The organism is Micromonospora sp. WMMA1363 (assembly GCF_030345795.1).
Classification (GTDB): domain Bacteria; phylum Actinomycetota; class Actinomycetes; order Mycobacteriales; family Micromonosporaceae; genus Micromonospora.
On the sequence record NZ_JAUALB010000001.1, the window covers coordinates 1,700,084 to 1,757,754 of the forward strand.

The 57,671-nt window shown below is 70.2% G+C and carries 46 protein-coding genes, 6 pseudogenes and 1 riboswitch (2 of these 53 running past the window's edge); of the genes and pseudogenes, 26 read left to right on the top strand and 26 right to left on the bottom strand.

Annotated elements, in window-relative coordinates; translation table 11 throughout:
• Positions 1-193 carry the 5' end (the start) of a hypothetical protein gene (locus tag QTQ03_RS07800; protein ID WP_289277402.1) on the bottom strand. 452 nt of this gene lie to the left of the window's left edge, so 193 of the gene's 645 nt are visible here — the first part of the coding sequence; its start codon is at positions 191-193; its stop codon lies off the left edge, out of view.
• Positions 194-412: 219 nt separating this feature from the next.
• Here QTQ03_RS07800 and QTQ03_RS07805 point away from each other — a divergent pair, with 219 nt between their 5' ends.
• Both QTQ03_RS07805 and QTQ03_RS07810 read left to right on the top strand, forming a co-directional pair.
• Positions 413-2,023: an adenylate/guanylate cyclase domain-containing protein gene (locus QTQ03_RS07805; RefSeq protein ID WP_289280731.1), complete on the top strand. Its 1,611-nt coding sequence runs from the start codon at positions 413-415 to the stop codon at positions 2,021-2,023.
• Positions 2,020-2,691 carry a Crp/Fnr family transcriptional regulator gene (locus QTQ03_RS07810; protein ID WP_289277403.1) on the top strand — a complete coding sequence of 224 codons (672 nt, stop codon included), beginning with the start codon at positions 2,020-2,022 and terminating at the stop codon, positions 2,689-2,691. The genes QTQ03_RS07805 and QTQ03_RS07810 overlap by 4 nt, the downstream gene beginning before the upstream one ends.
• 223 nt (positions 2,692-2,914) lie before the next feature.
• On the opposite strand, the gene QTQ03_RS07815 is transcribed toward QTQ03_RS07810, so the two are convergent.
• The 4 genes from QTQ03_RS07815 to QTQ03_RS07830 all read right to left on the bottom strand — a co-directional run bounded on the left by QTQ03_RS07815 (position 2,915) and on the right by QTQ03_RS07830 (position 5,369).
• Positions 2,915-3,340: a serine hydrolase gene (locus tag QTQ03_RS07815; protein ID WP_289277404.1), complete on the bottom strand. Its 426-nt coding sequence runs from the start codon at positions 3,338-3,340 to the stop codon at positions 2,915-2,917.
• Positions 3,295-3,618, bottom strand: a complete 324-nt coding sequence (locus QTQ03_RS07820; protein WP_289277405.1) for a hypothetical protein — start codon at positions 3,616-3,618, stop codon at positions 3,295-3,297. The genes QTQ03_RS07815 and QTQ03_RS07820 overlap by 46 nt, the downstream gene beginning before the upstream one ends.
• A gap of 450 nt (positions 3,619-4,068) precedes the next feature.
• Positions 4,069-4,590 carry a helix-turn-helix domain-containing protein gene (locus QTQ03_RS07825; RefSeq protein ID WP_502889709.1) on the bottom strand — a complete coding sequence of 174 codons (522 nt, stop codon included), beginning with the start codon at positions 4,588-4,590 and terminating at the stop codon, positions 4,069-4,071.
• An 86-nt stretch (positions 4,591-4,676) separates the two neighbouring features.
• Positions 4,677-5,369: an alanyl-tRNA editing protein gene (locus QTQ03_RS07830; protein WP_289277407.1), complete on the bottom strand. Its 693-nt coding sequence runs from the start codon at positions 5,367-5,369 to the stop codon at positions 4,677-4,679.
• A gap of 75 nt (positions 5,370-5,444) precedes the next feature.
• On the opposite strand from QTQ03_RS07830, the gene QTQ03_RS07835 reads away from it, so the two are divergent.
• Positions 5,445-5,579 (top strand): hypothetical protein, encoded by a 135-nt coding sequence (locus tag QTQ03_RS07835; protein ID WP_289277408.1) that lies wholly within the window; start codon positions 5,445-5,447, stop codon positions 5,577-5,579.
• 194 nt (positions 5,580-5,773) lie between these two features.
• Here the strand turns inward: QTQ03_RS07835 and QTQ03_RS07840 are convergent, their stop codons facing one another.
• Complete coding sequence (locus QTQ03_RS07840; protein WP_289277409.1) at positions 5,774-6,886, bottom strand: glycoside hydrolase family 183 protein; 1,113 nt, start codon at positions 6,884-6,886, stop codon at positions 5,774-5,776.
• 168 nt (positions 6,887-7,054) lie between these two features.
• On the opposite strand from QTQ03_RS07840, the gene QTQ03_RS07845 reads away from it, so the two are divergent.
• A complete protein-coding gene (locus tag QTQ03_RS07845; protein ID WP_289277410.1) occupies positions 7,055-8,578 on the top strand; it encodes a peptidoglycan DD-metalloendopeptidase family protein in 1,524 nt (507 codons plus the stop codon).
• Between the two features lie 209 nt (positions 8,579-8,787).
• On the opposite strand, the gene QTQ03_RS07850 is transcribed toward QTQ03_RS07845, so the two are convergent.
• The 7 genes from QTQ03_RS07850 to QTQ03_RS07880 form a co-directional block, all read right to left on the bottom strand.
• A complete protein-coding gene (locus QTQ03_RS07850) occupies positions 8,788-9,759 on the bottom strand; it encodes an ABC transporter substrate-binding protein (RefSeq protein WP_289277411.1) in 972 nt (323 codons plus the stop codon).
• A 20-nt stretch (positions 9,760-9,779) separates the two neighbouring features.
• Positions 9,780-10,385, bottom strand: a complete 606-nt coding sequence (locus tag QTQ03_RS07855; RefSeq protein ID WP_289277412.1) for a GTP-binding protein — start codon at positions 10,383-10,385, stop codon at positions 9,780-9,782.
• The gene (locus tag QTQ03_RS07860; protein ID WP_289277413.1) at positions 10,369-10,800 is read right to left on the bottom strand and encodes a DUF742 domain-containing protein; all 432 of its coding nucleotides are present in this window, start codon (positions 10,798-10,800) and stop codon (positions 10,369-10,371) included. Before QTQ03_RS07860 ends, QTQ03_RS07855 begins: the two co-directional genes overlap by 17 nt.
• A complete protein-coding gene (locus tag QTQ03_RS07865) occupies positions 10,797-11,222 on the bottom strand; it encodes a roadblock/LC7 domain-containing protein (protein WP_289277414.1) in 426 nt (141 codons plus the stop codon). The genes QTQ03_RS07860 and QTQ03_RS07865 overlap by 4 nt, the downstream gene beginning before the upstream one ends.
• A complete protein-coding gene (locus tag QTQ03_RS07870; RefSeq protein WP_289277415.1) occupies positions 11,212-13,728 on the bottom strand; it encodes a sensor histidine kinase in 2,517 nt (838 codons plus the stop codon). Before QTQ03_RS07870 ends, QTQ03_RS07865 begins: the two co-directional genes overlap by 11 nt.
• A 234-nt stretch (positions 13,729-13,962) precedes the next feature.
• Complete coding sequence (locus tag QTQ03_RS07875; protein ID WP_289280611.1) at positions 13,963-15,168, bottom strand: IS256 family transposase; 1,206 nt, start codon at positions 15,166-15,168, stop codon at positions 13,963-13,965.
• Positions 15,169-15,673: 505 nt separating this feature from the next.
• Complete coding sequence (locus tag QTQ03_RS07880; protein WP_289277416.1) at positions 15,674-17,089, bottom strand: IS1380 family transposase; 1,416 nt, start codon at positions 17,087-17,089, stop codon at positions 15,674-15,676.
• Between the two features lie 278 nt (positions 17,090-17,367).
• Here QTQ03_RS07880 and QTQ03_RS07885 point away from each other — a divergent pair.
• The 3 genes and pseudogenes from QTQ03_RS07885 to QTQ03_RS07895 form a co-directional block, all read left to right on the top strand.
• Positions 17,368-18,213: pseudogene (locus tag QTQ03_RS07885) on the top strand (IS256 family transposase); the annotation flags it as partial.
• A gap of 80 nt (positions 18,214-18,293) precedes the next feature.
• Positions 18,294-19,711 (top strand): IS3 family transposase gene (locus QTQ03_RS07890; protein ID WP_502889711.1). Its coding sequence is split into 2 segments (ribosomal slippage): positions 18,294-18,624 and positions 18,624-19,711, totalling 1,419 coding nucleotides; the frame shifts between segments, so codons are not numbered across the junction.
• Positions 19,712-19,767: 56 nt separating this feature from the next.
• Positions 19,768-20,106, top strand: a pseudogene (locus QTQ03_RS07895) (transposase); the annotation flags it as partial.
• A 61-nt stretch (positions 20,107-20,167) separates the two neighbouring features.
• Here QTQ03_RS07895 and QTQ03_RS07900 read toward each other — a convergent pair.
• Both QTQ03_RS07900 and QTQ03_RS07905 read right to left on the bottom strand, forming a co-directional pair.
• Positions 20,168-21,402 (bottom strand): IS3 family transposase gene (locus QTQ03_RS07900; protein ID WP_502889712.1). Its coding sequence is split into 2 segments (ribosomal slippage): positions 20,168-21,123 and positions 21,123-21,402, totalling 1,236 coding nucleotides; the frame shifts between segments, so codons are not numbered across the junction.
• 137 nt (positions 21,403-21,539) lie between these two features.
• Positions 21,540-21,686: pseudogene (locus QTQ03_RS07905) on the bottom strand (DNA starvation/stationary phase protection protein); the annotation flags it as partial.
• 596 nt (positions 21,687-22,282) lie between these two features.
• Between QTQ03_RS07905 and QTQ03_RS07910 the strand changes: the two are divergent.
• From QTQ03_RS07910 to QTQ03_RS07935, 6 genes are all read left to right on the top strand, one after another.
• On the top strand, positions 22,283-22,849 hold the full coding sequence (locus QTQ03_RS07910) for a sigma-70 family RNA polymerase sigma factor (RefSeq protein ID WP_289277417.1): 567 nt from the start codon (positions 22,283-22,285) through the stop codon (positions 22,847-22,849).
• A gap of 67 nt (positions 22,850-22,916) precedes the next feature.
• Positions 22,917-23,669, top strand: a complete 753-nt coding sequence (locus QTQ03_RS07915; protein WP_289277418.1) for a zf-HC2 domain-containing protein — start codon at positions 22,917-22,919, stop codon at positions 23,667-23,669.
• A gap of 98 nt (positions 23,670-23,767) precedes the next feature.
• Positions 23,768-24,391 (top strand): copper chaperone PCu(A)C, encoded by a 624-nt coding sequence (locus tag QTQ03_RS07920; RefSeq protein WP_289277419.1) that lies wholly within the window; start codon positions 23,768-23,770, stop codon positions 24,389-24,391.
• On the top strand, positions 24,388-25,617 hold the full coding sequence (locus QTQ03_RS07925; protein ID WP_289277420.1) for a Dyp-type peroxidase: 1,230 nt from the start codon (positions 24,388-24,390) through the stop codon (positions 25,615-25,617). Before QTQ03_RS07920 ends, QTQ03_RS07925 begins: the two co-directional genes overlap by 4 nt.
• 19 nt (positions 25,618-25,636) lie before the next feature.
• Positions 25,637-26,242 carry a copper resistance CopC family protein gene (locus QTQ03_RS07930; protein ID WP_289277421.1) on the top strand — a complete coding sequence of 202 codons (606 nt, stop codon included), beginning with the start codon at positions 25,637-25,639 and terminating at the stop codon, positions 26,240-26,242.
• A gap of 214 nt (positions 26,243-26,456) precedes the next feature.
• The gene (locus tag QTQ03_RS07935; protein ID WP_289277422.1) at positions 26,457-28,505 is read left to right on the top strand and encodes a bifunctional copper resistance protein CopD/cytochrome c oxidase assembly protein; all 2,049 of its coding nucleotides are present in this window, start codon (positions 26,457-26,459) and stop codon (positions 28,503-28,505) included.
• A 173-nt stretch (positions 28,506-28,678) separates the two neighbouring features.
• Here QTQ03_RS07935 and QTQ03_RS07940 read toward each other — a convergent pair whose 3' ends face one another.
• From QTQ03_RS07940 to QTQ03_RS07980, 9 genes and pseudogenes are all read right to left on the bottom strand, one after another.
• Positions 28,679-29,626: a winged helix-turn-helix transcriptional regulator gene (locus tag QTQ03_RS07940; protein ID WP_289277423.1), complete on the bottom strand. Its 948-nt coding sequence runs from the start codon at positions 29,624-29,626 to the stop codon at positions 28,679-28,681.
• Positions 29,627-29,744: 118 nt separating this feature from the next.
• Positions 29,745-31,262 carry a carotenoid oxygenase family protein gene (locus QTQ03_RS07945; RefSeq protein ID WP_289277424.1) on the bottom strand — a complete coding sequence of 506 codons (1,518 nt, stop codon included), beginning with the start codon at positions 31,260-31,262 and terminating at the stop codon, positions 29,745-29,747.
• A 3-nt stretch (positions 31,263-31,265) separates the two neighbouring features.
• Positions 31,266-32,495 (bottom strand): acetyl-CoA C-acyltransferase, encoded by a 1,230-nt coding sequence (locus QTQ03_RS07950; RefSeq protein ID WP_289277425.1) that lies wholly within the window; start codon positions 32,493-32,495, stop codon positions 31,266-31,268.
• Positions 32,492-33,730 (bottom strand): acetyl-CoA acetyltransferase, encoded by a 1,239-nt coding sequence (locus QTQ03_RS07955; RefSeq protein WP_289277426.1) that lies wholly within the window; start codon positions 33,728-33,730, stop codon positions 32,492-32,494. The genes QTQ03_RS07950 and QTQ03_RS07955 overlap by 4 nt, the downstream gene beginning before the upstream one ends.
• A gap of 454 nt (positions 33,731-34,184) precedes the next feature.
• Positions 34,185-35,517, bottom strand: a pseudogene (locus tag QTQ03_RS07960) (right-handed parallel beta-helix repeat-containing protein).
• Between the two features lie 210 nt (positions 35,518-35,727).
• Complete coding sequence (locus tag QTQ03_RS07965) at positions 35,728-37,296, bottom strand: right-handed parallel beta-helix repeat-containing protein (protein WP_502889713.1); 1,569 nt, start codon at positions 37,294-37,296, stop codon at positions 35,728-35,730.
• Positions 37,297-37,760: 464 nt separating this feature from the next.
• Positions 37,761-38,405: an NAD(P)-dependent oxidoreductase gene (locus tag QTQ03_RS07970; protein WP_289277429.1), complete on the bottom strand. Its 645-nt coding sequence runs from the start codon at positions 38,403-38,405 to the stop codon at positions 37,761-37,763.
• 181 nt (positions 38,406-38,586) lie between these two features.
• Positions 38,587-40,002: an IS1380 family transposase gene (locus tag QTQ03_RS07975; RefSeq protein WP_289277416.1), complete on the bottom strand. Its 1,416-nt coding sequence runs from the start codon at positions 40,000-40,002 to the stop codon at positions 38,587-38,589.
• A 119-nt stretch (positions 40,003-40,121) separates the two neighbouring features.
• Complete coding sequence (locus tag QTQ03_RS07980; RefSeq protein ID WP_289277430.1) at positions 40,122-40,883, bottom strand: MBL fold metallo-hydrolase; 762 nt, start codon at positions 40,881-40,883, stop codon at positions 40,122-40,124.
• An 81-nt stretch (positions 40,884-40,964) separates the two neighbouring features.
• Here QTQ03_RS07980 and QTQ03_RS07985 point away from each other — a divergent pair, with 81 nt between their 5' ends.
• Positions 40,965-41,621, top strand: a complete 657-nt coding sequence (locus tag QTQ03_RS07985) for a winged helix-turn-helix transcriptional regulator (protein ID WP_289277431.1) — start codon at positions 40,965-40,967, stop codon at positions 41,619-41,621.
• A gap of 390 nt (positions 41,622-42,011) precedes the next feature.
• Here the strand turns inward: QTQ03_RS07985 and QTQ03_RS07990 are convergent, their stop codons facing one another.
• Entirely contained in the window at positions 42,012-43,154 is a 1,143-nt protein-coding gene (locus tag QTQ03_RS07990; protein WP_289280607.1) for an IS701 family transposase, read from the bottom strand.
• A gap of 163 nt (positions 43,155-43,317) precedes the next feature.
• On the opposite strand from QTQ03_RS07990, the pseudogene QTQ03_RS07995 reads away from it, so the two are divergent.
• The 9 genes and pseudogenes from QTQ03_RS07995 to QTQ03_RS08035 all read left to right on the top strand — a co-directional run.
• Positions 43,318-43,629 (top strand): annotated as a pseudogene (locus tag QTQ03_RS07995) ((2Fe-2S)-binding protein); the annotation flags it as partial.
• A gap of 62 nt (positions 43,630-43,691) precedes the next feature.
• Positions 43,692-45,109, top strand: a protein-coding gene (locus tag QTQ03_RS08000) for an IS3 family transposase (RefSeq protein ID WP_502889673.1) whose coding sequence is annotated in 2 segments (ribosomal slippage) — positions 43,692-44,022 and positions 44,022-45,109 — 1,419 coding nt in all. Because the reading frame shifts where the segments join, the coding sequence is not laid out codon by codon here.
• Positions 45,110-45,141: 32 nt separating this feature from the next.
• Positions 45,142-45,345: pseudogene (locus QTQ03_RS08005) on the top strand ((2Fe-2S)-binding protein); the annotation flags it as partial.
• On the top strand, positions 45,345-46,343 hold the full coding sequence (locus tag QTQ03_RS08010; protein ID WP_289277432.1) for an FAD binding domain-containing protein: 999 nt from the start codon (positions 45,345-45,347) through the stop codon (positions 46,341-46,343). The pseudogene QTQ03_RS08005 and the gene QTQ03_RS08010, both read left to right, overlap by 1 nt.
• A 5-nt stretch (positions 46,344-46,348) precedes the next feature.
• Positions 46,349-48,649: a xanthine dehydrogenase family protein molybdopterin-binding subunit gene (locus QTQ03_RS08015; protein WP_502889847.1), complete on the top strand. Its 2,301-nt coding sequence runs from the start codon at positions 46,349-46,351 to the stop codon at positions 48,647-48,649.
• 161 nt (positions 48,650-48,810) lie between these two features.
• Positions 48,811-49,923 carry an XdhC family protein gene (locus tag QTQ03_RS08020; protein WP_289277434.1) on the top strand — a complete coding sequence of 371 codons (1,113 nt, stop codon included), beginning with the start codon at positions 48,811-48,813 and terminating at the stop codon, positions 49,921-49,923.
• A 2-nt stretch (positions 49,924-49,925) separates the two neighbouring features.
• Complete coding sequence (locus QTQ03_RS08025) at positions 49,926-50,552, top strand: nucleotidyltransferase family protein (protein ID WP_289277435.1); 627 nt, start codon at positions 49,926-49,928, stop codon at positions 50,550-50,552.
• A gap of 108 nt (positions 50,553-50,660) precedes the next feature.
• Positions 50,661-50,875, top strand: a riboswitch (cobalamin riboswitch).
• A 133-nt stretch (positions 50,876-51,008) separates the two neighbouring features.
• On the top strand, positions 51,009-53,393 hold the full coding sequence (locus tag QTQ03_RS08030; RefSeq protein ID WP_289277436.1) for a ribonucleoside-diphosphate reductase subunit alpha: 2,385 nt from the start codon (positions 51,009-51,011) through the stop codon (positions 53,391-53,393).
• Positions 53,390-54,442: a ribonucleotide-diphosphate reductase subunit beta gene (locus QTQ03_RS08035; RefSeq protein ID WP_502889714.1), complete on the top strand. Its 1,053-nt coding sequence runs from the start codon at positions 53,390-53,392 to the stop codon at positions 54,440-54,442. Before QTQ03_RS08030 ends, QTQ03_RS08035 begins: the two co-directional genes overlap by 4 nt.
• A gap of 122 nt (positions 54,443-54,564) precedes the next feature.
• On the opposite strand, the gene QTQ03_RS08040 is transcribed toward QTQ03_RS08035, so the two are convergent.
• Positions 54,565-55,131, bottom strand: a complete 567-nt coding sequence (locus QTQ03_RS08040; RefSeq protein WP_289277437.1) for a GNAT family N-acetyltransferase — start codon at positions 55,129-55,131, stop codon at positions 54,565-54,567.
• Between the two features lie 154 nt (positions 55,132-55,285).
• Here QTQ03_RS08040 and QTQ03_RS08045 point away from each other — a divergent pair, with 154 nt between their 5' ends.
• From QTQ03_RS08045 to QTQ03_RS08055, 3 genes are all read left to right on the top strand, one after another.
• A complete protein-coding gene (locus QTQ03_RS08045; RefSeq protein WP_289277438.1) occupies positions 55,286-55,996 on the top strand; it encodes a siderophore-interacting protein in 711 nt (236 codons plus the stop codon).
• Positions 55,996-57,237, top strand: coding sequence for an MFS transporter (locus QTQ03_RS08050; protein ID WP_289277439.1), 1,242 nt, complete (start codon positions 55,996-55,998; stop codon positions 57,235-57,237). Before QTQ03_RS08045 ends, QTQ03_RS08050 begins: the two co-directional genes overlap by 1 nt.
• A 79-nt stretch (positions 57,238-57,316) precedes the next feature.
• Positions 57,317-57,671: the beginning of a pyridoxal phosphate-dependent decarboxylase family protein gene (locus tag QTQ03_RS08055; RefSeq protein WP_289277440.1), read on the top strand. Its footprint extends 1,202 nt past the window's final position; the window shows 355 of its 1,557 coding nt (coding positions 1-355); it begins with the start codon at positions 57,317-57,319; its stop codon lies off the right edge, out of view.

Below are 57,671 nucleotides of genomic sequence, written 5' to 3' on the forward strand. Positions count from 1 at the left end.
CGTTGACCGGTGCCTCCGTCGGAGACGGGGAAGGTGACGGCGGTTCGGACGCCGGCGTGGCGGCAGTCGTGGCGGGGGCGGCGGCCGGGACCGGCGGTTCGTCGTTCCCGCCGGTGGCGTTCACGCTCGCCGCCAGCAGGATCACGCCAAGTGTCGACCCGCCGAGCAGAGTAAGCAGTGGAGTGCGTTTCACAGCGGTAAGTCAACGCGCGTCCGACGCGGTGGTCTGCGTACAAGTACCCATAGCCGAACCGAGGCTTCCGACAACGCCACGTATCGTGGGCGCGTGCGGCGACAGCTAACCGGGCCTCCCACCTCGCCGGCCGAGCAGCTGCGGCCTCCGCAGCCGGCCCGCCGCCGATCGGTACGCCAGATCGCCGTACCGGTACGCAGCCTGATCTGGGTCATCCACATGGCCATGCCGCTGCTGGGGTTGTGGCTGCTGCTGGCCCGCCCACAGATCGACGTACATTGGCACGATCCGATCGGCCACTTCTATCTGATCGCCACGGTGGCACTGGTCAACCTCGTGCTTGGCGCCCTGGTCAGCGCAGCGGCCCATCGCCGCAACGATGCTCGGCTGTTCCTGGTCTCGTTGGCGTTCCTGGCCAGCGCCGGGTTCCTCATGTTGCACGCATTGGCCACTCCGCGGGTGCTCGTCGACGATCCGAATCTCGGATTCGAGCTGGCACAGCCGGTGGGGCTCGCCTTCGCCGCCGTGTTCGCGCTGGCCTCCTCGCTGCCACTGGACGGCCCGCGCGGCGCAGCGATCCTGCGCGCGCGACACGTCCTCTGGAGTGAACTGGCGATCTTCCTCACCATCTGGGGTGTGGCGTCGCTGCTGGGCCTGCCCCCGCTGTCCGATCGGCCGAGCACAGCCGCCGAGGATGCCTGGCTGACCTGGCTGGCACCGTTGTCGGTGGCGCTGCTGACAGTCGCCGCGGTTCGCTACTTCCTGCTGTACCGCCGCCAGCCCACGGCCGTGCTGATCAGCGTCATCACGGCGTTCGTGCTGCTGGCCGAGGCGATGGTGACGGTGGTACTGGCCGACAAGTGGGCGTTGTCCTGGTGGGAGTGGCATGTGCTGCTGGCGCTGGCCTTCGGCTTCGTCGCCTACAGCGCGTTCGTACAGTACCGCCGCGAGGGGTCATCGGCCGGGCTGTTCGACGGGATCGCCCTACACCAGACCATCAGGGCGATTCGGGCCGAGTACGGTGCCGCCTTGGAGGAACTCGTGTCAGCCCTGGCCGAGCGGGAGCGCGACGGCACGGGCGACGTCGGCCCGGTCGCGGCCGGTCTGGCGGACCGGTTCGGGCTCACCGAACGGCAGACCGCGGTACTGGAGCGTGCCGCGCAGGCGCTGTCCGCCGAGCGGGAGGTCAGCCGGCGATTGAGTACCTTGTTCCGGCACTACCTGTCGCCGGATGTCGCAGCGGCGCTGATCGCCGACCCGGACCAGGCGGCGCTGGGGGGCTCGGTCGTCGAGGTGACGGCGCTCTTCGCTGACCTGCGCGGCTTCACCACGTTCTCCGAAGCGGCGGAGCCGGCGGAGATCGTCGCCATGCTGAACCGTTACCACGGCGTGGCGGTGCCGTGCATCCTCGACAACGGCGGCACAGTGGTGCAGTTCGTCGGCGACGCGTTGCTCGCCCTCTTCAACGCGCCAGCTCGGCAGCCCGACCACGCGCTTCGGGCGGTACGCGCGGCCACCCAGATGCAGCACGCCGTGAACGAGATCGCCACCGGCCACCCGGGCTGGCCCCGGTTCCGCGTCGGCGTGAACACGGGCCCGGCACTGGTCGGCAACATCGGCAGCGAACAACTGCGCGGGTTCAACGCCATGGGCGATGCGGTCAACGTGGCCGCCCGGCTGCAAACCATGGCCGAGCCAGGGCAGATCGTCATCGGTGAGTCGACCTGGCGGTCGACCAACACCCTGGTCCCGGTCGATCCGCTCGGGGACCTCGCGGTCAAGGGTCGAGTCGGTCTGGTCAGGGCGTATGCGGTGCGGGTGGATCAGTGAACGAATTCTGGACCATGCTCACCCACACCGAGCGGGAAGCCTTTCGACGGCGGGCCGTCACCCGCCGCTGGCAGCGCGGCGAGGTACTGTTCCGCGAAGCCGACCAGTCGGGATGGGTCGCCGTCCTCGTCAGTGGCCGGGTCAAGGCATCCTGCCACAGCGCGTCCGGCACCGAGATCCTGCTCGCGGTACGCGGACCTGGAGCGCTACTCGGCGAGCTTTCGGCGGTGGATCGGCAGCCGCGGTCGGCGACGGTGCAGGCGTTGGATCCGGCGACCGCTCTGGTGATGCCACCGGCCGGGTTCGAGGAGTACCTGCAGCAGCAGGGCCGGGTCGCCTTCCAACTCATGCGGCTGCTCGCGGAGCGGCTGCGTGACGCCGACCGCAAACGGATCGAGTTCGGCGCCCAAGACAGCACGGGTCGGGTAGCTGCCCGCCTGGTGGAACTGGCCGAACGGTTCGGCACACCGGTTGACAAGGGCATCCACGTCGCGGTCCGGCTGTCCCAGGACGAGTTGGCCGGCTGGATCGGCGCGTCACGGGAGGCGGTCACCAAATCCCTGCGCGTGTTACGCGACGCCGGTTGGGTTCGCACCAGCAGGCTGTCGGTCGTGGTGCTCGACCTCGACGCGCTGCGGCGACGAGCGGACGGCCGGGAGGCGGACTAGGACCTGGCGACTGGTCTTGTCCGTAACCCTCGGGTCGCCAGGGAGCGGTCGTGGCGAGGTTCTCCTCCGGTGCCCGGACAACTTCGCGGCGGCGGCACGGCCGGGGCGTTGGAGCCCCGGCCCGCCGGCTGCGATCAGCGGTTCTCGCAGAGGGCTGCGGAGGCTGTGGCGACCATTTTGGTGATCGCGGTGACAGGGTCGAGCGTGGCCTGGGAGTTGGTCGTCAGCGACACGTGGCGGCCGTCGGGAGTCGCCGCGGAGAACGACAGGTGACCGGTGACGCCTCCGGCGTGTCCGAATGCCACCCCGCCGCAGGGCAGGGCAGCTGGTCCAGGCCCAGGCCGTACGGGGCATGGGCGCTTGACGTCATCATCTGGTCCAAACCCGCCGGAGAGACGACCTCGCCATCGACGAGTGCCTGGAAGAACGTGGCCAGGTCCTGCTCGGTGGAGGCCATCGCTCCCGCGCTGGAGAACAGGGATGGTTCCAGGTGCGACGAAACGTCCTGCCAGAAGTAGAACGGGCCGACTCGAAGGCCACGGTAGCCCCGCACATAGGGATCGGCGAGGGAGCGGTCACCTGGCTCGGGGAAGCGGGTCTGGGTCAGACCAAGCGGTTCGATGATCCGGTTCGTGATCGTCTGGCCCACCGGCGTGCCGGGCTGCCGACGCGGTAGTGGTCGGTAGGCTGGATGGCCTGGCCAGTGCCGGTGGCGCTGGTCCCCGCGTGGAGGCTCCAGGAGCTGGTGCGGTCCCCGGCGTAGAGCCCGGCGCCCGGACCGCCGACGGCCTGGAAGTCGTCGAGTGCCGCCTGGGTGGCCGCGTGCCCGCTGCCCGTCGCGGCCACCGCGGGTGTCGGCGGTGCCAGCGCCGCCGCCACCGCGACGAGTGCGGCCCCAAGTCTCCGCTGGCCCGCGGCTCTCACCACCGGAACTCCTCGTGAGGCGAACGGTCGAGTCATCCGGCGATTGTCGTGTGAGGCACGGCGTTGCGCCCGCCTCGTGCGCCGGTCATATGTGGCCGCCGACGATGACCAGCACGATCACCGGCTTTGCCGTTCCCGGCGTACTCCCCCGCCACTGTCGGCATCGGCTCTCTACCGGGCGGCCGACCGGTCGCCAATCGTCGTTCGAGTCTCGTCGACCCCCACTGGAATCCCCAAGGTCGGGATCTTCTACCCCACCCCATCCGCCGCGGACGGCCCCGGGAGCGGCCAGGCACGCCGCACGCCGCGGCGACCACGTTGGCGAAGCGGGCCCAGGCGCCGGCGGTGAACCGTCGACGTCGTATGGCAGGTTCTCGTCGGCTGCGGCGGTGACGGCCTGGACGATCTCCGGGCCGGCGCTGGCAGTGTTGTCGCTGGTGACTATGCGTTGGGTTACGGCGGGGGCGGTGACGCTCGTGTCCAGGGTCTTTCAGTTGATGTTGGGGCGGCGATGACGACGGTGACGTCTACCGCATCGACGCCGGTGCGGTAGACGTGCGGGGCATCTCCCGCGAAGGCGAGCAGGTCGCCGGGGTGCAGGTCGGTGGGGGCGTCGGCGGGCCCGGCGGTGAGTCGGCCGGAGGAGACGAGCAGGTGCTCGATGGTGCCGGTCGCGTGCGGAACACCATCCAGGCGCGTGCCGGGGGGCATGCGCAGCCGCCAGATCTCCAGGCTGTTGCCGCTGCTGATGCGGCGCAGCAGCTCTCGTCCCACTTCGCCGTTGGCCAGGTCGGTGCCCGGCACATGCACCGGTCCCGGGTCGGTGTCGCGGGCGAGAAGGTCGGTCAGCGGGATGCGCAGGGCGATCGCGAGCGCGTCGAGAGTCTCGATGGTCGGGTTGCCCCGTCCGGCCTCCAGCTGCGACAGGGTCGCCTTGCTCAAGCCAGCCCGACGGGCCAACTCGGCACTACTCATACCGCGCTGTTCGCGGCGCTGGCGGATTTGCGCACCAACCGCGATCGCGGTGCTGCTGGCGGGCCGACGCTCGCCTGGCGACGGAGTCACAACCGCTCCCGGTGAGCGGCGCTGTAGGAGACGCGGATTCGGCCCTTCTTGACCTTCAGCGTCGGCAGCACGACGTCGGCGAGGTCGCCGAGGCTGCGCACGTGGGTCCCCCCGCATGCAGCGGAATGCAGACCGGCCAGGTGCACGATGCGGCGCCCGTCGGCGTCGTTCTCCCAGGTCACGGGCAAGTCCTGCGCGATGGCCTCGGCAACCTCCGTCCGCAGCGCCTCGGTGGCCTCCTCCCGGCCCGCAAGGGCGTCCAGGCGCGCGTCGGGCTGCGGCGCGGTGAACTCGATCCGGGCCTGGCCGGGAAAGTGGTTGTTCGCGGCCAGCACCCAGCCCTGTGCCCGCCCGACCGCCTCGATCAGGTGTCCGGCCGTATGCAGCGCAGCATGGGTGATGCGCACGGGAAGGTCGATGCGGACCTCGAGCGGCTGCCCGACCGAGAAGACCGGCAGCGCGGCCGCACCGCTGGCCACGGCCGCGACCAGCCCGGAGCCATGATCCCGCACAGGGACGATCTCGTGGCCGTCCACCCAACCGCGGTCGGCGGGCTGACCTCCGCCCTGTGGATGGAACAGACAATGTTCGACCGCCACCCACGGTGCGCCGTCGCGCTCACCTACGGCGACCACCTGGGTTTGGGCTTGCCCCTCGTACGTGTCCGCGTAGTAGGCGGCGACCTGCATGACACCTCACTGATATAGCAAATTGAACAGTTAGTTCACTATAACGAACGAGCTGCAGGGTTGCCTGTGTGAGCCATGCCACCAACGTATGTGGCCGACTTCGCGGCGAAGGGCCGCCAAGGGCACCGATCGAGCCGCAGCGCAGGCACCGACATCGACGAGCGCGGGCTACGCGCCCCGCTGTCCCGGCTCGCCCGCCTCGGCCACTGAGCCGGCAGGGTCACCATCGTGCGGTAAGGGGCGACGATGGCGGGCGCGGGGGCCCGGTGACATGACAGTCATGCGTCGGGGCCATGCCGCCAGGCGCGCGAACCACTGATCGTTCGAGCCGGTCGGCGTGACTTTCCGCGTGCCCCAGCCCCGCAGGGAGGGCCGACAATCGGCCCGGCCGGCGCGGCGGGCGCTCAGGCGGTGCCGACGAACTGGCTGACGTGGTAGGCCGTGCTCCCGCCGTCGGTCCTGGTCCATTTCGAGACCATCAGGTGCAGGCCGAGGACCTGCCGGCTGGACCACGGGTGGATGAACCCGCCGTAGAGCCCCGGCTCCTGCCAGGGGGCGACCTGCACCTTCTCCGCCGACCAGGCCTGGTCCGGCCCGCCGGCGGTGCGGGTGACGATGCAACCGGTGGCGCCATTGAGGTAGGACATCACCCAGCTGCCGTCGGCGAGCCGCCGGACCGACGGCTCGCCGAAACGGCCGGTCAGGATCGGCGTGCACGGCCGGCCCCAGCCCCAGTCGCTGCCGTTCCAGCCCCAGCCCTCGTACGACTCGGGGTGGAACAGCCGGTCCCAGTAGACCCGGCGCAGCATCATCGGGCCGTCCTGGCGCCCCGCCCGCACCGAGAAGACGTACACCCAGGGGCCGTCACGCTGCATCGTCCACATCTGGAACGGGTCGGTGTTGGTGCCGTCGTTCCACCACTTCAGCGATGTGCGGACGAAGTCGTTGCCGTTGTCGCTGAAGGCCAGTCCGGCGTAGCGCGACCGCCAGCGCGGCCCGGCTTGCCCGGGGGGTGTCCAGTACTCGATGCTCATGTACGAGATGAGCTGCCGGCCGGTCTCCGGGAAGCTGATGCCGTCGTTGGGAATGACGGTCACCTCCCAGAGGCCGTCGATGCCGATCCCGTTGTGGCCGTTGTGCATCAGCTCCGGAGCCCGCCCGTCGCCGACGACCCGGGCCGCACTGTCGAAGACCACGCCGCCAGCAGCGCCCGGGTGGATGTTGGAGCGCAGCATCACCGGTGAGCGCCAGTCGTTCAGCAGCGGCGGACCCTCCGGCAGCGGGGTGTTGAAGGTGTCCCCGAAGAGGTATCCGATGGAGCCGTTCTCCAGCGTGTAGGGGATGCCGAGGTCAGTGCCGGCGACCTGCCACCGGTGGTTGGTGTCCAGGTCGGCGCCGGTGAGGCGCTTCTTCCAGAACGCGGCCCGGGCCGGTTCGGAGGCGAGTAGCGCGCCGGTCGCCGTGGCCGCGCCGACCACGGCAACCCGGCCGAGCAGGCCTCGGCGGTTGATACCCATGACGGTAGTCAAATTGATGATCCTGGCGGTAGTCAAGAGGGATCCACTCGCTCCACCGGAATGTCTCTCGACTCCATTGACAGAGATCGTGGCGTGTGGCCAGACTCCGGCAGACAGAGTTTGACACCAGCCAGCTTGTCACCAGCAAACGGGGCGGAGCGTTTCGTCATGACCAAAGCTGTACCTCGGGCAGGCCTCGCCGCGATCCTCGCGGTGTGCCTGGCGGCCGCCGGCGTCCTCGTGGGCGCATCGCCCGCACACGCGGCGCCCGTCTTCAAGGCCCCGTTCCCGTGCGGTCAACGGTGGACGTACAGCCACTACAACGGCGAGGTCCGCCAGGCGCTGGACTTCGTCCGCGCCGACGGCGGCGTCACCAACGGCACCCCCGTGCTCGCCTCGGCCGCCGGCGTCGCATACCGGCACGCGGAGCCCGGCGGCGCCGGCAACTACATCGCCGTCGAGCACGGCGGCGGGTGGAAAACCTACTACTTCCACCTCTCCGCATACTCGGTGGCCAACGGCGCGACCGTCACCCAGGGCCAGCAGATCGGGCTGACCGGCAACACCGGCAACTCCTTCGGTGCACACATCCACTACGAGCAGCTCCACAACGGGGTGGGGCAGGCCATCGTCATCAACGGCGTGTCTCTCGCGCCGTATCCGGGCTCGTACCACCAGCGTTACCTCACCAGCGACAACTGCGGCCGCTCCGCCGAGCCCGTCGCGGGCCGGGCCTTCGGGTTCGGCGGTGGACAGCACTACGTGGCCGTCGATTCGGCGGGGAGGCTGGCGAACCTGTCGTGGTCGCCGGGGTCGGGGTTGGTGCGAGCAGACTGGGGTGGCGGTCCGCTTTCCGGTAAGGCGGTGGGGTACGCGCACGCGAACCAGCAGCACGTGTTCGCTCGGGGAAGCGACAACACCCTGCGGCACTGGTGGTTCACGCCGGGAATGGGCGCGCCGGGGATGGACAACTGGAACACGGTCGGGCGGGTGGTGTCAGATCCGACAGGGTTCGCGTACGGCAGTCAGCAGCATGTGTTCTACCGGAACCCGGACGGGCATCTGGAGCATCGGTTCTACGACCTGAACACGGGTCAAGTAGCCGGTGGGGTGTGGCCCGGTGGGACGTTCGTCGGTAACCCGTACGCGTTCGTGCACGGCGACCAGCAGCACATCTTCGGCCGTACCGCCTCCGGTGGGCTGATCCACTGGTACTGGTGGCCGGGGATCAGTCCCGGTACGGACGACTGGGGTGTGACCTCGGGTGTGGCGTCGGACCCGACGGGTTTCTCCTACGACGGCAACCAGCACCACGTGTTCTTCCGCAACAGGGACGGCAACCTGCAGCACCGGTTCTTCGACGACCTGTCCGGCACCCTCGACGGTGGTGTCTGGCCGGGCGGAGCGTTCGTCGGTAACCCGCACGCCTTCGTGCACCGCGACCAGCAGCACATCTTCGGCCGCACGGCGTCCGGTGACCTCGTGCACTGGTACTGGTGGCCCGGGGCCAACCCCGGAGTGGACAACTGGGGCGCCCGTGGGGTGGTCACCGACGACCCCGTCGGCCTATCCGCTCCGGGCCAGCATCACGTGTTCTACCGGCTAGGCAACGGCACCCTGGAACACCGCTTCCTCGACGACACCACCGGCCAGATCGTCACCGACAACTGGGGCGGAACGCTCGCACCGTAACGACACCACGAAGGGGCAGCACAAAACCCAACCGGGTCCGACGCCAGGGCCGTTGCGGGTTGGTGGATAGCCCCTGCGCTGGGTGATACGAGGCGATCGACCTCTGTGGAGGTGGCCACGACGGGTAAGATCACCAGTAGTGTTCGTTGGAGCCTGCCCCACAGCCGAAGGGGTCACACGGCTCCCAGGCGTCGACCCGTGCGTCCAGCTCAGGTGGCAGGCAGCCAGGACTGCCAGACATCAGGGTTCGCGTCCAGCCACTTCTTGGCCGCCTCGTCCCGGGACAGCTTGTCCTGCCGGATGTAGCGGGCCACCGTGTTCTGGTCGGCGTTGGTCCACTCGAAGTTCTTGATCAGGACCGCCGCCGGGCTGCCAGATTCGGCGAACTCCCGGTTGGCGATCTTGTCGAGGTCGTACGGCTGGTAGTCGCAGGCCACCTTCTTCGGGTCCGCGTCGCACCCGGGTGTGTAGTCAGGGAGCTTGATATGCACAAGGTCGACCTCGGAGAGAAACCATTGGGGAGCGTAGAAGTATCCGATGACGGGCCGACGCTCCTCCTCCGCTGTGCGGAACGCCTCGATCAGCTTGTCCTCGCCGCCGGTGAAGGTGACCGTGTAGTTCAGCTTCAGGTTGCGGATCAAGGCCTTGTCGTTGGTGACGTAGGTCGGGTCACCGCCGAGCAACTCTCCCTTCCCGCCAGAGCGGGGGGTGCGAAACAGGTAGGCGTACTCGTTCAGCTTCCGCCAGTCGGTGACGTCCGGGTACCGCTCGGCCAGCCACGGCGGGACGTACCAGCCGATGATGCCCTTGTTGCCGGTGACACCGTGCTCCACGGCGACCCGTTCGTCGTCGATATACCGCTTCTTCAGGTCGTCGTGGCCCCAGTTCTCCAGGATGGCGTCGACCTCACCACTGGCGAGAAGCTTCCAGGACTCCTCCTCGGCGAGGTCCTTCTCCACCACGGTGCAGTTGAGCCGGTTCTTGGCCAGATAGCTGATGACGGCGACGTTCGCCTCGTACCCGACCCACGGGTTGACCGCGAGGGTCAGCGTGCCGCACTCGGTCGCCGCCGGCGGGCCGGGGGCCGCGACCCGGGGCTGAACGTCGGCCGCGCAACCGGCCAGCGCCAGTACGACCGAGCCGGCAAGGGACGCTGCCCTGGTCCAGGCTGGTGTCCGCATTGCTCCTGTCTCCCTTCTCGTCACGCCCTGCCCGCCGTTTCACCGAGCGGCGGCCGAGCAAGGCGTTGGGCCAGAACCACCTCGGTGAGCGCGATCAACACCTGCTTGACCGACTCCCGGTTCCGAGCGTCGCAATCCACGATCAACACCTCGTTCTCCACCCCCAGGGCCTCCCGCACCTCGGCGAGGTCGAACCGGCGGGCGGCGTCGAAGTTGTTGATCGCCAGCAGGAACGGGATGTCGTGATCCTCGAAGTAGTCGATCGCCGGGAAGCAGTCCTCGATGCGGCGGGTGTCGACCAGAATGACCGAACCCAGAGCACCATCCACGAGGTCGTCCCAGAGAAAGGCGAAGCGGTCCTGGCCGGGGGTACCGAACAGGTACATCAGCAGGGAGTCGTCGAGGCTGATCCGCCCGAAGTCCAAGGCCACCGTGGTGGTGGTCTTCGCCGCGACCCCGGTGGTGTCGTCGACCCCCACCGAGACCTCGGTCAGGTCGGCCTCGGTGACCAAAGGCTCGATCTCCGAGATGGCCCCGACGAAGGTGGTCTTGCCGACCCCGAATCCTCCACTGATCACGACCTTCACGGACGTGGGCGCGGGCCGCTGGCTAGAGAGCGCGGACACGGTCTCTGATCCTCTCGAGCATGGCGACGGAAAACTCGCCTTGTTCTTCGCGGCGCAAGTAGCCCTCGGTGAGGAGGTCGGCGACGAGCACCCGGACAACCCCCAGCGGCACCCGCATCGCCACGGCCAGATCCGCCACACTGGTGGGCTGCTGGCACAGCGTGACGATTCGGTGCGCCTCGAAACGCAGTGGCGCGGAAAGCGCCGCTGGCTGGGCGGAGAGCAGCGTCTCCACCCGTAGCCCGTCCTGCACCGGCCGGGTACGCCCGCCGGTGAGCAGGAACGGACGCACCGCCGCCTCGTCCGAGGGTTCCTCCGGACGTTGCGGCTGCGGATTCCGTACGGCAGGCGGCTGCGTGGGCGTCCAGTGCGGGATCATCCGCGGGTCGGGCAGCCGGGGTTCGTTGTCACTCACCGGGGCAGGACCCGTCTCGACTCGGAAATCAGGGCCGGAGTCAGCAGGGCGCCGAACCGCTCGGCGAGTAGCGAGATCTCGTACCCGACCAAACCCAGGTCGCATCCCCCTTCGGCGAGCACCCCCAGACAGCTGCCGTCGCTGATGGCCGATACCAGCAGGAAGCCCCGCCTCATCTCGATCATGATGAGTTTCAGCCCGTCGAAGTCGTACTTGCGGGAGGCGGTACGAGCCAGACTGGACATACTGGACACAATCGCGGCCAGTTGGTCGGCGGCTCCCCGGTCCAGGCCCGCCGAGGCCGCTATCAGCAGGCCGTCGGAGGAGACGGCGACGGCGTCCCGTGCCCCGTCAGTGTGCCGGACGAAGTTTGCCAGCAGCCAGTTCAACTGGTGCGGATCGGTCTGGGTGTCAACCGTCACGTGTCCTCCAAGGCTCGGTCGGGGCATCGTCACCGGACTCAGACACGGCTACCGACCGTTCGATCTGGCTGCGGAGCATCCCGGCGCGCAGCGCGGTCAACCGGTCCCGGATGTCCGTGGGCGAGTCGTCGAGGGCCGCCGGACGCCGTCCGGGCTCCGGCGGGGTGACCTCAGGCGCCACCGTGGTCGACCGCCGGTCCCGCGGCAGGCGCTTGCGCAACCCGTTGGCGGTCCGGTCCCCTGCCGCGCCTGCGCCAGCCGGCTGGACGGGGAGGCCGGTCGCCTGGTCGTTCAACCGCCGGGCCGGGGCGGTGCGGTGGGATTCGATGGTGTGCGGTGCCGTGGTGAGCGGGCCGGCGCCGGATTGCTCCACCACCGGGGCCGGCCGGCTGCCGATCTCCGGGAGCCGGCCCGACGGGTCCCCGGCCTGCGCCGTGACCTGCTCGGGTGCGGCGGCGATGGCGATCGGCGGGACGACGCTGGCCGCCGAGCCGTCATCCGGTGGCGTCGCACCCGGGGTTGCCAGCACGGTATGCGGCAGGACCACCCGGGCGGTCACCCCGGTGACCGGGGAGGGAACGAGTTGAACGTCGATCTCCAGTTCCCGGGCGAGCTGGCCCACCACGTGGTGCCCGAGATAGCGAGTGGGGGCCGACACGAAGTCGGCCTCCCCGCGTAGTCGGGCGTTGGCCTGGGCCAGGTCCTCGGCGGACATACCGATGCCCTGATCCGTAATGGCGATGAGGTATCCATCGCCGCTGCGCCGGCCCTGGATTTCCACGTCGGACTCGGGCGGTGAGAAGGTCAGCCCGTTCTCGACCAGTTCGGCAAGCATGTGAGCCACGGCGCTGACGGTTGCCCCGACCACCCAGGCGTCGTCGATGCGGCGCAGCTGCACCCGGCGGTACTCCTCGACCTCGGAGATCGCTGCCCGAATCATGTCGGCAACGGGCAGCGGCGCCACCCATTGACGGGTTTTGCCGGCGCCCACGAGCACCAGCAGGCTTTCCGCGTTGCGTCGCATGCGGGTGGCGAGGTGATCCAGCTCGAAGAGATTGGCGAGCCCGGCCGGATCAGTCTCCTCCCGTTCCAGCTTGGTGATGAATCCGAGCTGGCGCCGCAGCAGGTTCTGGTTGCGTCGGCCGAGGTTGGCCAGGGACTCGGTGGTGCTGCGGCGCAGCATGGCCTGCTCGGCGGCGAGGCGGAAGGCCACGGCCTGCACCTGGTCGAGGGCACCGGCCACCGACCGGATCTCCGAGGTGGATCCGACCGGTACCTGGACTGGGGCCGGGGCCGGGGCCGGGGCCGGGGCCGGGGCCGCCGGATCGTTCTCCTCGTCCTCCCCGCCCTGCAGCCGGCGTACCGCGGCCGGCAGCCGGGTGGTCGCCAGTTCGTGGGCTTCGGCGGCCAGCGTCGCCAGCGGGCGTGTGATCGACCGGGTGGCGACCACCAGCAGGATGACCGCGCCGACCAGGAAGAACAGCACTCCGGAGGCGACGACGAGGATGCGCCGGGTGGAGTCGTTCTGGCGCTCGGCGGCACGTGCCTCGATCTCCGCGCCGACGTGCCGCTGAGTCTGGCGCATACCGTCCAGCACGGTGGTCAGGGCCGACCACCACGACTGCGGGTTGACCTGCAACCGGCGGCCGTCGGCGGAGTCGAGGGCGACCTGCTCGAAGTAGGCGGCCACCCGGGCGGCCCCGGTGTCCAGCACCCAGTCGTTGGCGGCCTTCTGGCTGGGGGTCGCCTGTCCGTCGAAGTCGGCCAGGGCTGCGTCCCGCGCTGCGCGCATGGCGGCGAACTGGAGGAACTCCCCCCGTCCGAAACCGCCGGCGGAGAAGACCCCGTTGAGGAAGGCCCGCTGTTGGGCGGTGCTCTCCTTGACCCGGCTCAGCGCCTTGAAGGTGGCCACGTGCCGCCGCAGCTCCGGGTCGGAGACCTGGTCGAGGCCGAAGTCGATGCGGTTCAGCGTGGCAATGCGTTCGGTGAAGAATTCGAAGGTCGCGGCCCGCCCGGCACTGCCGCTGTCGGCGCCGGAGCGGACCACCGGAAGCCCGTCGAGTTCCCGCAGGGCCGCGTCGACCCGGTCGGCCACCTCCCCACCGCCGGAGATAGCTGCCTCGACCGCCTGTCGTCGCTGGTTCACCCGCTGCCGGGCCGGTTCGATCTCGTCGCGGAATCCGGCGTTGCCACCGAGCAGACCCGCGGTGAGGCCACGCTCGGTCTGCAACTCCTGGGCCAGGTCCTGCACCGCGAGGGCGAGGGACACCGACTCGCTGGCCGCCGTGACGGCCCGGTAGCCGGCGGCTTCGATGACAGTGACATAACCGAGCAGCAACAAGATGGCCAGTACCGGCAGGGCGATGATGCCGACCAACCGGCCACGGATGGTGCCTCCCGGGTTCACGGTCACGGGGGCTGGTGGCGGGACGACCTGGGGCTCCGCACCAGACGGGTCCGCAGTGGATTTCGGCTGCCTGCTGCGCCGATGCCGCACCACCGTCACTACACGCTCCTTGTCACGCCAGCCGGGCGACGGCCGGGTTCCGGTGCCGTCAGACCATTGTGAACCCGTGTGAACATGCATCTCCAGTCACCGACATGGCCGCCCCAGTTGGTGGGATCGGCATCACAGGAGTTGATCACAGGAAATATTGCGCCAGATACCCGACCCCGCAACCCGCCAGACGGGTTGGACAGGGAGTGTCAAGTTAACGGCTGATCTTGGTTGTTGAGGTGGTCAGTTGTTGGCCGGGGTGAGCCGGCCTTCGAAGGCGATCTGGAAGGCGTTCAGTGGTGCTTTCCAGCGCATGGTCCAGCGTCGGCGGCCGGCTCCGGTCGGGTCGAGGCTCATCAAGGCCATGTAGACGCACTTGAGTGCGGCCTGCTCGTTCGGGAAGTGGCCACGAGCTCGCACGGCCCTGCGGATACGGGCGTTGACGGACTCGATCGCGTTCGTGGAGCAGATGACCTTGCGGATCTCCACGTCGAAGGCGAGGAACGGCACGAACTCCGCCCACGCGTTCTCCCACAGCTTCACGATCGCCGGATACTTACGGCCCCACGCCTCGGCGAACTCGAGGAACCGCTCGGTGGCGGCGTCCTCGGTCGCCGCGGTGTAGACCGGCCGCAGCGCTTTGGCGATCTTGTCCCAGTCCTGCCGGGCGGCGTAGCGGAACGAGTTGCGCAGCAGGTGCACCACACACGTCTGCACGATCGTGCGCGGCCACACCGTCTCCACCGTCTCCGGCAGTCCCTTGAGCCCGTCACAGACCAGCATCAGCACGTCGGCCACGCCGCGGTTCTTCAACTCGGTGAGCACGTGCAGCCAGTACTTGGCGCCCTCGCCGCCGTCACCGGCCCAGATACCGAGGATGTCGCGGTGGCCGTCGACGGTGACCGCCATCGCGAGGTAGATCGGCCGGTTCGCGACCTGACCGTCCCTGATCTTGACGTTGATGGCGTCGATGAACACGACCGGGTAGACCCGGTCCAGGGGCCGGTTCTGCCACTCGGCCATGCCGTCCATGACCTTGTCGGTGATCGTGGAGATGGTCTGCTTCGACACCTCAGCGCCGTAGACCTCAGCCAGGTGCGCGGCGATCTCGCCGTGGGTCAGGCCCTTGGCCGACAGCGACAGGACCATGTCGTCGACGCCGGTCAGACGCCGCTGCCGCTTACGCACGATCTGCGGCTCGAACGTCCCGGCGGCGTCGCGTGGGACCCGCACCTCGACCGGCCCGACGTCGGTGAGCACCGTCTTGGTCCGGCTGCCGTTACGGGTGTTCCCGCTACCCCGACCCGCCGGGTCGTGCTTGTCGTAGCCGACGTGGTCGGTGATCTCCCCATCCAACGCCGACTCGAGGACCCGCTTCGTCAGCTGCTGCAGCAGCCCACCCTCGCCGGTCAGCTTCAACCCGTCACCACGAGCCCGATCGACCAGCATCGCGATCAACTGCTCATCCGTGACCGCACCCACCGGCTCCACGGCCGGCTGTCCCACGGTGGTCTCGGTCGTCATCTGGCGTCTCTCCCTTGATCGGTCGATCAGCCGTTATTTGTACAGTCCCGTTGGACATTGGGCCAGAGAGCCGCTTGCTCTTTCGTCCGTCTGACCGGATCGGATGGCCGGGCTCCGCATCGTCGGTCCAGCCCCGGTGCACGTGCGTGCGGGCCATCAAGACCGACGGTACACGTTGAGCTGGTCTCCTACGCGACGCTTTCAGGCTCATTGATCAAGTGGCCGAGGACGGTGCGTCGGGCACGCTACCGCACAAGGAGCAGGACAAGACGTTCTGACCCGGATCCACGGATAGCGGAGGCGTGATCGCTACGCATCGGTGATAGGCGATGGGTGGTGTGGTGTTTCGGTGGGTGGGCATGCCGGTTTCCCGGGTGGCGCCGGGTTCGCTGGTCTCCGTGGGCTGGGACATGGCCGATGGGCCGAGTGGTCAGGTCCAGATGGGTAGCCGGCGGAGCCGGGCCAGGACCTGAGCCAGTAACTGTTGCCTCGGGGGTAGCCGTAGGGTGACCTGCCGGGCGTGGCGGACCAGCCGGGCGGGCACGGTGATCAGCCGGTGGCGCAGGGTGCCGAGGTGGTTGCGGCCTCGTCCGTCGCCGTCGTCGAGGCCGGCCAGTTCCTGCAGCCAGGCGGACAGGTTGACGGCCAGCAGCGCCCCCCACATCCACACCGTGTTGGCCGCCCGGCTGCCGGAGGGCAGGTGCCGCAGCGCGGCGCCGTGCTTGGCATCCCGGATGCGATCTTCGATGTCGGTGCGCATCCGGTGCCAGGCCTCCACCGCGACCGTCTTCGCCGGGGTGGACACATCCAGGTTGGTGGCGATGAACGAGTACGCGTACACGTGCCCGACCAGGCCGTCCAGGGCGAGCGTGAGTTGAGCTTTGGGGATGGTGCGCCGGCGGCGGGCGCGTGGGTCGGCCGAGATATCGGTAGCGTGGACCTTGACCCGCCGCACCACGGTCATGGTGGCGGGTGGCCAGCCGGCCGGTGCGTAGTCGCACACGGCGACCTGGGCGCCTTTCATCCGTTCGGCTTTGCGCCATGCATCGTCGGGGATCGCGGCCGCGGCTCGCCAGACCGCGGGGTTGCGGGTCACTCCGAGGGAAAAGTCGCAGCCGGCCTCCACCGCGGCCTGCGCGATGTCCTTGGCGAAGTAGCCCACATCGCCGCGGACCTTCGGCCGGGCGGTGACCCCGGCCGCGTTGAGGGTGGCCACGCTGCGTTCGATCAGCGAGCCCGCTCCCGGGCGGGGGTCTTCATCACCGGCGAGGAGGTCCGCGGCGGTCACCACCCCGGCCTCCGCCCACGTGGCCACGTGCGGGCGCCCGGCCCGGGCGCCCTTGTAGCTGTAGGCGATCCCTTCCTTCTTGGCCCCGTACACCTCGACGTCGGTGCCGTCCAGGTCGATGGTGGCCCCACCGGTGCGCAGCACCGCCCGCCGGGCGGCCGGCAGCAAACCGACAACCCGGCAGGCGATCTCCCCGATGCCTTCCTCGATACCAGCCACCTGCGCCGGACCGAACCGAGACGCCAACTCCACCGCGGTGCTCGCCGCCGGCGTGGGCACCGCGGACAACGCCTCACCCGCCGTATCGGCGCGGCGGCGATCCAGACCCACCCAAAACTGCGCGCCGCACATCTGCGCCTGCGCCACCGCGACCAGGAACTCTCCGCCGGACAATCCTCGATCCCGCTGCTTGATTCGGCCCACGGCGTCGTCCAGCGCGGCGGTCACGCCCAGCCGGCCGACCAACTCGGCCACCGCCACCACACCCGAGACCGGCGTCAGCGACGCGTCCGGTGCGCCAACACGGACACGACCTGCCAAACCAGGTATCTTCTTCACCGAACGGGTGTCCTTCCCACAGCGGCGGATTGGTGTCTCGACAACCCCAATCGTCCCTGCTGGCAAGGCATCCGTTCATCTATGCCACGCGGTGGCATATCCCTATCCGCGGATCCGGGTCTGACCGCCAACGCAACCGCGCCGCCCGCGAGGCGGGACTGTACAAATAACGGCTGATCGACCGATCAAGGGAGAGACGCCAGATGACGACCGAGACCACCGTGGGACAGCCGGCCGTGGAGCCGGTGGGTGCGGTCACGGATGAGCAGTTGATCGCGATGCTGGTCGATCGGGCTCGTGGTGACGGGTTGAAGCTGACCGGCGAGGGTGGGCTGCTGCAGCAGCTGACGAAGCGGGTCCTCGAGTCGGCGTTGGATGGGGAGATCACCGACCACGTCGGCTACGACAAGCACGACCCGGCGGGTCGGGGTAGCGGGAACACCCGTAACGGCAGCCGGACCAAGACGGTGCTCACCGACGTCGGGCCGGTCGAGGTGCGGGTCCCACGCGACGCCGCCGGGACGTTCGAGCCGCAGATCGTGCGTAAGCGGCAGCGGCGTCTGACCGGCGTCGACGACATGGTCCTGTCGCTGTCGGCCAAGGGCCTGACCCACGGCGAGATCGCCGCGCACCTGGCTGAGGTCTACGGCGCTGAGGTGTCGAAGCAGACCATCTCCACGATCACCGACAAGGTCATGGACGGCATGGCCGAGTGGCAGAACCGGCCCCTGGACCGGGTCTACCCGGTCGTGTTCATCGACGCCATCAACGTCAAGATCAGGGACGGTCAGGTCGCGAACCGGCCGATCTACCTCGCGATGGCGGTCACCGTCGACGGCCACCGCGACATCCTCGGTATCTGGGCCGGTGACGGCGGCGAGGGCGCCAAGTACTGGCTGCACGTGCTCACCGAGTTGAAGAACCGCGGCGTGGCCGACGTGCTGATGCTGGTCTGTGACGGGCTCAAGGGACTGCCGGAGACGGTGGAGACGGTGTGGCCGCGCACGATCGTGCAGACGTGTGTGGTGCACCTGCTGCGCAACTCGTTCCGCTACGCCGCCCGGCAGGACTGGGACAAGATCGCCAAAGCGCTGCGGCCGGTCTACACCGCGGCGACCGAGGACCCCTCTGTGTCATCCTTGGGGAAGGCAGGTTGACCTGCTGAAACTCTGACCCGTGAGGGCGTGCAAGGAGATCCACCCCCGTGACATCGCATCACCCGGTGCCCGACCCCGAGGTACCAGCAAAGCCCCGAACAAGGACATACACCGCCGCGTACAAGGCGCGGATCCTGGCCGAGTACGAGACCCTCGATAAGGCCGGCAAGGGCGCCCTGCTTCGTCGGGAAGGCCTGTACACGTCGCTGCTCGCGGCGTGGAAGCATCAGCGTGACGCCGGCGCCCGCGAGGCCCTGGCCAAGCCGGCCGGGCGGCCGAAGACCGATCCGGCGGTGCTGGAGGCAGCCCGGTTGCGGGCAGACAACGAGCGGCTGCGCGCCGAGTTGGACAAGGCCCGCAAGGTGATCGAGGTGCAGGGAAAACTCTCCGCGCTGTTGGGGCAACTCGCGACCGACAGCCAGCACAGCGGGAGCGAGCCGACACCATGATCGACGCTGCGATCACCGAACTGACGCCGCTGATCGGCATCCGGGCGGCGTGCCGAGCCACCGGCCGGCCGCAGGCCAACCATTACCGCCGGCACCGCCAGACGCCTGCGCCACCGCGGCCGGGGCGTGAACCCAGGCCGCAGCCACGTGCCCTGAGCGCGGCCGAGCGTGACAGCGTCCGGGCGTTGCTCAACAGCCCGGACTTCGCCGACATGGCCCCCGCGGCCGTCTACCACACCCTCCTCGACGAGGGCGTGTACGTGGCGTCGGTGTCGAGCATGTACCGGATCCTGCGTGCCCACGGCGAAGTCAGGGAGCGCCGCCGTCACGCGGTGCACCCGCCGAAGGTCAAGCCCGAACTGATCGCCGACGCCCCCAATCGCGTGTGGTCGTGGGACATCACCAAGCTGCGCGGCCCGGCCAAGCGGGACTTCTACCACCTCTACAGCGTGATCGACATCTACAGCCGTTACACCGTCGCGTGGCTGCTCGCCGAGCGCGAGGACGCCGCCCTGGCCGAACGGCTGCTGTCCGACGCGATCACCAAGCAGGGCGTCGCGCGTGAGCAGTTGACCATCCACGCCGACCGCGGCACCTCAATGGCGTCCAAGACGGTCGCGCAGATGATGGCCGACCTCGGCGTGACCAAGTCCCACTCCCGGCCCAGGTGCAGCAACGACAACCCGTTCTCCGAGGCCCAGTTCAAGACCCTGAAGTACCGGCCCGACTTCCCCGACCGCTTCGGCAGCGTCCAGGACGCCCGAGCTCACTGCCGCGCCTTCTTCACCTGGTACAACACCATCCACCGGCACTCCGGCATCGGCTGGCACACCCCACACGACGTCCACCACGGCCACGCCCGGCAGGTCCGCGATGTCCGCGCCGACGTCCTGACCGCCGCCTACACCCGCAACCCCGAACGATTCGTCCGCGGCATCCCGCAACCACCCGCCCTGCCCACCACCGCGTGGATCAACAAGCCCGAGGACACCACGACTCAGTCAACGAACCCCTGAACCGACCGCCCCAAAAAGGTTGACACCTTCCGGACGCCGCCACCGAGCGGTTCCTCGAGTTCGCCGAGGCGTGGGGCCGTAAGTATCCGGCGATCGTGAAGCTGTGGGAGAACGCGTGGGCGGAGTTCGTGCCGTTCCTCGCCTTCGACGTGGAGATCCGCAAGGTCATCTGCTCCACGAACGCGATCGAGTCCGTCAACGCCCGTATCCGCAGGGCCGTGCGAGCTCGTGGCCACTTCCCGAACGAGCAGGCCGCACTCAAGTGCGTCTACATGGCCTTGATGAGCCTCGACCCGACCGGAGCCGGCCGCCGACGCTGGACCATGCGCTGGAAAGCACCACTGAACGCCTTCCAGATCGCCTTCGAAGGCCGGCTCACCCCGGCCAACAACTGACCACCTCAACAACCAAGATCAGCCGTTAACTTGTCAAGCCCCGGGTTTGGTGGAGAGTTGGTTAGCTGGTTTCCAGGGGTGCGGTGACCGGGTGGGTCATCGCGTGTAGGGCCTCGTGTTCGGCGGGTGGGGTGTGTCCGAGTTCGCCGTGCAGCCGGCGGTTGTTGTACCAGTCGATGTACTCGACGGTGGCCATCTCCAGGTCGTCGAGCCCGCGCCACGGACCTCGGTTGCGGACGAGTTCGGCCTTGTACAGGGAGTTGAACGCCTCGGCCATCGCGTTGTCGTACGAGTCGCCCTTGGACCCGACCGAGGCGACGGCGCCGGCCTCGGCGAGTCGTTGGCTGTAGCGAATCGCTCGATACTGGACTCCCCGGTCCGAGTGATGCACAAGTCCGCCCAGTTCAGCGCCCTGATGCTCGCGCCGCCAGATCGCCATCTTCAACGCGTCCAACGCGAGGTCGGTGTAGAGCGACGTGGATACCTGCCAGCCGACGATCATGCGCGAGTACACGTCGAGGACGAACGCGGCGTACGCCCAGCCCACGGCCGTGCGCACGTAGGTCAGGTCGGCGACCCACAGCTGGTTCGGCCGCACGGCGGTGAAGTCGCGTTTGACCAGGTCACGAGGCCGACCGGTCTCGGCTGCGGGCCGGGTCGTGCGCGGCGACTTGTCACGCAGCAACCCGCGCAGCCCGGCGGCGCGCATCAGCCGCTCGACCGTGCACCGGGCCACCTCGACGCCCTGGCGGTGCAGCTCGTGCCAGATCTTGCGGGCGCCGTAGACGCCGTAGTTCTCGGCGTGGATCCGCTTGATCAGCGCGGTCAGTTCCTCGTCGCGCCGGCAACGGGCGCTGACCGGGCGGGTCTTGGTGGCGTAGTAGGTCGACGGTGCGATCTGTGCCGGCGTGTCTTCCAACACCCGCAAGACCGACTGGACACCGTGCTGTTCCTGCTGCGAGTCGACGAACGCGACCCTCATCGCGACGGCCGGTCCAGCTCGGCCGCGAAGAAAGACGCCGCGGACTTCAGGATCTGGTTCGCCCGCCGCAGCTCACGATTCTCCCGTTCGAGGGCCGCGATGCGTTCGGCATCGCTGCTGGTCGCGCCCGGCCGCTCACCGGCGTCGGTCTCGGCCTTCTTCACCCACGTCCGCAACGCCTCTGGGTGGACTCCGAGCTGGTCGGCGATCCGCCGGACCGCGCCGACCGCGCCGGCCGGATCCCGACGGGCCTCAAGGACCAACCGGGTCGCACGCTCACGCAGCTCGTCGGGGTACTTCTTCGGTGCGGGCATCGCTGGTGTTCCTCCAGGTTTCGATGTCTCCATCTAACCCGGGGCGCAACAACTTGACACTCCCCCCGAGAGGAGGCCGTGATGATCCACTGCCCCGGGCGGTGGGTGTGCTTGCCGCTGTGGACGTTTCGGTGTGGTTATCGCTGTGAGTGGAGGAGCCAGGCTTGTTGTTCGATGGCGTGGCCGGTGGTGGTGAGGATGTCTTGGGTGATGGGGTCGTGGATGGTGGCTTCGATTGCGTGGTGGATTCCGGTGGCGGTGGTGGTGAGGAGGTGGTGGATTTGGGTCTGCTGCACCTATCGGTGCAGCAGACCCGGTGCCTTTCGGTGTCGTGGTGGCTGGTGGTGGTGTCGCTGTGGGGGTTTGATGCTGCTCGGTGTTGGGGTGGTGGCTGGTGTGGCCGGCCCGCCCCTGCTTGGGGGGGTGGTGGTTATCGGAGGTGACCGTCGCCACGAGGCGCGAACGGAACGACGGAACATGCCGGCACAAGCCGGCGAGGCGATCCGTGAGAAGTGCCGACCGGGGCCGACCGGCTGCCAGCCGAGCCCCAGCCGGGGCCACCTCGGCAGACAGCTCTCGGAGTTTCACCCGCGGCAAGGGCGCCCAAGGGGCGCAGCGGACGCCAACTGCGCGTTTCACCGCACGGCAGACCGGACGCGCTGTCGCTCCAACACCCGCCTGGCCTGACGGCCGCGCTCAAACCCTGACCATCACCACGTCGAGGGATCGGAAACAGCGTAGAGCCGACGCGAACTGATCCGCGGCGAACCGCGCACCGTACAAGTGGACATCGGCGGCCGTGCGTGCCGTACGCTACCGACCAGCTACTACTACAGGCCGTCGTGACCGCGTCGGGACGAGCGAGCCGGAGGTGTCGAAGGTGACGGACGACGCGCAGACCACCGCGTGGGCACTCGCCGCCGGTCAGGGTGACCGTGCCGCCGCCGGCGCATTCGTCCGGGCCACCCAGCCGCACGTTCGGCGCTTTCTCGCCGCCCTGGTCTCCCCCGGCGAGGCCGACGACCTGGCGCAGGAGACGTACGTGCGGGCGATGCGGTCGCTGCCGTCCTTCGCCGGCCGGTCCTCGGCGCGCACCTGGTTGCTCGGCATCGCCCGGCGGGTCGCCGTGGACCAGGTCCGGATGGCGATGTCTCGCCCCCGCACGGTGCCGATGTCGGATTCTCACGACGCGGCTGACCCGCACCGCAGCGGCTTCGACCGACAGGTCGCGCTGGAACAGCTCATCACGGCGCTGCCCGACGACCGGCGGGAGGCCTTCGTGGTCACCCAACTGCTCGGGCTGTCCTACGCCGAGGCCGCCGAGGTGTGCGGCTGCCCGGTCGGGACGATCCGCTCCCGTGTTGCCCGGGCCCGCGAGGACCTGGTCGCCGCCGCCGTCGCCGATCCCGCCGGACGGCCACGCGGGCGCGGCGACGTCGCCGGCTGACCAGCCCTTTCCGCCGCGGACGACACGACACGGGAACCAACACCGCCCGCCGACCGACTACCGGTACATGGGGTGTGCGCAGTGGCGTGACGTGTTGTCGGCCCTCCTCGACGGAGAGGAGAGCCCGGCCGAGCGGTTGGCGGCCGAGGACCACCTGACCGGATGCGGCGGCTGCCAGGCGTGGTACGACCGGGCCGCCGCGGTGACCCGCCGGGCCCGGCTTTCACTCACCGGCGACGGCGTCGACCTCACCGACACCGTACTGGCCGCCCTGCCCGCTCCGAGCCCGCGACAACGTCCGTGGCACCGGATCACGGTAGGCCTGCGGGCCGTGCTGGGTCTGATCGGTGTGCTGCAGCTCGTGCTAGGCCTCGCCCAGGTGGGTCGCGGCGCCGCCAGCCCCCACCTCCACGCCAGCGGTCCGCTGGCCTCCGGGCATCTGTGGCACGAGTCGGCCGCATGGAACATCGCGGTCGGCGCGGGCTTCCTGTTCGTGGCGGCCCGGCGCACCCCGCCGACCGGGCTGGTGCCGATGCTGTCCGCGTTCGTGGGCACCCTGGTGCTGCTGTCGGTCAACGACCTGGCCACCGGGCGGGTGGACCCCGCCCGGCTGGTCAGCCACGCCTTTCTGCTCGCCGGGTACGTGATCGTCGTGGCCATGTCCCGCGCGCACCAGGCACCGGGCGGCCCGGCCGACCGCGCCCGGGACGGGAGCCGTTGGCGACTGACGGAGGACGTGACACCGACACCGACCGGGCTGCGGCTGCTGCCGCCGCCCTACCCGGGATCGGCTCACCATCGCGAGGACGCGGCCGCCTGAGCCACCGCCACGCGTGACGAGCGTTACCGCACCGGCGGGAACTATCGGCTCCGCTGACCCGACCAACCTACGACGCCGACTCTTCGAGGAGATCCGTGATGCCCAGCACCACCGTGACGCCCCGCACCGCCACCGGCCGGCTGCTACGCCCGGCGGCCCTGCTCAGCGCCGCCATCCTGACCGTTTCCATCGCCGGCTGCGGGGCGTCGGACGACTCGTCGACCGCCGCGCCCAACACGTCGCCGACCGCCTCGGCGTCGGCCAGCACGGCGGCGGGCCTGCTCGGCATCCGCGATCCGTGGGTGAAGGCCGCCGACAAGGGCATGACCGCGGCGTTCGGCACCTTCGTCAACGACGGCGACGCCGATGTGACGATCACCTCCGCGTCGACGGAGGTGTCCCGGATGGAGCTGCACGAGATGACCATGCAGGACGGGAAGATGGTCATGCAGGCCAAGCAGGGCGGCATCGTGATCAAGGCGAAGAGCGAACACGTGTTTCAGCCCGGCGGTGACCACCTGATGATGATGGACCTCAAACAGCCGGTGAGGGCCGGTGACGAGGTGACCCTCACGCTGACCTTCGCCGACGGTCGGACGCAGACCTTCACGGCGGTGGCCAAGCCGTTCACCGGCGCGCAGGAAAGCTACGCCCCCGGCCACGGCGAGTCGATGCCCGGCATGAGCTCCACCCCGGAAATGAGCATGAGCCCGGCGTCATGACCGGCACCCCCAACCCCCGCCCGGTGAGCAGGCGTGGTCTGCTCACCGGCGGTGCCCTCGCCACCGCGGGCACGCTCGCCGGCGCCGCCGCCGTCACCGCCACCCGTTCCACCACCCCACCGGCACCCGACGCCGAGACGACACCAGCGGCGCAGGTGGGTACCGCGATCGAGTCGTTCCACGGCCCCCGGCAGGCCGGCGTGGCCACCGAACCACAGGCCCACGCCGCGCTCGTCGCGTTCACCCTCAGGCCGGACACCGACCGGGCCGCGCTGGGCCGACTGTTGCGGCTGCTCTCCGACGACGCCGCCCGCCTCACCCAGGGCCGCCCCGCCCTCGCCGACACCGAACCGGAACTTGGCCTGCTGCCCGCCCGGCTGACCGTGACCTTCGGCTTCGGCCCCGGCCTCTACCGCGCGGCCGGTCTCGACGACCGGCGACCACCGTCCGTGACCGACCTGCCCCCGTTTCGGATCGACCGGCTCCAACCCCGTTGGTCCGGCGGAGATCTCCTACTACAAATCTGCGCCGACGACCCACTCACCGTCGCCCACGCCCAGCGGGTGCTGGTCAAGGACAGCCGCCCCTTCGCCACCGTGCGCTGGGTACAGCAGGGCTTCCGCCGCGCCGCGGGCGCCGAACCCGGCCACACCCAGCGCAACCTGTTCGGCCAACTCGACGGCACCGCCAACCCGAAACCCGGCGACCCCCTCGACACCGCCGTGTGGGTACCCGACGGCCCGGACTGGCTACGCGACACCACCACGCTGGTTGTCCGCCGAATCAGGATGAACCTGGAAACCTGGGACCTGCTCGGCCGCACCGATCGGGAACTGGCCGTCGGCCGCCGCCTGGACACCGGTGCCCCGCTCACCGGCACCGCCGAGCACGACGAACCCGACCTCGCCGCCGTCGGACCAGACGGACTGACCGTGATCCCGGACTTCTCCCATCTCACCCGCGCCCACGTCACCGACGACCGGCTCAAGATCCTCCGCCGCCCCTACAACTACGATGGTGTCCCCACCTCGGACGGCACCGCCGACAGCGGACTCATCCTCGCCTCCTACCAGGCCGACATCACGAAGCAGTTCCTGCCCATCCAACAACGCCTCGCCGAACGGGACCTACTCAACGAGTGGACCACCCCGATCGGCTCCGCCGTCTTCGCCATCCCACCGGGCTGCCCCGACCAGGGCTGGATCGGCCAACAGCTCCTCGGCTGAGCACACCATCAGGAGAGACATGAGCACCCAGGTTCGCCGCCCGACCGTCGCCGGCATCGCCGCCGCCGCACTGACCGTGGTGGCGCTGCTGCTCGTACCGGCCGCGCCGGCCGCGGCGCACAACGCACTGAAAGCCGCCACCCCGGCCAAGGACGCCCGGCTCACCGAACCGCCGAAGCAGATCACCCTTGAGTTTCTGCAGAAGCTGAACCCGGCCTTCACCACCATCACACTGTCCGACGCCACCCTGCAGAAGGTGCCGACCAGCGAGCCCACCGTCGACGGCGGCGAAGGGACCATCACCGTCGACCAGGCCCTGCCCAACGGCACCTACACCGTCGCCTACCGGGTCGTCTCGGCCGACGGGCACCCGGTGCAGGGCTCCTACCGGTTCACCGTCGCCGACCCGACCGCCAGCGGCAGTCCCGAGGCCGCCGCCGCGCCGGCCACCTCGGACCCGGCGGCCGAGGCGTCCACGACACCGGCCAGCCCCGCGCCCGCGGCCGGCGCCACCGGCGACGGCCCCGGCGTCATGCTCCTGGTCGGCGGCGGGATCCTGCTGGCCGTGATCATCGGCGCTGGAGCCGTCGCCCTCAGACGCCGACGGTCCACCCGGGCTTCCTGACGCCGGCGGCGGGGGACCATCCGACAGCGTCCGCCGCCTGCCCGGCGAACATCGGACCTGCCCGCTGCGGGCAGGGTCCGACCGGCACCCCACCGGCCCAGGCCGGCTTCCCGAAACCAAGGTCACCCACGTGTCAGGCACCCTGTCCTCCCCGGCTCGTCCGCACCGTCCCCAGCAGCCCGCGCCCCCGTCGGATACCGAGCCGAAGCGGCGGATGGCAACCCGGTCGGCCGGCCGCGGCGCCCTGGTCGCCGCCGCGACCGGCGCGCTCGCCGTGGTCGTGCTCCTACTCGGGTTGCGAACCGGCGGCGCGTTGGTGACCACGATCCCCGGCCTGCCACACCCCGGAGCGGTGACGACCTGGGCGCTGCCGGTCGTCCGGCTGCTCGTCAACGGGCTCGCCACGGTCACCGTCGGGCTGGCGGTGACGGCGGCGTTCCTGCTGCCCGGCGACGGGCCGAGCGTCTCCCCGCACGGCTGGCTGCTGCTGCGCCGCACGGGCCTGGCGGCGGCCGGTTGGGCGGCCGCCGCCCTGGTATTGATCGTGCTGACCGTGTCGGACCTGCTCGGCGTGCCGGCCGACGGGCTGGGCGTGGCGACGGTGGTCAGCTTCGCGACCTCGATCTCGCAGGGGCAGGCCCTGCTGTTCCAGGCTGGGCTGGCGCTGACCGGGGCGGTGCTGGCCCGAGCCGGTGTGTCCCGGAAGCTGGCCGCCGCCGTGGCGCTGGTCGCCCTGGTGGCGGCGGTGCCGCCAGCGTTCACCGGGCACGCCGCCGGCGCCGGCGACCACCAGGTCGCGGTCTCCAGCCTCGTCCTGCACGTCCTGGCCGCCACCCTGTGGGTCGGCTGCCTCCTGGCCCTGCTGACGGTCCGCCGCAGCCGCCACCTCGCCGACGCCGCCGGCCGCTACAGCCGCCTGGCGCTGGGCTGTTTCGTCACGGTCGCGGTCAGCGGGGCCGCCAACGCCGCCGTACGCCTCGGCTCGGTGGACGAACTCTGGCGGTCCCCGTACGGGTGGCTGTTGCTGGGCAAGCTGGCCGCCCTCGCCGTCCTGGGCCTGCTGGGTGCGGCGCACCGGGCGCGAACCCTGCCCGCGCTGCGGGCGGGCCGGCGGGGCGCGTTCAACCGGCTCGCCGCCGGTGAGGTGGTGGTGTTCGGGGCGACCGTCGGGCTGGCGGTCGCGCTGTCCCGCAGCCCCACGCCGGTGGACACGGACCCGGTCGAGCCCGATCCGGTGACCGAGTTGCTCGGCTTCCCGATGCCCGCCCCGCCCACCCCTGGGCGGCTGCTGGGCCAGCCCCTGCCGGACATGTTCGTGCTGGCCGTCGTCGCCCTGGGTGTCGCCGGCTACCTGGCCGGCGTGTGGCGGCTGCACCGGGCGGGGCACCGCTGGCCGGTTGGACGCACCGCCAGCTGGCTCACCGGGCTGGCGGTGCTCGGCTCGGTCACCGCCCTCGGGCTGGCCCGGTACGCGTACGTGCTGTTCAGCGCGCACATGGTGCAGCACATGGTGCTGTCCATGCTGGTACCGATCCTGCTCGTGGGTGGCGCCCCGATCACCCTGGCCCTGCGCGCGCTGCGGCGCCCCGTCGACCCGCAGGTACGTGGGGCACGGGAGTGGCTGCTGCTGGCGCTGCACAGTCGACCCGCGAAGCTACTCACCCATCCGCTCGTCGCGCTGGGCGTCTACACCGGCAGCCTGTTCGGCCTGTACTTCAGTGACCTGCTCGGCGCGCTCATGCGTTCCCACCTGGGGCACCTGGCCATGCTCACCCACTTCGTGCTCGCCGGGTACCTGCTGTTCTGGGTGCTCATCGGCGTCGACCCCGGCCGGCGTCGGGTACCGTACCCGATCCTGGTGCTGGTCCATCTGGCCGCGATGATGGCGCACGGCTTCTTCGGCCTCGTGCTCATGCAGACCACCACCGTCATCGCCCCCGACTGGTATCTCGCCGTCCACCCCGAATGGGCGTCCTCGTTGCTGGCGGACCAGAAACTCGGCGCGGGCATCGCCTGGGCGTTCGGCGAGATCCCCGCCGCCGTCGTCATGATTCTGCTGGTCCGTCAGTGGATCCGCGCCGACCAGCGCGAGCAGGCCCGCCTCGACCGGGCGGCCGACCGGGCCGAGGCCAGCGGCGAGGAGGACGACCTCGCCCGCTACAACGCCTTCCTCGCCGCCGCCGCGCGCGCCGACCGGGCGCGGCGGGGCTCGGACGAGCTGCCGGACGCCGACCCGGGCGACCGACACGAACCGGTCCGGTAGCCGTCGCCCCGGGCACTCGGCGGGGCGGACGGCTGTCCCCCGGCGTGGCCCGGTAGGTGGCCGCCGGCAAGCGCACTCCTCCGGAGGGCCGCGCCACGTCGAGGCGCTCACCGAGCGCTCTCCGCGGACCACCGTGCGGGCAGCTGTGTCTTCCGGGACGAACGGGAACTGGGTCAGGGGACGGTGATCGGTGGCGGTGGTTCCGGTGGCTCGAACCGAACCTCGCCCCGGGTCAGGCGTCGGTGGCACATGTCGCAGGTGAAATGCGGCGCGAGCTCGTGCCCGCAGGCCCGGTGCACCAGAGCGAGGCCAGACGAACCGCCGGCCGCCAGCCACCGCTGAGCCCAGGCGTTGATCATAGTTGTGACCACGAAGAAGTCCGCGCCTTTGGGGGTCATCCGGTACTCCTGACGCTTGCCGCCGGTCACCACGGACTCGCGGCAGAAGATTCCGGCGTCGACGAACAGGCCAAGGCGTTGGGTCAGGGTCACCGGAGAGATGTCCAGCCGGGTCCGGAAGTCGCTGTAGCGTCGGCTCCCCAGAAAGGCGGCGGACAGGATCATGGTGGACCAGCGGTCGCCCAGCACGCCGGCGGAGTCGATCGGAACACTCATCGCGGGTGAACGCCGGGACCTACGGTCGGTGACGTCCGCCAGGAGGCGCTCCTCGACCGAGCCCACGACGTCGCGGACGGTGAGACCTCCGGCGCCGCACCGGCCGCAGGTGAAGACCGGACGGATCTGGTGGCCGCAGGTGAGGTGCTGCAGTTCCGTGCGGGTGTCGGGGTGTGCTGTTCCGGCGTGCCTGACGTCCCAGTCCCACATCGCGACGAGCACCTGCCACAGGCCCCCGCCGGCCCCGGTCAGGTCGTACTCCTGGCGTGGCGGCTTCGACTGGTACTCCCGGGCCTCGATGAGCCCGTCGGCGATCAGGGTGCGCAGCCGACGGGCGAGGACCGGGTCGGAGATCGTCAGCATCTCCCGGAGCTCCTGGAATCGCCGGCAGCCGTTGTACACGGCGCGCAGGATGCGCACCGCCCACATGTCACCGACCAGCACGAGTGCATGGCCGAGGGGTGAGGCGGATCCCCGCGTGTTCCCGACCGCGACCTGGCTGATCACGGGTGTCTCCGCCGGCATCGCGGATGGCCTTTCGGACGTGAACCCATCGGGTTCGGGCACTGGTAAGGGCTGCTGGACCGCCTCGATGTCCTCGGATTCCTCGTCGTGGCGCTGGTGGTCAGAGCCCCACCGCAGCGGCCGGGTCGTCCACGTTCCGCCAGTTGGGCAGGTCCGCGCCCGCTGCCCACGTCGAGTGCGTGCCGCTGGAGATCCGCTCCGGGAGGCGCAGCTTGCAGATCGGCCCGCCGGTGATGTCGGCAGCGTCGAAGACCAGGCAGTAGGACGCGTCGGCGTTGACGTCGGAGACGAGCGTGACCAGGTAGCCGTCGTCCTCGCCGGTGCTGCCGACGCGGGGTGCCACGGCGGTCTCGCTTCCGTAGACGCCGTCGGGGTACCGGTACGTCTGCTCGGTCCCCAGCAGGGAGTCATGCTTGACCAGCCCGTTGAAGAGGAACCACGCGGGCTTACTCGTCGCGGAGTAGGAGTATCGATGCTTCCTGCCGCCATAGCTGCCGTTGACCATCCCGAACTCCGTGATGGTGTCGCTGAGCGACTCCTCCTTCACCAGGCCGGTGGTCAGATTGAGGCGCCACCGGTGCAGGGTGGACCTCATCCGGTCGAGCGCGAGGAATCGGAACATCCGCTCCCACCGGTCGCCGACACCGTCGTCCGCCGGTGACGGATCCGCCTGGTAGAAGCCCTCGATGACGATCTCGTTGCCGTCCTCGTAGGCGTTGGTGAAGTGGAGCACGAAGGTCGACTCGGCCGCGAACCACCTGATGTCCCCAGGCCCGCCCCGACGCGGAAGGACGGCGAAACGCAAGGGGATGTCCGGGTGGAACCGCGCGGCGTACGCCCCGTTCCGCAGCGCCTCGGGATCCCAGAACAAGGGACAGTCGTTGAGGATCGCGTAGTTCTCGGTGAACGCCATGTCGTGCGGCAGTCGTGGGCCGGGCAGTGGGACGGGCGTGTAGTGGACCAGCCGGTCGTCGGCGTCGACCACGCCGTAGTTCATGTACGGCGGCTTGGTGCCGTAGTTGAAGAACAGCATCTCGCCGGTCCGGTCGTCGACCTTGGGGTGGGCGGAGACACCCCACTCGAAGGGGAACCGGCCACCCCAGTCCTCCTTTCCGAGGGTCTCGGCGGTGAGCGGGTCGACGCGGTACAGGTCACCGCACTGGTAGAAGCTCGTCCGGGCGACGCCGTTGTGGACCACCACGTCGGTGCTCGAGGCGTCCTTCATCCGGGTGCGGGCGCCCCAACCGTCCGCGCGCAGCGACCGGTCCGGACGTTCGGCCAGCCCGGCCCAGAGTGGACCGCCGTGCTCGGCCTCGGCCTTGAACCCGTCGGTCTGGATCATGCGGTTTCGGTAGAACGCCGTGCCGTCGCGAAATCCGACGATGTGAATCATGCCGTCACCGTCGAAGGGGTGATAGGTGCGCAGCGCCGGATGAACGGGGTTCTCCGTGTTACGCAGGTAGACTCCGTCGAGGTCGGTCGGGAGGTCGCCCTCGACCACGTCGAGGTCGTCCGCCTTCCATTCGGTGGTCTGGGGGCGCCAGGCTCCGGTCCGGTACGGGTGATCGTCGTCCGCTGGCAGGGTCGACAGGATGCGTCCGACGACTTCGACGTCCATGATTCAGGCTCCCATGCCATTCGAGTGGTTGACGTTCTCCAGGAGTACGGCTGATCCGAGGCCGGCCGCGCCGCTGACGGCCGCGACGCCGTACCGGCGGCCCGTGCGGGCGAGTTCCCGCGCGCAGGCGCCGGTGAGGATGGCGCCCGTCGCGCCGAATGCGTGGCCCGTCGCGATCGTCCCGCCGTTTCGGTTGAAGACGTCGCCGTCCAGGCCGTGGTCGCGCTGGATCTTCAGGCACATGGCGGCGAAGGCCTCGGCGAATTCCAGGACTCCGAGGTCGGCCACGACGAGTCCCGCGCGGGCCACGACCTTTTCCACGGCGTGCTGGCCGGCGACCAGCATCCGCACCGGATCAGCACCGGCGCTGGCCGAGCCGACGATGCGTGCCACCGGGGCGATCCCGGTGCGCTCGGCGGCCGTGGCGGAGCCGACCAGGACGAGGGCGGACGCATCGGCGAGCGCCGGTGACGTCGCGCGGGTGTGCAGGTGACGAACCTCGCCCAGCTCCGGTAGGTGGCGCAGCACCAGCTGGTCCTGGCCCGCGGCACCGAGCTCGGCGAAGGCCGGCTTCAGGTTAGCGACGGTCGCAGCGGTCAGGTCCTCCCGGATGTGCTCGTCGCGGTCCAGCAGGACCCGGCCCGTTTCGTCGCGTACGGGGACGATCACCTCGTCGTGCAGGCCCTCGAACCGTGCCCGTGCTGCTCGCTCGTGGGTGACGAGCGCGTAGGCGTCGAGTTCTTCCCGGGTGAACCGTTGTTCGGTCGCGACCACGTCCGCCGCGATGCCCATGTGCACCGAGCCGATGGCCTCGACCACGTCCTCGTCGGCCCACAGTGGACCCTGGTCGGCGAACATCGGCACGTACGAGACGGACTCGACGCCCCCCGCCACCACCAGGTCGGCCTGGCCGGAGCGGACCAGGGCGGCGGCGGTGGCCACCGCGTCGACGCCGGAGGCGCAGAACCGGTTGACGGTCTGACCGGGCACGGTGGTGGGCCAACCCATGGCCAGCAGGGCGGTGCGGGCGAGGTTACCGCCCTGCGCTCCCGTCTGGGAGGCCGAACCGAGGACGACGTCGTCGACCTGCTCCGGCTCGAGACCGGTGCGCTCGGCCAGCGCGGCGAGGAGTGTCTGGACCAGCCGCAGCGGCGGGACCGTGGCGAGACCTCCGCCCGGCCTGGCCTTGCCGCGGCCGGTGCGCACGCTGGCCAGAATGTGGGCCTCGCTCATCGGGCACCGGCCTCCACGACGAAGGCGACGATGGTGGTGAAGGATCCCCCGACGTTGACCGTCAACACCCGGCGGGCGCCGTCGATCTGCTGGTGGCCGGCGTGGCCCGTCACCTGACGTTGGCCGTCCAGCACCATGCGCACGCCCGTCGCCCCGACGGGGTGCCCCAGTCCGAGGAGTCCACCACCCGGGTTGACCGGCAGGGATCCCGCACGGGTGGTGGTGCCGTTGAGAATCGCCTCCCCGCCCATACCCGGGGACACCAGGCCGAGGTGCTCCAGTGTCACCAGGCCGGTGACCGAGAAACAGTCGTGCAGCTCGACGACGTCGACGTCCTCGATTCCGTCGACTCCCCCGCGGCGGAAGGCGTCGGCAACGGTGCGGCGCAGGTGCGGGAACATGTAGTCGTCGTCCCGTGCGCGGTGCAACTTGTCGGCGAGCAGGAGCGTGTCCGTGCGGTGCCCGAAGCCGCTGATGTGCGCCACGTCGTCGAGGACGATCCCGCGACGGGCAGCCCATGCCTCGGTGAACTCGCGGGTGGCGAGGATGACGGCGGCTGCGCCGTCGGTGATGCGACCACAGTCCGTCTTGCGTAGCCGCCCCGCCACGACGGGGTTGACGTCGTCGTCCTCCGCGAATGATCCCTCGGGGAAATCCCAGTCGCGGGTCTGGGCGAGCGTGTTCCCGCGGGCGTTGGCGAAGGCGATCTCCGCGAACCGGCCCAGGACCTGGTGGTCGAGGCCGTAGCGTCGGTCGTACTCGTCCGCGACCTCGGCGAACAGGGTGGGCCAGACGAACTGGGCGGCTTGGGCCTCACGTCCCACCCAGGCGGCACTCCCGAGCTTGTCGGCGGCCTCCCTGGCGGACACGTTGCGCATCAGCTCGACGCCCACCACGAGCGCGGTGTCGTAGTGGCCGGCCATCAGGTCGGAGCACGCTGCCAGCAGCGCTGTGCCGCCGGCGGCGCACGCCGCCTCGTGTCGGCTTGCGGGGCGCCCGACGAGGGCGGGCTCGACCGCGGTGACCATGCCGCCGAGGTGCGCCTGACCGGCGAAGAGCTCGCCGGCGAGGTTGCCGACGTGCACGACCTCGACAAGGTCGGGCGGTACGTCGGCGTCGGCGAAGGTGGCGGGCAGGACGTCCTCGATCATGTCGCCGAGACCGAGTCCCGTTCTGCTCCAGTTGCGGGCGAAGTCGGTCTGGGCACCGCCCAGCACGTAGATCTCACGGGTCACGGATCAGTTCCCTGTCCGGGCGGTGCGCAGCTCGTGCGCGCGGTACTGGACCGGGAAGGGCGTGGTGACGGGCGCCGAGCTGGGCGACCGCCAGGTGCCTCGGCTGGCCGGCCACGCGGGCCACGGCTTTGCACCCCACGGTCCCGCGGCGGTGTACCCGGCGACCGGGTCAGCCCTGGGCGGCTGGCGGAGCGTCCTGTTGCCGCTTCCATGGCCCCATAACTACAGTTACGACAGTTACGGAGTCAACGACGAGGCCAACGGAATCACGCTATCTGAGGTTTCCTCGCTATCAGTTGGCCACCCTCGCCGAGGCTGCGCGGGCTCGTTCCGTCCTACTACTGCTGGTGACCGGGGCGTCGGGGCCCCGCACCATCACCGGGCGCGACGAGCCGGTGTAGCAGGCGGTGCGCCCCGGCGGGTTCACTGGGCCGTCGGAGTGCACCGCCGCGAGTCAGCCGAAGCACCCGGGGACCGGTTGCGGGCTGCCGGTGCAGTTCGTGGGCCGGTTGCCGGTGATGACCACCTTCCCGGTGGCGGTGACCACCCCCGCGTTGTAGACGCCGGATCGCCACCGGCCTGTCGGTGGAGTCGTCCTCGATCCACACCCCGCCGCCGTCGCCGGCCGTGGTGACGTTGTCGGTGATCGCGCTGTCGTCGATCGTCACGTTGGTGGACGCGGTGACGGCGACGCCGCCGCCCGCGGTCTGCGCCGTGTTCTTCCGCACGGTGACGGCGGTGACCAGCAGGGTGTCGCCGCTGTTGTCGACGATGCCTCCGCCGATGGTGGCCGCGTTGCCGGTGACCGCGCTGTGGAAGATCTTCACCGTGTCGCCCTGGTTGATGAGGCCCCCGCCGGTGTCGGCCGCGCGGTTGTCCCCGATCAGGGTGTGCGAGATCGTTGTGACCCCGCCGTCGTTCTCGATGCCGCCACCGGTGTCACCGGCGACGTTCCGGGTCACTGTGGATTTCTCGACGGTGACCAGGCCGCCGAGGTTGTAGAGGCCGGCGCCGTCCTCGCTGGCGGTGTTGCCGGTGATGGTGCTGCGCTTGACGCTGGTCACGCCCTGGTTGGCGATTCCGGCGCCGTCGGCGTTCTGGCCGCTCGTGACGTTGCCGGCGATGGTGGTCCGGTCGATCCGCAACGAGGCGCCCTCCTGGACCCGGATCCCCCCGCCGCTCTGGTCGTCGGGCGCCCGGCCGTTCGCCACGACCAGGTCCCGCAGCGTCAGCTTGCCACCGCCGGCGACGTCGAGGATGCGGAACGGTTCGGCGTTCGCCGCCCGCGTGATCCGGGCCCCGTTTCCGTTGATCGTGACCGGCTGGACGACCGGTGGCAGGCCGTTACCACCGTCACCCGTGGTCAGCTCGTACGTGCACTTCTCGGCCAGCGAGAGCATGCCGCCGCCGTTCGCGTTCGCCGTGGTGATCGCCGCGACCAGGCTGGCCGCGTCGCAGCGGACCGGGCGCCCCCGGTCGGCCGGATCATGCCGGTCCGCCGGCCGTTTCCCGTCCGGGGCGCCGGCAGCGCCCCACGTGCCGCCCCACTCACCGTTGGCCGTCTCCCGCCACTGCGTGGAGTCGCCGACGCCGTCCGGGCCGTCGTCAGCCCCCCGAGCGACGCCGGGCACCTGTTCGGCTTTCACGCCACCTGCCGACACCGGCGGGACGCCGGTAACCGCGACCGCCACCGCGAGCCCGGACAACCCCACCGCTCCGGTCAGGGTGGCGGTACGCGACCGGAGCCGCGCCGGCCGCCAAGGGTTGACGAGTCTTCTTCGTGACATGTCCGCACGCTCCTCGCAAGGCAGGCACTCATCCGTGAGCACCAAAATTCGGAATAGAAGCTAAGATCCACTCCATCAGAACATGAGGGAAGCTAAGTGACGGACCGCCGAATACTACTCAGAAGGTGCGACTAGCCCTCACGGTGTGGATCTCGTACGGCGAGGCGCCCCCGGCGGTCAGCCGGGGGCGCCTCGGATGGTGGGATCGGGTCAGCCGAAGCAGTCGGGTACCGGTTGCGGGCTGCCGACGCAGTTGGTGGGCCGGTTGTCGACGATGATGTTGGTGCCGAAGGCGCGGACCGTGCCGTTGCTGTAGACGCCACCCGGTTGGACCTGGGCGGTGTTGTTGGTGATCCGGACGTCGGTCAGCACCAACTCGGCGGCGCTGTCGTCGGGCGGGTTGAAGAAGATCCCGCCGGCTCGCCCGGCGGCGCCGGTGGCGCGGTTGGACGAGATCTTGGTGCGACGCACGGCCACCACGGCTTCGTCGCCGGCCTGTTCGCCGTTGATGGCGATTCCACCACCGTCGCCGTCGGTGGCGGTGTTGTGGACGATCTTGCTGTCCTCGATCGTCGCGCCGATGTTGCTGGTGATGTAGATCCCGCCACCGGTGGGGGCGGTGTTGCCGGCGACGGTGACGTGCCGCAGCAGCAGCGACTCGCTGCTGCTGTCGAAGACTCCGCCGCCGAATTGTCCGGCCGTGTTGCGGGCGATGGTGCTGAAGGCGACCTCCGACAGGTCGCCAGCGTTGTCCACGCCACCACCGCCGGTGGTGGCGTGGTTGTCGCTGATCAACGTGTGCCGGATGACCCCCACGCCGTCGTCGTTGAAGTACGCACCACCCTCGTCACCCGCGACGTTGTGGGTCAGCTTCGACTTGGTCACCGTCAGCGAGCCGTTGTCGCTGTGGAGGCCACCACCGTCCACAACAGCGGTGTTGCGGGTGATGGTGCTCCTGGTGATCGTGACCTTGCCGCCGTTGTCGATCGCGACCCCACCGCCGCTGCCATCCTCGCCGGCGACGGTGTTGTCCCGCACGGTGACCCGGTCCAGGCTCAGTCGTGCACCCTCGCCGACCAGGATGCCGCCGCCGTTTTCGTCCTCGACCCTTCCGCCGGCCACGGTGAGATCCCACAGGGACAGGTCGCCGCCGGTGGTGACGTTGAAGATCCGGAAGCTCGCCGCCTCCGCCGCCCTGACGATCGTCGCCCCCTGTCCGTGGATGGCGATCGGCTGGAACACCGGCGGCAGCCCGTTGTTGTCCTCGTTCGCGGTCAACGTGTAGGTGCAGCGCTCGGCCAGGCGCAGCGCGCCGCCACCCGCCTGGTTCGCCGCAGTGATCGCCGCGATCAACGCGTTCGCGTCGCAGGGCACCTTCCGCACGGCCGCCTTCTTGCCGCCGTGGCCGTCCTTCCGCACGGCCGCCTTCTTACCGTCGTGGCCGTCCTTCCGCACGGCCGCCTTCTTACCGCCGTGGCCGTCCTTCCGCACGGCCGCCTTCTTACCGTCGTGGCCGTCCTTCCTCCAGCCCGGGTCGCCGGCAACGCCCCAGTCGCCACCCCAGTCACCGCCCTCCCGCTCCGACCACTCGCCCGCCGGATCGTCGGTGGCCGGACCACCGTCGCCGACCGGCTTGCCCCGGCCGTCCTGGTGCATCCGGTCACCCTCACCACCGTCCAGGGTCAGCGAAGCGTGGCTCCAGGGTGTCGCCGCGCCCGGGTAGCCGGCGACCGCGGCGGTCATCACGCCGGCCAGCCCCGTCACGGCGACCACCCCCATCGCCGTGACACCGCGCGGGAAGCGACCGCTGCCACGCGCACCCCGCGCACCCCGCGCACCCCGCGCACCCCGCGCACCGGAGCTTGTGCCGTTCCTCAGCTTCCTCATCCTGTCCACTCTTTCCTCGATCAACCGAGCGCTCCCGGAGGAACACTGGACGGCCCTCCCGGCCGACATCGCGAGTAAATATCAGCAAACCACCCAAACTGACATCAACTCACGAAATACGCCCAAAGTGCGTATCGTGGAAAGTGGTCCGGACCCGGTCACCGAGCGGCCCGGTAACCAGCTGACCGGTCGCCAGCAGGTGGCGACGGTGAGCCGGGTGCCGGCAGCGCTGGAGCCGAGGTCCTGAGCGATCTCCGGCAGGCCGGGCAGGTACGCGTCGATGGACGACGGTCCCAGCGCCACGAGTGCGCCGAGGATGACGAGCCGAGCTCGCCCGGCGGCGCTGGTGTCGGGTATCAGTACGCCACGGTGATCCGGCGGCGGACCGCCGAGTTGCGCTCCAGCTCGTCGACCAGGGCGACCGCGTAGTCGGCGTAGGAGATTTCGCTCTTGCCCCCGGAGTCGGTGACGAGGTCGTCGCCGCCGATCCGGAACGCTCCGGTCCGCTCGCCCGGCCTGATCACAGCGGCGGGCGAGACGTACGTCCACTCCAAGTCGGTGGCTGCGCGGTAGACGCCGAGCGCTTCGGCCTGGGCCTCGGCATTCGCCTTCCACAGCGCGGGGAAGTCCGGGTCGTCCAGCACCCGTCGGCCTGAGGCCGTCCGCAGGCTCCCCGCGCCGCCGATCGTCACGAGCCGGGTGACGCCCGCCTTGCGCAGCCCGTCGATCAGGGCGGTGGCGGCGCCGACGATGGTGTCCCGGTCGTTCTCCTGGCCGATGCGCGGGCCCACCGCGGAGACCACCGCGTCGTGCGAGACCGCGAGGTCGGCCACCGCGGTGGCGTCGGTCACGTCGCCGGCCACGACGGTGAGCCGCTCGTGGGCCAGGTCGCCCAGGTCGCCGCGGCGGGTGACACCGGTCGTGGCGTGCCCACGGGCGAGCAGTTCCCCGGCGATTTCCCGGCCGATGGTGCCGCTCGCTCCGTACAACAGGATCTTCACGTCTTCGTTTCCTCGCTGGTCGGGTCAGACCCGGATCCACGGATAGCGGAGGCGTGATCGCTACGCATCGGTGATAGGCGATGGGTGGTGTGGTGTTTCGGTGGGTGGGCATGCCGGTTTCCCGGGTGGCGCCGGGTTCGCTGGTCTCCGTGGGCTGGGACATGGCCGATGGGCCGAGTGGTCAGGTCCAGATGGGTAGCCGGCGGAGCCGGGCCAGGACCTGAGCCAGTAACTGTTGCCTCGGGGGTAGCCGTAGGGTGACCTGCCGGGCGTGGCGGACCAGCCGGGCGGGCACGGTGATCAGCCGGTGGCGCAGGGTGCCGAGGTGGTTGCGGCCTCGTCCGTCGCCGTCGTCGAGGCCGGCCAGTTCCTGCAGCCAGGCGGACAGGTTGACGGCCAGCAGCGCCCCCCACATCCACACCGTGTTGGCCGCCCGGCTGCCGGAGGGCAGGTGCCGCAGCGCGGCGCCGTGCTTGGCATCCCGGATGCGATCTTCGATGTCGGTGCGCATCCGGTGCCAGGCCTCCACCGCGACCGTCTTCGCCGGGGTGGACACATCCAGGTTGGTGGCGATGAACGAGTACGCGTACACGTGCCCGACCAGGCCGTCCAGGGCGAGCGTGAGTTGAGCTTTGGGGATGGTGCGCCGGCGGCGGGCGCGTGGGTCGGCCGAGATATCGGTAGCGTGGACCTTGACCCGCCGCACCACGGTCATGGTGGCGGGTGGCCAGCCGGCCGGTGCGTAGTCGCACACGGCGACCTGGGCGCCTTTCATCCGTTCGGCTTTGCGCCATGCATCGTCGGGGATCGCGGCCGCGGCTCGCCAGACCGCGGGGTTGCGGGTCACTCCGAGGGAAAAGTCGCAGCCGGCCTCCACCGCGGCCTGCGCGATGTCCTTGGCGAAGTAGCCCACATCGCCGCGGACCTTCGGCCGGGCGGTGACCCCGGCCGCGTTGAGGGTGGCCACGCTGCGTTCGATCAGCGAGCCCGCTCCCGGGCGGGGGTCTTCATCACCGGCGAGGAGGTCCGCGGCGGTCACCACCCCGGCCTCCGCCCACGTGGCCACGTGCGGGCGCCCGGCCCGGGCGCCCTTGTAGCTGTAGGCGATCCCTTCCTTCTTGGCCCCGTACACCTCGACGTCGGTGCCGTCCAGGTCGATGGTGGCCCCACCGGTGCGCAGCACCGCCCGCCGGGCGGCCGGCAGCAAACCGACAACCCGGCAGGCGATCTCCCCGATGCCTTCCTCGATACCAGCCACCTGCGCCGGACCGAACCGAGACGCCAACTCCACCGCGGTGCTCGCCGCCGGCGTGGGCACCGCGGACAACGCCTCACCCGCCGTATCGGCGCGGCGGCGATCCAGACCCACCCAAAACTGCGCGCCGCACATCTGCGCCTGCGCCACCGCGACCAGGAACTCTCCGCCGGACAATCCTCGATCCCGCTGCTTGATTCGGCCCACGGCGTCGTCCAGCGCGGCGGTCACGCCCAGCCGGCCGACCAACTCGGCCACCGCCACCACACCCGAGACCGGCGTCAGCGACGCGTCCGGTGCGCCAACACGGACACGACCTGCCAAACCAGGTATCTTCTTCACCGAACGGGTGTCCTTCCCACAGCGGCGGATTGGTGTCTCGACAACCCCAATCGTCCCTGCTGGCAAGGCATCCGTTCATCTATGCCACGCGGTGGCATATCCCTATCCGCGGATCCGGGTCAGAGAACCGGTTGTCCATCCGCGACGATGGCCGCGGTGATGCCACGCTGCCCGGCGGCGCGGCGGAAGCGCTGCTCGATGTCGTCCTGTTCGACGTAGGTGGGCGGGTTGTGGAAGAGGCCGTAGTGCATCGCGCACACGGTCGTGGCGCCGAGCGCCACGGCGGCCTCGACCGCTTGTTCGGGCGTCATGGTCACGGGCACGTCGGCCGTATAGCCCTCGAAGCGCGCGATGACGCCGTTGACCGGGACGAAGGCGACGTCGAACGGGCCGTGGTCGCGGGCGATCTGCCACCAGCTGCCGTGCCACTGGGTGTCGCCGCAGTGGATGATGCGCCGACCGGCCCCCTCCACCACCCAGGCCACCTGATCGCAGTCGTTGCCGCGCCAGTCCAGTGACGTGACCGGGGTGACGGTCAACAAGCCGATGCTGCGCGGCTCACCGAGTTCCTGCGGGATCGCGTTGAGGCCGGCCGCGCGCACCTGCGGCGCGATCGGCGCGTGACAGCCGACCGTGGCGTCGTCGGCGAGCCCCGCGAGCAGCTCGTGGTCGTAGTGGTCCGGGTGCAGGTGCGTGATCAGGACGTGCGTTCCGGATGGGGTGTCGACCGCCGGTAGCGGCCGCTTCGGCACGCCCATCACGGGTTCGAGGGGCGCGGCGTGTTCCAGCGGGTCGATCAGCAGCCGGGTGGCGCCGATGCGGATCTCGACACCCGCCCACGCCAGGCGGCGGACGTGGAGGGTGTGGTCGTCGTTGGTCATGGTCAGCGACAGTAGAGCTCCCTTGTTTAGAAAGTCAACCAATGATTTTCGAAAATCAACAAGACTCGGTACGATGGCCGAGTGCGCACCTACGGTCAGTTCTGCGGCATAGCGAAGGCGCTGGACGTCATCGGAGACCGGTGGACCCTGTTGATCGTCCGCGAGCTCCTCGCCCTCGGACCCTGCCGGCACACCGACCTGCGCAACGGGCTACCCGGCATCGCCAGCAACCTGCTCGTCGAACGCCTCCGCGACCTGGAGCAGGCGGGCCTGATCCACCGCGAGCCGACACCCCCACCCGTGGCAACCACCCTGTTCGCCCTCACCGATCGCGGCCGGGAGTTGGAGTCGGTGCTGCGTGAACTCAGCCGCTGGGGCATGCCCCTGCTCGGCGAGCACGCCGCCGGGGAGAGCTTCCGGACCCATTGGCTGGCACTACCCGTACGGGAACTGACCGACCGGACTCCCGACCGGCCACCGGTCGCCCTCCAGTTGCACGCCGACGGCAACGAGGACCTGGTCGTCGAGGTGAAGGACGGCGCCGTGCACACCCACCCCGGGCGGGTCGACGACGCCACGGCATCGTTGACCGGGCCGCCGCAGCTACTCACGGCCCTGCTGTCCGGCGACGTCGACCTGACCGGCGCGCAACAGCGGGGCCTCCGCCTCGACGGAGACCCGCAGGCAGTCCTTCGCGTCCTGCCGGCCGACACCTCGGCGGGGCCCGCCGCTCGGTAGACACAGCACGGTAGGCCGACAGGCGGCGCGCCCGCGCACCCCCCGCTCCGGCCGGCAGCGAACACGCCCCCGGGGCAATCGCAGCCGCGCCGGAGCGCTCGTCCGACCGCAGCCGCGCCGGAGCGCTCGTCCGACCGCAACCGACACCGGAGCGCTCGTCCGACCGCAACCGGCACCGGCGAAGGATCACGCGAGGGCGTCGCCAGTCGCACCGCCTAATACTGCAACGGCGGGTCGTGACTTATGGCGGTTTGAGTCGTTTGCGGTAGTGGGCGGCTCGGGCTTGTTCCTGGCGGCGACGGCGGAAGTCGGACCAGCGCAGGATGTGGTCGGCTCGACGGCGGGTGGTCAGGACGAGGTGGGCGAACAGGCGGCGGATTTCGTTGCTGCTCAGCGGGATCTGGCTGCGCTCGTTTGCGGTGGTGCCCCCTTTGCGGCTTCGAGGGCGCGGGTGACGACGAGGAACGCGGCGGCGGCCATCGCGAGGGTGATGTGGGCGTACCAGGCGTCGTAGCGGCGGACCTGGTACTGGTCCAGGCCGACCTCGTTCTTCGCGGTCTGGAACGATTCCTCCACCGACCAACGGCTACCGGCGACCCGCACCAGGTCGCGTAGTCGGGTGCCGCGGGGGCCGAAGCAGACGTAGTAGGCGATGTCGCCGGGATCCGTGATCGAGCGTCGGGCCAGGACCCAGCCGCGGCGGCCGTGGGCAAAGGTGCGGCGGATCGGCAGCCGAGCCCAGTCGTAGCGGCGCGGCCCGTGCGCGCCGTCACCACACGACAGTCGTTGCCACGCGCCCGCACGCACCCTGCCGATCAGCTCGTCGACACCGGTGGTGGTGTGCAGCCCGGAGGGCACCCGATCGTCGCGTCGGGTGGCCATCACGTACGCGATGTCCCGATCCTCCAACCAGCCCCGCAGGCCAGGGTTCTGCCCGTAGGCCTCATCGGCCGTGAACCACGAAAACGGCACCCCCGCGGTGATCGCCCGCTCCAGCATGGCCTGCGCCTGCTGCGGCTTGGTCGCGAACCCGACGGCGTCCGGGATCGCCGAGCGCCGGCACCGGTCCCGATCACCGGTCCACGACTTCGGCAGGTACAACTCCCGATCGATCAACGCCCGACCCCGCGGCGTGGCGTAGCACAGGAACGTGCCGATCTGGCAGTTCTCGGTCTTGCCCGCCGTACCCGAATACTGCCGTTGGACCCCCGCCGACGCACGGCCCTTCTTGACGAACCCCGTCTCGTCAGCGATGAGCACCCCGGCCGCATCGCCGATCTGGTCCACCACGTAATCGCGCACGTCATCGCGGACCGCGTCCCGGTCCCACGCCGCGCTGCACAGCATGCCCTGCAACCCGTCCGGCGACACATGCCCAGCCTGCTCCGCGAGGGTCCAGCCGTTACGCCGCTCCAACGGTGCCAGTAGCCCCCGCACATACGCCCATGCCCGCCGCCGCGGCTCCACCCGCTCAAACCGATGCGCGAACCGGAAGAACAACTCCTCCAACCCGGCATCCCACGACCCGACCACCCGCGCATCCACCACAACCAACCAACGAATGATCAGCACCCGAAGCTACGACCCGCCGTTGCAGTACTAATACCGTTGAAACTCCGCGAGGCATACCAAGAAGGACATTTACTGTATGCACCGGGACGGCGACGCCGACGCCGACGAGTGGAGGGAATCATTCATGACGGATGAGTCCTTGACGGTGCGGACCAGACTCGCCGTCAACGGGCAGGACCGCGAGTGGACGCTCGACGCCCGGACGACGCTGCTCGACGCGCTGCGGGAACACCTCGGCCTCTACGGCGCGAAGAAGGGGTGTGACCATGGGCAGTGCGGTGCCTGCACCGTCCATGTCGACGGCCGACCGGTGGTGTCGTGTCTGACCCTCGCCGCCCAGCTCGCAGGCCGTGAGGTGCTGACCATCGAGGGGCTCGCGGTGTCGTCGGAGGAACTGCATCCGATGCAGCGGGCGTTCCCCTCTGTGTCATCCTTGGGGAAGGCAGGTTGACCTGCTGAAACTCTGACCCGTGAGGGCGTGCAAGGAGATCCACCCCCGTGACATCGCATCACCCGGTGCCCGACCCCGAGGTACCAGCAAAGCCCCGAACAAGGACATACACCGCCGCGTACAAGGCGCGGATCCTGGCCGAGTACGAGACCCTCGATAAGGCCGGCAAGGGCGCCCTGCTTCGTCGGGAAGGCCTGTACACGTCGCTGCTCGCGGCGTGGAAGCATCAGCGTGACGCCGGCGCCCGCGAGGCCCTGGCCAAGCCGGCCGGGCGGCCGAAGACCGATCCGGCGGTGCTGGAGGCAGCCCGGTTGCGGGCAGACAACGAGCGGCTGCGCGCCGAGTTGGACAAGGCCCGCAAGGTGATCGAGGTGCAGGGAAAACTCTCCGCGCTGTTGGGGCAACTCGCGACCGACAGCCAGCACAGCGGGAGCGAGCCGACACCATGATCGACGCTGCGATCACCGAACTGACGCCGCTGATCGGCATCCGGACGGCGTGCCGAGCCACCGGCCGGCCGCAGGCCAACCATTACCGCCGGCACCGCCAGACGCCTGCGCCACCGCGGCCGGGGCGTGAACCCAGGCCGCAGCCACGTGCCCTGAGCGCAGCCGAGCGTGACAGCGTCCGGGCGTTGCTCAACAGCCCGGACTTCGCCGACATGGCCCCCGCGGCCGTCTACCACACCCTCCTCGACGAGGGCGTGTACGTGGCGTCGGTGTCGAGCATGTACCGGATCCTGCGTGCCCACGGCGAAGTCAGGGAGCGCCGCCGTCACGCGGTGCACCCGCCGAAGGTCAAGCCCGAACTGATCGCCGACGCCCCCAATCGCGTGTGGTCGTGGGACATCACCAAGCTGCGCGGCCCGGCCAAGCGGGACTTCTACCACCTCTACAGCGTGATCGACATCTACAGCCGTTACACCGTCGCGTGGCTGCTCGCCGAGCGCGAGGACGCCGCCCTGGCCGAACGGCTGCTGTCCGACGCGATCACCAAGCAGGGCGTCGCGCGTGAGCAGTTGACCATCCACGCCGACCGCGGCACCTCAATGGCGTCCAAGACGGTCGCGCAGATGATGGCCGACCTCGGCGTGACCAAGTCCCACTCCCGGCCCAGGTGCAGCAACGACAACCCGTTCTCCGAGGCCCAGTTCAAGACCCTGAAGTACCGGCCCGACTTCCCCGACCGCTTCGGCAGCGTCCAGGACGCCCGAGCTCACTGCCGCGCCTTCTTCACCTGGTACAACACCATCCACCGGCACTCCGGCATCGGCTGGCACACCCCACACGACGTCCACCACGGCCACGCCCGGCAGGTCCGCGATGTCCGCGCCGACGTCCTGACCGCCGCCTACACCCGCAACCCCGAACGATTCGTCCGCGGCATCCCGCAACCACCCGCCCTGCCCACCACCGCGTGGATCAACAAGCCCGAGGACACCACGACTCAGTCAACGAACCCCTGAACCGACCGCCCCAAAAAGGTTGACACCTTCCGTTCCTCGAGTGTGACGCGCTGCAGTGTGGCTACTGCACCCCGGGGCAGCTCATGTCGGCGGTTGCCTGTGTAGCCGAGGGGCACGCCGGATCAGCCGACGAGATCCGCGAGTTCATGAGCGGAAACCTCTGCCGGTGCGGGGCCTACCAGGGCATCGTCCGAGCCGTCGCCACCGTCCAAGCCGCCGGACCTCGGCGGTCGTGATGCGTCCCTTCACGTACACGCGGGCGCGCTCGGCGCACGAGGCGGTGACGGCGTTCGCCACGTCCACCGCTGACCGGCCGCACTATCTCAGTGGTGGCACCGCCCTGATCGACCTGATGAAGCTGAGCGTCGAGACTCCCGGTCGGATCATCGACCTGACCGACGTCCCCGACCTCGACTTCGTCCGCGAGGAAGACGGTGACCTAATCGTCGGCGCGCTGACCCGGATGAGTGACGTCGCGAACCACCCGCTGGTCGGTGCCAGGTGTCCCGCGCTCGTGGAGTCACTGCGATCCGGGGCCTCCCAGCAGTTGCGGAACATGGCGAGGGTTGGCGGTAACCTGTTGCAACGCACACGCTGCGGCTACTTCCGGTCAGTCGAGTTCCCCTGCAACAAGCGGCAGCCGGGGTCGGGGTGTTCCGCGCTCGGTGGGCTCAACCGCGGACACGCCATCCTCGGTGGCAGCGACCACTGCATCGCCGTGTATCCGAGCGACTGGGCGGTGGCGCTGACCGCGTTCGACGCGAGCGTGGCGGTCGTCGGACCGAACGGCACCCGCTCGGTCTCGATCCACGACCTGATCGTGCCGCCGGGCGACACCCCGGACCGCGAGACCACGCTCGCCCCCGGCGAACTCATCACCGCCATCCGCGTACCCACGAGCCCGGCGGCGCGGTCGTCGACCTATCGCAAGGTGGGCGACCGGAGTTCGTACGCGTTCGCCCTCGCCTCGGCCGCCGTCGGGCTCCACCTCGACGCGGCCGGCGCCGTCGGCGAGGTGCGGATCGCGCTCGGTGGACTCGGCACCGTGCCCTGGCGGGCGTGGGACGCCGAACGCGCACTGGTCGGCGCCCGGCTGGACGACGCGTCCGTACGGGCAGCGCTGGAGCCGGAGTTCCGGTCGGCACGCACCACGGCGCAGAACGCCTTCCGCGTCGGCTTGGGGGTGGAGACCGTCGTGGAGGCTGTCGCCATCGCGAAGGAGAGTGCGTCGTGACCGCGGTGACCTGGGTCGGTTCCGACCACGTCCGCCTCGACGGCACCGAGAAGGTCCGCGGCGAGCCGATCTACGGCGCCGACCGCACCGCCGAGGCAATGACGTACGCGGTCCCGGTCGGCGCGACCGTCGGCCGGGGTCGGATCACGGCGCTCGACACCGCCGCGGCGGAGCGGGTGCCGGGGGTACTCGCGGTGTTCACGTACGAGAACCTGGACCGCCTGCATCCGGCCGACTTCGCCTACGGCGCGGGGAGCGCGAACGAAAGCTCCCAGCCGATGCAGGACCCCGTCGTGGCCTACCGCGGTCAACCGATCGCGCTCGTCGTGGCCGAGACCCTCGAGGCCGCGGCGGACGCCGCGGCGCTGGTGACCGCCCGCTACGAGGTTGACCCGTTCACCGTCGAACTCGACGACCCGGCTGCCGAATCGGTCGACCAGGCGCAGGAGGTGCCCGCGTTCCCGGCGGTGGAGATCGGCGCGGGCGATCGGCTACTCGACCAGGCGCCGGTCGTGGTCGACGCCACCTACGTCACCCCGGCACAGCACCACAACGCTCTGGAGCTGTTGTCCACCGTCGCACAGTGGCGGGATGGGACGCTCCTCATCCAGGAGGGCACCCAGGCGGCCGGGCGCGTGCGGCATGCGCTGGCGAATCAGCTCGGGATGCCGATGGAGCTGGTCCAGACCGTCTCGCCGTCCCTCGGTGGAGGTTTCGGTCAGCGCACCAATCAGACGTTCAACACGGTGCTCGCCGCCGTCGCCGCGCGGCGGGTCGGACGGCCGGTGAAGCTTGTCGTGCCGAGGGCGGACGTGTTCCACAGTGTGCACTTCCGTCCGGCGACCCGGCACCGCATCCGGCTCGGCGCGCAGGACGACGGCACGATCACCACCCTGGTGCACGACATCCACGCGCAGACCTCACGCCACGACCTGATGCCGTTCTGGGGGGCGGAAACCTCCTCACGCATGTACGCCATCCCGAATTTCCGCAGCACGACCAGCCTGGTGCGCCTCGACACACAGACGCCCGGCTACATGCGCGCGCCGATGGAGATGGCGACCATGTTCGCGGTGGAGAGCGCGCTGGACGAACTCGCGGCGCGGCTACGCGTCGACCCCGTCGAGCTACGCAGACGCCACGACACCGCCGTCGACCCGGTGACCGGCAAACCGTTCTCCTCACGGCGTCTCCTGCAGTGCCTCGAGCGGGGCGCCGACCGGTTCGGGTGGTCCCGGCGCGACCCGACACCCGGGTCGATGCGCTCCGACGACGGCAGCCTCGTCGGCTGGGGCATGGCCGCGGGCTCCTATCCCTGCCTGGCCTCCGCCGCCGCCTCGCGGGTGCGGCTGCACGACGACGGCACCGCGGATGTCACGGTCAGCGGACACGAGATGGGCCAGGGACTGCGCACCGTGGTCGCGCTGGCCGCCGCCGAATCCCTGGGGCTGCCACCTGGCCAGATCCGCGTGACCGTCGGTGACACCCGGGCCGTGCCGCAGCCGGAGACGGGCGGTTCCTGGGGAACCGCGACCGCCGTGCCCGCCGTCCTGGACGCGGTCGACGGAATCCGGGCCCGGCTACACCAGATCGCCGCCACCCACGGCGAGGCCGTCGCCACCGTCGACGTCACCGAGTGTCGGCTGGCGGACGGCAGGCTGGTCGGCCCCGACAACTCAGGGCCACCGGTGACCGGGCTCCTGACGGCCGCCGGCCTCCCGTCGGTCGAGGCGGACGGCCAGTACTTCGCCCCGGGGCAGAAACCGACGGACGTGCCGGCCACGGCCACCGCGCGGAAGAGCGCGGTGACGTCGGACGTCGGCAGCGCCTTCGTGGGCCCGGAATTCCCCGCGTTCGTCACCTGCTCCTACATCGCCCACTTCGTCGAGGTCCAGGTCGGGGCCCGGGTGCGCCGGCCGCGGGTCACCCGGATGCTGTCCGTCGTCGACTGCGGCCGGGTGATCAGCCGCCGCACGGCCACCAGCCAGGCCTTGGGCGGCCTGGTCTGGGGAATCGGCACCGCACTCACCGAGGAGAGCATCGTCGACCCCCGCTACGGTGGGTTCCTCAACAACAACCTCGCCGACTACGAGGTGCCCGTCAACGCCGACGTCCCCACGCTCGACGTCGACTTCGTCGACGAGCCCGACCCGTCGTTCGGCGCGTTCGGTCTGAAGGGGCTGGGCGAGGTCGTCCATGTCGGGGCGGCGGCCGCGATCACCAACGCCATCTACCACGCGACCGGGATCCGGGTCCGGGAGCTGCCCGTCCGCGTCGAGAACCTGATGGCGGACGCGGCCCGATGACAACCCCGGGTACGAGTCGGCGGGTGGCCCGCGATTCGGCGGGGCGGGTCGGCGACGGCGTCGGGTGACATCGTGCTGGCGCGTCCGCGGTGCCCCGGTCGCCGGTCGCCGCGGGTGGCCCCCGCGGCTGACCGAACGCCCGTGCGCAGGCAGGGAGTCCGATGACGGCGGAGATCAGACACGTCGCGCCGACCCTACGACGGTGGTGCACGGCCGATACTCGCTTCGCTGTGGCCACCGTGGTCGGGGTGTCGGGCGACGCGCCGTGCGCGGTGGGAACGGTGATGGCCATCGCCGCCACCGGGGAGGTCGCCGGTGGCGTTGCCGGGGGATGCGTCGACGGTGCGGTGTTCACGGCGGCGCAGGACGTGATCGGGTCCGGTCGCGCGCACCGGAACCGCTATGCCCACCAGGGTGCCGGATCGTCGATGGTCGGCCTCGCCTGCCGCGGCGAGATCGACGTGGTGGTGCTGCCGGCGGCGGTGGATGTCGTGGCGCCCCTGCTCGACCGGTTGCTGGCGAACCAGCCGGTGGCCTCGGCGCTGGTGCTGCCCGCGGATCCGTCGGCGGTGCTGCTGGTGGTGGCGGACCCGCATGGGATGTGGGGATCGTCGGGCGACGCCGGTGTGGACGAGATGGTGGCCCACCGGCTCCGGGCACTGGCGTCCACCGGTGGGACGCAGGTCGAGCGGCTCGTCGACACCGGTGGGCGGCCGATGGACGTCCTGTGTGTCGGGCACCGGCCGGCACCCCGGATGTTGGTCTACGGGATGAGTCCGGTCGCCCGAGCGGTGAGTCAGCTCGGGCGGTTTCTCGGCTTCGATGTGACGGTGTGTGACCCCCGGCCGGTGTTCGTGCGGGCAGCGCACTTTCCCGACGCGCACCAGGTGGTCTGCGACTGGCCGCACCGTCACCTGAGCAGCGTCGACGTCGACGCGCGGACGGCGATCGTGGTGCTCAGCCACGACGACCGGCACGAGACCGAACTGCTGTCGCTGGCCCTGCGGGGACCAGCCGGCTACGTCGGTGTGATGGGCAGCAGAGACACGCACCGCGAGCGACTGGTCCGGCTCGCCGCGGCGGGCCTGACCGAGCACGAACTCTGGCGTCTTCGGGCACCCATCGGTCTGGACCTCGGCGCCCGGACGCCGCAGGAGACCGCCGTGTCCATCTGCGCCGAGCTGGTCATCACCGCCGGCGCCGGGGGAACCGGTCGCCCACTGACCGACACGGACGGGCCCATCCATCGACGCACCGGCACCACGGTCAGCTGACCATGCCGGAACCGGGGCACCGTGCGATCCGTTCGCCGGCGGGTGCGGGGCTGGAGGCGGAGGGTCCCGTCGCGGGGCTGGTGCTCGCCGCCGGGGCGGGACGGCGGTACGGCGGGCCGAAGGCACTGGTGGGATACGAAGGCCGGCCGCTGGTGCTGCGCGCGCGAGACACGCTGGCGGCCGGCGGTTGCGCTCCCGTGCTCGTGGTGGTCGGAGCACACGCGGAAGCCGTCACGGCGCTGGTCGGCTCGGGTGTCGTCCGAAATCCGGCATGGGTGACCGGCATGGGTTCGTCCCTGCGGGCGGGGCTGGCGGCACTGGAGACAACTGCCGTCACGGCCGTGGTGGTGCTCCTGGTCGACACACCCGACATCGGCGTCGAGGCGGTGCGCCGGGTGGTTGCCGCCGCCCGACCCGACGCCCTGGTCGTCGCCGGCTATCGGGGACGCCGGTGGGGACACCCGGTGCTCCTCGGGCGCGAGCACTGGGTCGGCGTCGCCGCCAGTGCCACGATGGACCGGGGCGCCCGCGACTACCTCCGTCAGCGCCGTGCAGTCGTCCGGGTCGTACCGTGCGCGGACATCGCCGACTGCCGGGACCTCGACGTGCCCCGCGCAGAGCCGATGTGACGGGCCGGGCGACCATCGCCGGATCCGGTCCCGAAGCGACGAGCGGTGAGACGAAGCTGACACGCCAACGCGACATCTGGTGTTTCCCGCTCGGCGGGGACGGCATATATGGTGTCTCCCGCAGCTGGTTCGGCCGCTCCCGCACGGGACGGCCGAGGCAAGAGGGAACCCGGTGCGAATCCGGGACTGCCCCGCAGCGGTGAGTGGGAACGACCGCCGTCACCAAGCACTGGACCACACGGTCCGGGAAGCGACGGCCAGTAGGCGACCGGGACCCGGTCACGCCCGCGAGTCCGAAGACCTGCCAGCGCGCCGCACGCGCCGCGTGCGGCGGTCGGCGGCCGCGCGGGACGGCCGACGCCATCAGCCGACCGGTGACGGCCGGCTCGCCGTCCGACGGCCACGTGGCGTCTCCTGCGCGTTCGTCGACCTCGTCGACAGGCGTGAGGAGGGGACGTGACGGCGACGCAGGAGCAGACCGCAGCCGATCAGCCGGAGCAGCGTCGGCAGGTGATGCAGGTCCGCAAACGCAACGGCGACACCGAGCCGGTGGACGTCAACAAGATCGTCCGGGCGGTTGAGCGGTGGGTCGCCGAGTTGGACGAGGTGGACCCGCTGCGGGTCGCGACGAAGACGATCAGCGGCCTCTACGACGGGGCGAGCACCGCGGAGCTGGACACGTTGTCGATCCAGACGGCGGCGGAGCTGATCGGTGAGGAACCGCAGTACTCCAGGCTGGCGGCGCGGCTGCTGGCCGCGTACGTGGACAAGGAGGTCCGTGGGCAGCAGGTGGCGAGCTTCAGCCAGTCCATCCGGTACGCGCACGGCCTGGGACTGATCGGCGACGACACGGCCGCGTTCGTGGCCCGCAACGCCCGCAAGCTGGACGACGCCGTGGACCCGGCCGGTGACCTTCGGTTCGAGTACTTCGGACTGCGCACCGTCGCGGACCGGTACCTGTTGCGGCACCCGCAGTCGCGGCTGGTGGTGGAGACACCGCAGTACTGGCTGCTGCGGGTGGCCTGCGGGTTGTCACAGACGCCGGTCGAGGCGATCGGGTTCTACCGGCTGATGTCGTCGCTGGCGTACCTGCCCAGCTCGCCGACGCTGTTCAACTCGGGCACCCGGCACACTCAGATGTCGTCGTGTTTCCTGGTCGACTCGCCTCGCGACGAGCTGGACTCGATCTACGAGCGTTACCACCAGGTCGCCAAGCTGTCGAAGTTCTCCGGTGGCATCGGCATCTCCTGGTCGCGGGTACGCGGCCGGGGCGCGCTGATCCGCGGCACGAACGGCCGGTCGAACGGTATCGTGCCGTTCCTCAAGACCCTCGACGCCGGCGTCGCGGCGGTCAACCAGGGCGGCCGGCGCAAGGGCGCGGCCTGCGTCTACCTGGAGCCGTGGCATCCGGACATCGAGGAGTTCCTGGAGCTGCGGGACAACACCGGTGAGGACGCGCGGCGCACCCACAACCTGAACCTGGCCAACTGGATCCCGGACGAGTTCATGCGTCGGGTCGAGGCGGACGGCGACTGGTCCCTGATCGATCCGTCGGACGCGCCGGAACTGCCCGACCTGTACGGCGAGGAGTTCGACGCCGCCTACCGGATCGCGGAGAAGAAGGCCGTCCGGACGGTCAAGGCCCGGGACCTGTACGGACGGATGATGCGCACCCTGGCGCAGACCGGCAACGGGTGGATGACGTTCAAGGACGCGTCGAACCGACTGTCCAACCAGACCGGCGTGCCGGGCAACACGATCCACCTGTCCAACCTGTGCACCGAGATCCTCGAGGTCAACAGCGACACCGAGACCGCGGTGTGCAACCTGGGCTCGATCAACCTCGGGGCGCACGTCACCGCGGACGGCGTCGACTGGGCGAAGCTGCGGGCGACGGTCCGCACCGCGGTGGTGTTCCTGGACCGGGTGGTCGACATCAACTACTACCCGGCCGAGCAGGCGGCGGCGTCGAACCCGCGCTGGCGGCCGGTCGGGCTCGGGCTGATGGGCCTGCAGGACGCGTTCTTCACCCTGCGCCTGCCGTTCGACTCGGCGCGGGCCCGGGAGCTGTCCACCCGCGTACAGGAAGAGATCTACCTGACCGCCCTGGAGGCCTCGGCCGGGCTGGCCGAGCGCTTCGGCCCGCACCCGGCGTACGCCGAGACCCGCGCGGCCAGGGGTGAGCTGCACCCGGAGCTGTGCGGCACCGAGCCCACCCAGACCGAGCGGTGGGCCGCGCTGCGCGCGGCGATCGCCGCACACGGCCTGCGTAACTCGTTGCTGGTCGCGATCGCTCCGACCGCCACGATCGCCTCGATCGCCGGCTGCTACGAGTGCATCGAGCCGCAGGTGTCCAACCTGTTCAAGCGCGAGACGATGTCCGGCGAGTTCCTCCAGATCAACACGTACCTGGTCCGTGAGCTCAAGGCGCGTGGGCTGTGGACGCCGCAGATCCGGGACCAGATCAAGCGCGCCGAAGGGTCGGTGCAGGGGATCAGTGACCTGCCAGCGGGCGCGCGGCAGTTGTTCCGCACCGCGTGGGAGATCCCGCAGCGGGCGCTGATCGACCTAGCCGCCGCCCGGGCACCCTACGTCGACCAGTCCCAGTCGCTGAACCTGTTCATCGGCGCACCGACCATCGGCAAGCTTTCGTCGATGTACCGCTACGCCTGGAAGTCCGGGCTGAAGACCACCTACTACCTGCGCTCGCGTCCCGCGACACGCATCCAGCAGGCCACCGTCGGTGTCACGCCGGCGACCACGCCGGTCGCCGCGGTGAGCGACGCCGAGGCGTTGGCCTGTTCCCTGGAAAACCCCGAGAGCTGCGAGGCCTGCCAGTGACCGCCGATCCCGAGACCCGTACCACGAACTCCACCGCCGTCGGCGAGCGGCACATGCTGCTCGACCCCGGCATGGACCTGACCCTGCGGCCGATGCGCTACCCGCACTTCTTCGACCGGTTCAAGGACGCCATCCGCAACACCTGGACCGTCGAGGAGGTGGACCTGCACGCTGACCTCGCCGACCTGGCGAAGCTCTCGCCCGCCGAGCGGCATTTGGTGTCCCGGCTGGTCGCGTTCTTCGCCACCGGTGACACCATCGTCGCCAACAACCTGGTGCTCAACCTCTACCAGCACGTCAATTCCCCGGAGGGTCGGCTCTACCTGTCCCGGCAGCTGTTCGAGGAGGCCGTGCACGTCCAGTTCTACCTGAACCTGCTCGACACCTACGTGCCCGACGAGAAGGAGCGGTTCGCGGCGTTCGCCGCGATCGAGAACATCCCCTCCATCCGGCGCAAGGCCGAGTTCTGCTTCCGCTGGATCGACTCCGTCTTCGAGCTGCGCGAGCTACGGAGCCGGGAGGACCGCCGGGCGTTCCTGCTCAACCTCATCTGCTTCGCCGCGTGCATCGAGGGGTTGTTCTTCTACGGCGCGTTCGCCTACGTCTACTTCCTGCGGTCCCGGGGTCTGCTCAACGGGCTCGCCTCCGGCACCAACTGGGTGTTCCGCGACGAGTCCATGCACATGGCATTCGCCTTCGACGTGGTGGACACCGTCCGGCGGGAGGAACCCGAGCTGTTCGACGCCGAGGTGGAACGGCAGGTCACCGAGATGCTCTCCGAGGCGGTCGAGTGCGAGGCCCAGTTCGCCGAGGACCTCCTGGAGCAGGGCGTCTCCGGGCTGTCGCCGGCCGACATGCGGGAGTATCTGCAGCACGTCGCCGACCGCCGGCTCGCCCAACTCGGCATCGCCCCGCGCTACGGCTCGACCAACCCGTTCGCGTTCATGGACCTGCAGGATGTACAGGAGCTGTCGAACTTCTTCGAACGGCGGGTTTCCGCGTACCAGGTCGGTGTCACCGGGAGCGTCACCTTCGACGACGACTTCTGACCGCCGTCCCCGCACCCCCGGGGCGCCGAGGTCGCGGCGCCCGGGGGGCGGTTGCCGGTTGGCTACTCCGAGATCAGCGACCGGCGGTCGTGCCGGCGAGGGTGCGGCACTCCCCCGGGTGCTCAGCCGGCGACGCCAGCCGGGTGGTCCGTCTCGAAGCGGTGGCGGGTCAGGAAGGCCAACTGCGCGCGCTTGTCCGGCATGTCGATCTCGGAGGCCAGCACGAAGCCCTCGGCCCGCAACCGGCGCAGGGCTGCCTCGTTGCGGACGTCCGGCTCGACGACGATCCGCTGAACGGCCGGGTCGCGCAGCAGGAAGCGGACCAGGGCGGGGCCGACGGCCGTGGTGAGCCCGCACGCGTAGCGCCGGGACGGGCTGAGCAGCAGGTGCATGCCGACGTCGCCCGGCTGGACCGGGTAACGCTCACCCACCGGGTCCGCCTCCGGTTGGTAGGTCTGGAACAGGCCGACCGGCTCGCCGTCCAGCAGGATGAGGTAGGCGTGGTGGGTGTCCAGCCCGTCGAGGAACGCGTAGGTCTCGCGTACCTCGTCGAGGCCGTGCGAGCCCATGCCCCAGAACGAGTTGCGGGGTTGGGTCACCCAGCCGTGCAGCAGTTCGGCGTGCCGGTCGGGTTCCACCGCCACGAGCGTCAGCTCGCCGAGGACGGGAATCTGCTGCTGGTAGATCACGGTTGCCTCGTCCTTCGCGCTCCGGGGCGGGTCGACATGGGGATCAGCTCATCGGCGAACCCCGCCTCGCCGACGCGGGCGGGACACACGTTCCATCGAACGAGCACCTTAGGCTACCCTCCCCTAACAAAGGCAGACCTTACCTGGAGGGCGCGTGAAACGGAACTGGGAGGGCCTGGTGCTCAAGGCCATGGGAGGCCGGGACTTCCGGTTGACCGTACTGGGCACCGAGTCGGTCGACGGGCACTACCAGCGCCTACGCCTCGACGGTGGTGGATTGCTGGAGTCCTGCGGCGTCCATCCGACGATGTGGATCCGGTTGTGGTTCGACAACGACGGTCGAGCCCACCAGCGGGCGTACACGCTGGTGGACCCGGACCTGGAGACCGGGCGGTTCACCCTGGAGTTCGCCATCCACGACGGCTGCGCCGCGCGCTGGGCCACCACCGCACAGGTCGGCGACACCATCGAAGCGACCGTGCAGGGCAGCGCGTTCCAGCTACCCGAACCCGCCCCCGGGCACCTCTACCTGGTCGGGGACGCGGCGTCGCTACCCGCGGTCAACAGCCTGCTCGACGCCGGCGCCGACATCCCCGCGACGGTCTGGCTGGAATACGCGCACGAGGGTGAGATGGCGCTGACACCGCGGGCCCGGGCCCACCACGGGGTGACCTGGGTGCCCCGCCGGGACGGTGGCCAGCACCTGGTCGACACGGTCTGCGCCGCCCTGACCGCCGGCGACACCGCCCACTACTGGGTGGCCTGCGAGGCGGCCAGCACCCGCAGCATCAGCCGACACATCCGGCGCACCCTGGGCGTCGACAAGCGCCAGGTCACCTCGCTCGGCTACTGGAAGGCCTTTTGATGGGCCGGCTCGGCACCCTGACCGCGCTCTACGTCACCCAGTATCTCGGCATCGGCTTCATCACGGTCGGCCTGACCGCCATCCTGCGTGACGGCGGCACCTCGCTGGAAACCCTGGCGCTGGTGCAGGTCGTCGGCCTGATCTGGCCGATCAAGTTCCTCTGGGCGCCGGTCCTGGACCGCTACGGCTCCCGGCACCGCGGCCACTACCGTTCCTGGCTGCTCGTGCTCCAGGCGGCCCTGGTGCTGGCCCTGCTGGCGCTGCTGCCGTTCTCCCGTCCGACCGAACAGCTCGGCGCGGTCATCGCGATCTGCGCCGCGTTCGTCTTCTTCTCCGCAACCCAGGACATCGCGGCCGACGCGGTCGCCGTTCGGTTGCTCGCCACGTCGGAACGGGGCACCGGCAACGGCATCCAGGTGGCCGCGAGCTACCTCGGCAATCTGCTCGGCGGCGGCGCGTGCGTGCTGGTCTACGACCGGTTCGGCTGGGTGCCGGCGATCGGGCTGCTGGCCACGCTGACGGCGACCGGCCTGCTGGTGGTGTGGCGGTTCCGGGAGCCGGACCGCACCGACCGGGTGGTCCGGATCGGCGTCGCCTACCGGGCGCTGCTGTCGGTGTTCCGCCAGCCCGGCTGCCGGTGGTGGACCTTCGGCGTGGTGCCGCTGGTCTACGTCGGCGCGGGGATGGCGTACGCCCTGATCACGCCAGCCCTGGTGGACGCCGGCTGGTCGCTGGGCCGGATCGGCGTGGTGACCGGGGTGGTGACCAGCGTGCCCGCCATCGTGGCTGGCCTGGTCGCGGGCCTCGGCATCGGACGGTTCGGGCGCAGCGGCGTGCTGGTGGCCGGCGGAGCCGCCCTGGCGGTGTCGACGATGCTGCTGCTGCCGCTGATGAACGGTCGCGCCCCGCTGGCCGGAACCGTCGCCGCGCTGTGCTGCTTCCTCGCCGCGTACACGATCGCCAACGTGGTGCTCTACACCGTCAACATGGACTATTCCCGGCCGGGGACCGGCGGCACCGACTTCACCATGCTGTCGTCGTTCGGGCTGGTCTGCTCCTTTGTGGCCGCCTCCCTCGGCCTCGCGGCCGCCGACCGGTTCGGCTATCCCGCGGTCGCCGTGGCGTCCGTCGTGCTGGTCGCCGCCGGGGTCGTGGTCGGACTTGCCCACCAGCGGCGGTTCCTACCGTCCGGGCAGGCCGGACAGCCCGCTGCGCGGGACGCCGTGCCGACCACGGTGTGATCCACGCATCCTTGCAGGTTAGGTAAGGCTAACCTAATCTAACCACGCGCTCCTGTCCGTACGACCGCTGGGAAATCGCATGAGTCCGATTGGTAGCCCGCGCGACACCGCGCCCGCCGACGCCGACCCCGGCTTGTCCGCGGCTCGGGCCCACCTGTTCAACGCCGGTTCCGTCGAGCGCTTCCGGGACGTGCTGGCCCGCGGCGTCAACCGGATCGCCGACCGGGTGGCCGACGCGGACCAGCCGTTCACCGGCGTCACCCCGGACGCGCTCGCCCCCCTGATCGCCGGTGTCGACCTGGACCGGCCGCTGGGCGACACCGACGCGGCCCTCGACGAGCTGCACGACGTCTGGCTGCGGGACGCGGTGTGGTTCCACCACCCCCGGTACCTGGCTCACCTCAACTGCCCGGTGGTGATCCCGGCGCTGCTCG

Bases quoted from the DNA above. Each gene is read 5' to 3' on its own strand.
- QTQ03_RS07805 (WP_289280731.1), top strand. From the start codon at position 413: ATGGCCATGCCGCTGCTGGGGTTGTGGCTGCTGCTGGCCCGCCCACAG.
- QTQ03_RS07825 (WP_502889709.1), bottom strand. From the start codon at position 4,590: ATGAGTAGTGCCGAGTTGGCCCGTCGGGCTGGCTTGAGCAAGGCGACC.
- QTQ03_RS07830 (WP_289277407.1), bottom strand. From the start codon at position 5,369: ATGCAGGTCGCCGCCTACTACGCGGACACGTACGAGGGGCAAGCCCAA.
- QTQ03_RS07835 (WP_289277408.1), top strand. From the start codon at position 5,445: ATGCCACCAACGTATGTGGCCGACTTCGCGGCGAAGGGCCGCCAAGGG.
- QTQ03_RS07840 (WP_289277409.1), bottom strand. From the start codon at position 6,886: ATGGGTATCAACCGCCGAGGCCTGCTCGGCCGGGTTGCCGTGGTCGGC.
- QTQ03_RS07845 (WP_289277410.1), top strand. From the start codon at position 7,055: ATGACCAAAGCTGTACCTCGGGCAGGCCTCGCCGCGATCCTCGCGGTG.
- QTQ03_RS07850 (WP_289277411.1), bottom strand. From the start codon at position 9,759: ATGCGGACACCAGCCTGGACCAGGGCAGCGTCCCTTGCCGGCTCGGTC.
- QTQ03_RS07875 (WP_289280611.1), bottom strand. From the start codon at position 15,168: ATGCTGGTCGATCGGGCTCGTGGTGACGGGTTGAAGCTGACCGGCGAG.
- QTQ03_RS07915 (WP_289277418.1), top strand. From the start codon at position 22,917: ATGGGGTGTGCGCAGTGGCGTGACGTGTTGTCGGCCCTCCTCGACGGA.
- QTQ03_RS07920 (WP_289277419.1), top strand. From the start codon at position 23,768: ATGCCCAGCACCACCGTGACGCCCCGCACCGCCACCGGCCGGCTGCTA.
- QTQ03_RS07925 (WP_289277420.1), top strand. From the start codon at position 24,388: ATGACCGGCACCCCCAACCCCCGCCCGGTGAGCAGGCGTGGTCTGCTC.
- QTQ03_RS07930 (WP_289277421.1), top strand. From the start codon at position 25,637: ATGAGCACCCAGGTTCGCCGCCCGACCGTCGCCGGCATCGCCGCCGCC.
- QTQ03_RS07935 (WP_289277422.1), top strand. From the start codon at position 26,457: ATGGCAACCCGGTCGGCCGGCCGCGGCGCCCTGGTCGCCGCCGCGACC.
- QTQ03_RS07945 (WP_289277424.1), bottom strand. From the start codon at position 31,262: ATGGACGTCGAAGTCGTCGGACGCATCCTGTCGACCCTGCCAGCGGAC.
- QTQ03_RS07950 (WP_289277425.1), bottom strand. From the start codon at position 32,495: ATGAGCGAGGCCCACATTCTGGCCAGCGTGCGCACCGGCCGCGGCAAG.
- QTQ03_RS07965 (WP_502889713.1), bottom strand. From the start codon at position 37,296: ATGGGGGTGGTCGCCGTGACGGGGCTGGCCGGCGTGATGACCGCCGCG.
- QTQ03_RS07980 (WP_289277430.1), bottom strand. From the start codon at position 40,883: ATGACCAACGACGACCACACCCTCCACGTCCGCCGCCTGGCGTGGGCG.
- QTQ03_RS08010 (WP_289277432.1), top strand. From the start codon at position 45,345: ATGCGTCCCTTCACGTACACGCGGGCGCGCTCGGCGCACGAGGCGGTG.
- QTQ03_RS08020 (WP_289277434.1), top strand. From the start codon at position 48,811: ATGACGGCGGAGATCAGACACGTCGCGCCGACCCTACGACGGTGGTGC.
- QTQ03_RS08025 (WP_289277435.1), top strand. From the start codon at position 49,926: ATGCCGGAACCGGGGCACCGTGCGATCCGTTCGCCGGCGGGTGCGGGG.
- QTQ03_RS08050 (WP_289277439.1), top strand. From the start codon at position 55,996: ATGGGCCGGCTCGGCACCCTGACCGCGCTCTACGTCACCCAGTATCTC.